The sequence below is a fragment of the Enterocloster sp. 210928-DFI.2.20 genome (assembly GCF_020554465.1).
Lineage (GTDB): Bacteria > Bacillota > Clostridia > Lachnospirales > Lachnospiraceae > Enterocloster > Enterocloster bolteae.
In genome coordinates, this window is sequence record NZ_JAJCHK010000014.1 from 1 (window position 1) to 57671 (window position 57671).

Genomic DNA, 57671 nt, shown 5'->3' on the forward strand with positions numbered 1-57671 from the left:
GTTCAATGCCAGAGTTTTGCTGGCATGATCACTCAAGATTCCGAGAGATCATTATATGGGTTTGCGTGTATTTACAAAGATTTAACAATTGTATTTTGCACAAAAATGGAAAAAATGTTGATTAACCATCAAAATGAAGGAAATTAATCATTGTATTTTTGCCATAATTTATTATAATCCATTATAGTCAATAAATAAACAAAAGTCAATTAACAAAATGGACGTTGTTTAACAGTATAAAAGGTGTATAATGGATATATATATAAGGAACGGGGGCAAATGGCATGAGATATAGAATATGTGCAGTCATTCTGGCTGCTGCGGGAGCTCTGTGGGCCTTTGAGGGGACCGGACCCGTGACGGCTCTGGCAGATGAGCAGGCGCAGGAGATAAGCCTTTCATTTGTACCGGGCTGGAACCAGACAGAGGGAATATGGTATTGGCTGGAACCGGATGGAACTTTACACAGGGGATGGCTGCAGGCAGACGGAAGGTCCTATTACATGGATGAAAATGGGGCCATGGTTACAGGCTGGCGGGAAGTGGACGGGGAGTGGTATTACTTCCACGAAGATGGGGGCATGAACCTGGGAGAGCTGATACTGGATAACGGGAAATACGAGTTTTCAGCACAGGGAGCCCTGGTTTCGGCCGGCTGGGTGGAAAATACAGGCGGAGGGGCTTATGACGCAGGATGCTACGACCATATGGCCCAGGATTTGTTTGACCAGCTGAATGAGGAAAAGAAGGATTTATTCTTTGAGGAATACCCGGACCGTGAGGATGAATATGACGGTGATATGCACCGTGTCTATGACCGGTACGCGGGCTTTCAGATGGATATGACCCTCAACAAGGCGGCGGACCACAGGCTGGAGGGAGCCATGGCAGGGGGCTATGCAGATGACAGGATTCCCGGAGAAGGTACCATTAACGATTACCTCTCCGTTATCAACTACAGAAGGAGTGCTTCCTGTCTGGAGCTGTACGTGAGGGACTGTGAGGACGCGTCAGAGGCCTTTGATAAAATAAAGGAAAAGCTGGATAAACGTTTCCAGTCAAAGACCGACCGGAAGTATTCCCTGGAATATTACCGCAGCCTGGGGATGGCCCACAGGGAAAAGGACGGGAAGCAATATTTTGTGGTGATTCTGATGCGGTGAGCGTAAGGATTTTGTGGAGGAATATTGAAGCAAATTGCCGGAGCGCAAATATCCCAGCGGTAATGCCGAAGCAGAAACGCCGGAGCGGAAATTTCGCAGCGGTAATGCCGGAGCAGAAACGCCGCAGCAGAAATACCGCAGCAGAAATACCGCAGCAGAAATACCGCAGCAGAATTGCGCGGCACAGGGTATAAGGCCTGCAGGGCACAGCCGCAATGGGCGGCAGCATAAGGAGCATGGAAATATGGGACAGAAGCTGTTTGGCAGAATCAAGGACAGAATGCACAGGGTAAAAGGCCGGGAGCCGCAGGAGGGGGATAAGTTTTCCTTCCGTATGGCCCGGTTTATCATACATAAAAAAGGCTGGATTGAGAGCGTATTTGTGGCAGGGTGTGTTTTCTCCCTGATAGCGATGCTTTTTGTAAATGTGAATTATGACCTGACGGAGTACCTGCCTGCATCGGCCAGATCCTGTATTGGACTGGACCTGATGGAGGATGAATTCGGCTATCCGGGCACTGCCAGGCTGATGATTAAGGATGTGAGCCTGTATGAGGCAAAGCAGTACAAGGATAAACTGGAAGCAGTGGACGGGGTGGACCAGATTCTCTGGTGCGACAGTACGGTAAATATCTATTCAGGCGAGGATTTTATACGCCAGAAGGATATTGAGGACTACTACAAGGACGGATGTGCTGTTATGGACATCACCTTTGACCAGGGGGATACGGCAAAGAAGACATCCCAGGCCATTGATGAGATGAAAGCTATTACAGGGGATAAGGGATATTATGTGGGAATGGCTGTACAGAACAAATCCCTGACGGAAAATGTGGAGAGCGAGATGAACCTCATTCTTACGGTTGCCGTCATTATGATATTTGCGGTGCTGTGCATCAGTACCACCGCCTGGTCGGAACCATTCCTTTTTCTGCTGGTTATGGGTGTGGCTATTTTGCTGAACCGGGGCACGAATATTTTTATCGGGACAGTCTCGTTCCTCACCAATAATGTGGCTATGGTGCTGCAGCTGGCCACCTCCATGGACTACTCTATTTTCCTGCTGGATGCATTTTCCAGGGAAAAGCAGAAGGGGCTCTCAGAAGAACAGGCCATGATCAATGCCATTGACGCTGCCATCAACTCCATATTTGCCAGCAGCCTGACCACGGTGGTGGGCTTTCTGGCATTGGTATCCATGAAGTTTACCATTGGATTTGATATGGGACTGGTGCTGGCAAAGGGAATTGTGTTCAGCCTTATAACCGTGCTGTTCTTTATGCCGGCTATGATTCTCAAATTTTCCAGGTGGAATGATAAGACCAGGCACCGTCCTTTCCTGCCCTCCTTCCGGAAATTCAGCGAATGGGTCTACAGGGTGCGTTACGCATCCCTTATCATTATGCTGATTCTGGCGCCGCCCGCTTATGTGGCCCAGGGAATGAATGATTTCCTGTACGGCAACAGTGCGGTGGGAGCCAGCGAGGGAACCCAGGTCTATGCGGATGACCAGGTAATCTCCCGGGAATTTGGAAGAAGCAATATGATGCTGGCCATGTATCCCAATACTTCGGCTGTAACGGAGAAAGAGATGTCAGATGAGATAGAGGATCTTCCCTATGTGAAAAGTGTGACGTCCATGTCCAATACCCTTCCGGAGGGAATACCCGAGGAGTTCCTGCCATATTCCGTTACCAGTGAGCTCCACACAAAGGATTACTGCAGGATGCTTATTTACATACGGACCAAGACAGAGAGCGACCAGGCATTTAAGGGCGCGGATGAAATACGGGATATTCTGGAGCGGTATTATCCGGAGAATTCCTATCTGGTGGGGGAAACACCTTCCACACAGGATATCAAGACTACGATTACGGCGGATAATTCCAGGGTAAACTTGTTATCCATGCTGGGCGTGTTCCTGGTGGTCATGTTCAGCTTCCGGTCCTTTGCCATACCTATGATTGTCATGGTGCCCATTGAGGCTGCGATTTTCCTCAATATGGCCATGCCTTACCTGGCAGGGGATACCATGGTGTTTATGGGGTACATCATAGTGAGCAGCATCCAGCTGGGAGCCACGGTGGATTATTCCATTCTGCTCACCAACAATTATGTGTCCTGTAGAAAGTCCCTGGAGAAGAAGGAAGCGTGTATCCAGGCGCTGATGCTGTCCTGTCCCTCTATTTTTACTTCGGGAACCATTATCATATTGGCTGGATATATCATTCATTTCATATCAACCACAGCGGCTATAGGGGACCTGGGCCATTTGATTGGACGGGGGGCGCTGTTCAGCGTGATTCTGGTGCTGACTGTGCTGCCGGCCCTTCTGGTGCTCTTTGACCGTATCATTACCAGCAATGAATGGGACCGCCTGCAGAAGTATCTGAAACGGCGCCATGAAAAGCGCAAAGCCCTGATAAAGGCAGGAATAGGTACCATTGTCAACAAGGCGTCCGCATTGAAACGGACTGATTTAGAACCAGCGGAGGTGGAAAGCAATGAAAATGAAATATAAGAGAATCATGGCAGCGGGAATGGTCTTTGTCATGCTTTGCACCGGCACTGGCAGCGCGCCTGTATACGGAGCACAGCCTTCTGTGGACGTGGATGAAACCATGTATGTGAACCTGGACTATTACGGCAGGGTGGATAAGATTAATGTGGTAAAGGGGGTGGGCCTCAACGGCCAGACGGAATTTACGGATTACGGAACCTATGAAAATGTGATTAACATGTCTAACAGCATCGAACCTGTGCTGGGGGACGGAATGGTGACGTGGCAGCTTCCGGAGGACCAGAGGGGAAGATTTTATTTTAAATGCGCTGTGGATAAAGGCATGATGGTACTGCCCTGGGACTTTGACGTATCTTACAAGCTGAACGGTGTACCCATGGACGGCGATAAGCTGGCAGGAGCTTCCGGGCTGATTGAGATCAATGTGAAGGCAGAGCCCAATGACAATGCCGGGGAGTATTACCGCAACAACATGATGCTTATGGTGGCTGTGCCCGTGGATATGAGCAAATGCTACAGCGTGGAGGCTGAAGGGTCCCAGACCCAGAACCTGGGTGAAACCACAGCGGTGGTATTTACCGCCCTCCCCGGGGAGGACGGGGATTACACGGTGCGCATCGGCACGGACAGCTTTGAGACCATTGGCGTGATTATGGCCATGGTACCGGGTACGGTGGAGGATCTGGAACATATCAAGGACCTGAAGGAAGCCAAGGATACGTGGCAGGATGCAGGGGATGAGCTTTACGACAGCCTGGAGCAGATGGCAAAGTCTGTGGAGAACATGCGGCAGGGCGTGAACCAGGTCCGCCAGGGTATGGACTCAGCGGAGAGCGCCAGACAGAAGTGGAGTAATTCCAAGGACAGCATACTGGCCGGAAATGACCAGACGCTGGCAGCGCTTACATCGGTGTCACAGCAGATGGATACCATGATTCCCCATTTGCAGACGGCCAAGGACTGTGCCGAGGTGGTTCACAGCAGCATGAATGACATTGTCAACACGCTGGGAGACATGCAGGACCCTTTGAGAAAGCTGCAGACCAGACTTAAGAACATAGAAAACAGCGCAGGCGGTATCAGCAGCGATTTGCCGGAACTCCAGAAGACCATGGAATCCATCATTGCGCTGGATACCCAGCTTCAGGCATCCCAGGACACACTGCTGACGTATCTCAGTCTGTATAAGAGTTCCAGTACCAAGGCCAGAAGGCTCTATGACGAGGAGCTGGATGAGGAAGAACTGGAAAACATGGAGGATGTGGATTACGGGACATCAAATGGCGGGAGCCATTCGTCATCCGGCGGAGGCAGCAGCCAGGAAAACACCCAGAATAATAATCAGGGGAATGACCAGGGAAGCGGAAATTCCGGCGGCAGTACGGAGGGGAAAGATAACCCGGATGGAAGTGCCGGAGGAAGCGGAAGCACAGACGGAAACGGAAGCACCAGCGGAACTGGGAGCGGGAGCGGAAATGCGGACGGAGGCGGAAGCACGGACGGAAGCGGAACTGGAGCCGGAAGCGGAAATACAACCGGAGGCGGAAGTACGGACGGAAGCGGAACTGGAGCCGGAAGCGGAAATACAACCGGAGGCGCAAGCACGGACGGAAGTACAACCGGGAGCGGAAGCGGAAATACAACCGGAGGTGGAAGTACGGACGGAAGCACAACCGGGAGCGGAAGCGGAAATACAACCGGAGGCGCAAGTACGGACGGAAGCGGAACTGGAGCCGGAAGCGGAAATACAACCGGAGGCGAGAGCACCAACGGAAGCGCAACCGGGAGCAGCAGCGCAAGCGCAGCAGAAAGTGGAAATTCCAGCGGAAATTCCAGCGGAAACTCCGGCAGTAACACCCCGGATACAGGCACTGCTATTAGCTCTGCCATAAATACAGGAAACACCGGCCTGGCAGGCCTGGCGGCCACCGCATCCATAGAGAAGAAAAACATCCCTCTGGTAAGCAGTATCGACCAGCAGGCCGCCGCAGAAGCCGCGATAGCCATTGAACAATCCCTGTATGACAAGGTGGCAGTCCTTCAGGATTTATCTGCCCGGAGCAAATCCCTGACAGACAAGATGGCGAACCTGATGGATGACACGTCTGATTCTGCGAAATACAGCGCCGAGATAGTTGACAATATGGATTATCTGATTGAGGATTTAAAGGCCCTCAATGATTCTCTGGACGTATATTATCCGGATCTCCAGACTGCCCTGGATGACTCCCAGGAACTGGTAAGGCGTACCACAGATGCACTCAACAATGGAATCAGCACCCTGACTATCATCCAGAACACATTAAAAGACAGCAGCGATGATTTTGACGCGGCTGCCAGGGACAGCCTGCGCGGCAGTATGGAACTTCTGGATAAAAGCCTGAACATCCTGGACAGCACCACGGTGATGCGCCAGGCCGGACGCACCATGAAGGATACCATTGACAATGAGCTGGATAAGTTTGATACAGATAACCGTTTCCTGTTTATGGATCCGTCCGCAGACAAGGTATCCTTTACCTCGGACCGGAACAAACCGCCCAAGACACTGCAGATTGTCATGCGCACCGATGAGATCAGCGTGGACGACGACACGGCCAAGACCGCGGATGCAGAGGTGGAAAAGGCCAAGGAAAGCCCCTTAAGGCGGATGTGGAATGTGCTGGTACAGATGTGGAAGGCAATGGTAAGCATTTTCAAAAACAGGTAGAAGCCTGTCTCAAAATTTGATATACTGTCCATAGAAGCAGCGGGCAGTGCAGCGCAACCAGGGCTGCACTGCCTGTTGTGGCGCAGGGATATGTTACAAAATACACAGGTACCGGAGGGTTTCCGTGCAGTACCTGCCGCAGGAGGAATACCATGGCCGTTACAGGAAAGCAGGAGAAAACAAAATACAAGCTGGCTGAATCCGTTAAGGAGTGCATGAAGACAGCGCCCGTGGATAAGATTACGGTCAAAAATATTGTGGAGGGCTGCGGTGTGACCCGGCAGACCTTTTACCGGAATTTTCTGGACAAGTACGATCTGATAAACTGGTATTTTGACAAGCTGGTGCTTCAGTCTTTTGAGCAGATTGGCATGGGGCATACGGTGGGGGAGAGCCTGACCCGGAAGTTTGAGTTCATTCTCAATGAAAAGGTGTTTTTCACAGAAGCGTTCCGCTCCGATGACAGGAACTCATTAAAGGAACATGATTTTGAACTGATTCTCCAGTTTTATACGGACCTGATTGCAAGAAAAACCAGCCAGCCTTTGGGCCGGGAGCTTCAGTTCCTTTTGGAGATGTACTGCCAGGGCTCCGTATACATGACGGTGAAGTGGGTTCTGGGAGGCATGAAGGACACACCCCGGGAAATGTCGGATAAGCTGGTGGAAGCCATGCCGCCAAAGCTGGCAGAGGTGTTCGGAAAATTGAAACTGCTTTAAGCCCCGGAAAGTCCCGGATATCCCCAGCCGCAGCAGAGACAGAACATGGTGATTATGCATAATCCTAAATGGTGAAACTGCACAAAACTTAAAGGAAAGTGACAGACAGGGATGTTTGTCACTTTTATTTTAAAACAGGACTTGTTATAATATTAACAAAAGCAACCAGGTAAATCCACGGACACTTAAGATGGGTCCGGCGGTGTACTGTCAATGTAAAGGAGAAGAAAATCATGGCAAACAGAATCGTATTAAACGAGACATCCTATCACGGCGCAGGTGCAATCCAGGAGATTGCAAATGAGGCAAAGGCAAGGGGATTTAAGAAGGCTTTTGTATGTTCCGACCCTGACCTGATTAAGTTCAATGTAACCTGCAAGGTGACAAAGGTACTGGAGGATGCAGGACTGGCCTACGAGATTTATTCCAATATCAAACCTAACCCGACCATCGAGAACGTGCAGACCGGCGTTGCGGCTTTCAAGGCATCCGGAGCCGATTATATCATTGCCATTGGCGGCGGTTCCTCCATGGATACCTCCAAGGCTATCGGCGTTATCATCACCAACCCTGAATTCGAGGATGTGAGAAGTCTGGAAGGCGTTGCTCCGACCAAGAATCCGTGTGTGCCGATTATTGCAGTTCCCACCACAGCAGGCACCGCGGCGGAAGTTACCATTAACTACGTGATCACGGATGTGGAGAAAAAGCGTAAATTCGTATGCGTGGATACCCATGATATCCCGGTAGTGGCAGTGGTTGATCCGGAGATGATGTCTTCCATGCCCAAGGGACTGACAGCTGCTACCGGTATGGATGCCCTGACCCATGCAATCGAGGGCTATACCACAAAGGGTGCCTGGGAGATGACCGACATGTTTAACTTAAAAGCCATTGAAGTAATCGCCCGCAGCCTGAGGGATGCGGTGGAGAACAAGCCAGAGGGCAGGGAAGGCATGGCTTTGGGCCAGTATCTGACCGGAATGGGATTCTCCAACTGCGGTCTGGGCATTGTGCACTCCATGGCTCATGGCCTGGGCGCTTTATATGATACCCCCCACGGCGTTGCCAATGCCATCATCCTTCCAACCGTCATGGAATACAATGCGCCATGTACAGGAACCAAGTTTAAAGACATTGCCATTGCCATGGGCGTGGATGGTGTTGAGAATATGACACAGGAGGAATACCGCAAAGCAGCAGTGGACGCGGTAAAGAAACTGTCCGCTGACGTGGGAATCCCTGCTGACTTAAAGGAAATCCTTAAGCCAGAGGATGTGGACTTCCTGTCACAGTCCGCCATGGATGATGCCTGCCGCCCGGGCAATCCAAAGGATCCGTCCTTTGAGGATATCAAGAACCTGTATCTGTCACTGATGTAATTACATATACAGCCGCCTACGGCACAAAAAGGCCGCAGGACATGCCCCTGTTAGGGTATGTCCCGCGGCTTAACATTTGCCTGCGGCAAAGTCCTGCATGGGCCGGGAAACAGTCTGCGGCAAAGTCTGGTATCACCCCTGCAGCCACGCCTGTCCAGGTGCCAATTTCTCGCAGAATATACGGCCCTGGTCTTTTTCATATTTTGCCTGATGATATTTAAAAAGCATGTTTTTGTCGGGCATTTGGCCCAGGATTTCGATTTTGCCGGTGACGTGGGACATGGCGTAGCGGATGCATTTGCCCTGGCCGTTCTGCATGTTTTTTGCCTCTTCCACAATGCGGCAGCCCTCTGTCAAAGGAATCTGGAACTGACTCTTTACCCCGGATACGGGACGGCACTGGAAAATGTAATAGGGAATGACACCGTATCTTGTCAGATTCTTTAACAGGGTTCCGAGACTCCCTGCGTCATCGTTGATTCCTTTTAACAGAACGGTCTGGTTCTTTACAATGACACCAGCGTCCATCAGGCACCGGATCGCTTTTACTGCTTGCGGAGTCAGTTCATTTGAATGGTTAAACTGGGTCACCACATAGATTTGTTTGATTTTTGTATAGCGGGCCAGAATATCCAGAAGTTCCGGGTCATCATAAATCCGCATAGGCAGCACCACCGGGGTGCGGGTGCCGAAACGGATTAGATCCAGATGTTTAATGGAGCTGAATGCCTCCAGATACCGGCGTATGATTTGATTGCTGTTCAGAAAGGAATCCCCGCCGGATATGAGCACATTGGTTATTTCAGGGTGGGAGACGATGTAGGCAGCCATCTGGTCCACATTTCCGGCTGTTTCGCCGCCGGGGATTCCCACCAGCCGCTTGCGGAAGCAATGCCTGCAATACATGGCGCACCGGTGGGTGGACAGGATGAGCGCCGTCTGCCTGTACTTGTGCTGCAGGCCGGGCAGCACTGTGTTATCCGCCTCCCCGCTGGTATCAAAGTCCCCCGACAGGTCGGTTTCACGAATGGAGGGTATAGACATCCTGAACACAGGATCCTGTTCCGGATTGTTCCAGTCAATAAGAGACAGATAGTATCTTGTGACTGTCATGGGAAACTGTTCCAGGATTCGGGTCATGTGTTCTTCCTCCTGGCTGGTAAGCCTCATATACGTTTTCAGTTCCTGGGCGCGGGTTACATTGTTTCTCAATGTTTCATTCCAATTCATCCAATCATCCCCTTCATTCATTATTTTTTCCATTATACCATCAGCAATATCAGGTTCTGATGAATAAAAAGTGAAGGTTTTGTAAATATTAGAATATTCGCTAATGCTTAAAATATTATAAAATTTCGCCTTTTTTGTATATGGTATTCCCTGGGACTCCATGGTAGAATGAAAGAACCCAAAAGAAATTGTTGGAAAGAGGAGTGTGTAAATATATGGGAATGCAGATTACAGTGAAGGATAAAAACGATGCGGTAAAGGCGGAGGCCGCAGGCAGGGAACAGGCCGTACTGGCATGGAAGGGTGAGTATGAGGAGGGAGACAGGATTATATTTTCTCTTCCGGAAAAGAACCGTTTCTATATCATACGTGTGGATGATACCATGGATGAAGCCTTTATCTATGGGGCGGGAAATGAGCTGGTTTATGAGGTTCCCTTTGCAGAGGGTAAGACATCCTATAACCCCAAATCATTTACAGGAGAGCGCCACTATCTGACTATGCGGTATGCCAGGGATTATGAAATTAAATCATACCGGAATCTGGCCAAGAACGTTATGGACCAGCACAGGGGCCAGGAATGTTATCCCCACGCCCACGCCAATGTGGAAACCAGGGGAGAGGCTGTGTTTGCGGCCCGCAACGCCATTGACGGTGTGACGGCAAACCTGTCCCATGGAAAGTGGCCATATGAGTCATGGGGAATCAATATGCAGGACGATGCCCAAATGACGCTGGAGTTTGGCCGCCCCGTGGATTTTGACCAGATTGTCCTCTATACAAGGGCTGACTTTCCTCATGACAACTGGTGGGAGAAGGTGACCTTTACCTTTTCCGACGGAACCTCTGAGACAGTGGAGCTTGAAAAGAGCGTTGAACCTCATATCATCAGCCTGGAGCGCAGGGGTATCACATGGCTTACCTTCGGACAGCTCATAAAGGCAGACGATCCGTCCCCCTTCCCTGCCCTGACACAGATTGAGGTCTATGGCCGGGAGCATGAGGCCGCGCTTTAGGGCTTTGCCGGAAGCGGAATGAAGGAAGCGGTATGAAGGAAACGGAATGAAGGAAACGGAATAAAGAAAACGGAATGAAGGAAACGGGGAGGAGGGACCGCATAAGTGGCCCTTAAAGATAATTACAACCAAACATTGAATGCCAGCTACCTGGGATATGTGGTCCAGGCAGTGGTCAATAATTTTGCTCCGCTTTTATTTCTCACTTTCCAGAAAAGCTATGGCATATCTCTGGCGCGCATTGCTATGCTGGTTACGGTGAATTTTGGCATTCAGCTTGCGGTGGACCTGTTGTCGGCGCGGTTTGTGGACAGGATTGGATACAGGACATGCATTGTGGCGGCTCATGTGTTCGCTGCCCTGGGGCTGGCCGGGCTGAGCTTTCTGCCGGATATGGTTCCGGGACATTTTGGAGGACTGCTTGTGTGCGTTGCCCTGTACGCAGTGGGGGGAGGTATCATAGAAGTACTGATCAGCCCCATTGTGGAAGCCTGTCCAACGGCCCGCAAAGATGCGGCCATGAGCCTGCTGCACTCTTTTTACTGCTGGGGGTCCGTGGCCGTGGTGGTACTGTCCACTGTCTTTTTTCAGACAGCGGGTCTGAACAGCTGGCGGGTATTGGCCCTTCTCTGGGCAGCAGTCCCTGTTATGAACGCTGTCCTGTTTTCGCGGGTTCCCATTCTGGCACTGACAGAGGATGGGCAGGAGATGGGGATTCGGGGACTGTTAAAAAGCAGCCTGTTCTGGCTTTTTATTTTTATTATGGTCTGCGCAGGGGCATCGGAACAGGCTATGAGCCAGTGGGCCTCCGCTTTTGCTGAATCAGGGCTTAATGTGTCAAAGACAGTGGGAGATCTGGCCGGACCTTGTATGTTTTCAATTCTCATGGGCATATCCAGGGCAATGTATGCCAGATACAGCCAGCGCATCCGTCTCACCGCCTTTATGACAGGCAGCGCCGTTTTGTGCATTTTCAGCTATGGGCTGGCGTCCACTGCCGCCAGCCCTGTTCTGGGACTGGCCGGCTGCGGGCTGTGCGGGTTTTCCGTGGGTATCCTGTGGCCGGGAGCATTCTCGCTGGCGTCCGTGAGCTGTCCGCGGGGCGGTACTGCCATGTTTGCCCTGCTGGCCCTGGCCGGGGATCTGGGATGTGCCGGCGGTCCGGCGCTGGTGGGACTCATAGCAGGGGCATCAGGAGGTAATTTGAAGGCGGGTCTGGCCGCAGCCGGCTGGATACCGGCAGTTCTTGCCATCGGTCTTTTAAAAATCATGTATAATAACAGGAAAAAACAATATACTCAATAAATGGATAATGGTGCGGCTCTGCTGCGGGGAGATTTGTAAATATATGTATTTCCAGAAGAAATTTTACACATAATTTACATAGACTTTACATTACTGGCGGGAAACGATATTGACGACATATGAAATATCCCGTATAATGAGTATGTGTAAAGAAGTCGTAAAGAAATGGTAAATAATCAGGAAAAGAGGCTATAGATATCATGGGAAACGCCCTGTGTGACGGATGCCGCAAGAATATGATAAAGGAGGCATAACCTGCGATCGTTTGTTTGGGATGGCGGGCTATGCCATATTTTTGCCCATTTTTACCCGGAATTATTCCGGAACACATAAGGTTATCCGTAAAATGATAATATAGCAGAAGCTAATTTCCTCGGACAAAAGGAGAAAACACATGGGAGTAGAATTGGTTTTAAGCCTGCTGGGCGGCCTGGCCCTGTTCATGTACGGCATGCAGATGATGAGTACCAATCTGGAAGCTGTGGCTGGAAACCGTATGAAGCAGATTCTGGAGCGCCTTACGGCAAACCGTTTTCTGGGAGTGCTGGTGGGGGCAGGAATCACAGCCCTGATTCAGTCGTCTTCAGCCACAACCGTCATGACAGTTGGATTTGTCAACTCGGGTCTTATGACACTTAAGCAGGCTGTATGGATTATCATGGGTGCCAATGTAGGTACCACCATTACGGGACAGCTGATTGCCCTGGACATAGGAGCATTGGCTCCGCTCATCGCCTTTGTGGGCGTTATGTCCCTGATTTTCGCGAAAAATAAAAAGGTACAGCATGTGGGAGGTATTATTGCCGGTATCGGCGTCCTGTTCATCGGCATGGGCATGATGAGCGATGCCATGGTTCCCCTGCGGGATTCCGAAACCTTCATCCATATGGTGACCAAGTTTTCCAATCCCCTTCTGGGAATCCTGGTAGGAGCGGTATTCACAGCCATTATCCAGTCCTCGTCTGCGTCTGTGGGTATCCTTCAGGCTCTGGCTATGGGCGGCGTCATCAACCTTCACAGTGCCGTGTTCGTGCTGTTCGGCCAGAATATCGGTACCTGTATTACAGCGCTTCTGGCTTCTGTGGGAACCAGCCGCAATGCAAAGCGCACCACCCTGATTCATCTGATGTTCAATGTGATTGGTACGGCCCTGTTTGTGACCCTGTGCATCCTGACTCCTTTTACGGACTTTGTGGTAAGCCTGACTCCGGATAATCCGGTGGCTCAGATTGCAAATGTCCATACTATTTTCAATATCAGCACCACCTTGATTCTTCTGCCCTTTGGCGCCCTTCTGGAGAAGATTGCCATTGCCATTCTTCCGGATAAGGCAGTTCCTGTAAAGGATGCGGACCAGTGGTTTGAGGGGCTTATGGCCTCCAAGCACCACCTTGGTATCTCCACCATTGCGATCAACCAGATTCATGACGAGATTAAGGGGATGCTGGCAACTGCGGCAGAGAATGTATCCCAGAGCTTCAAGGCTGTGGAGGAGGGAGCTTCGGAGGGAATCCAGGCCATCGCAGACCGGGAAGAGGAAATTGATTTAAGCAATATGAGACTGTCCCAGAAGATTTCCAAGATACTTGTGCTGGACCAGACGCCCAAGGATATTGACACCCTGAACCGGATGTATACCATTCTGGGAAATATTGAGCGGATCGGTGACCATGCCATGAACCTGGCGGAGTATGCCGAAACCATAGAGGCAAAAGGACTTCAGTTTTCCAATTACGCCAGGAAGGAATTTGCTGTCATGGAGGAAACCTGCCGGGAAGGCATGGAGCTTTTGAAGGCGGCGGCTGCCGGGGATACGCAGTCCCCGCTGTCAGAGGTGGCTGAGATTGAACAGAGGATTGACGATATCACCCGCAAGTTCCGGCAGAATCAGATTGACCGCATGCGGGAGGGAAACTGCAATGTGGAGTCCTCCATCCTGTATTCGGAAATGCTGACCGACTACGAGCGAATCGGTGATCATATGCTGAATATTGCCCAGGCCTATGACGCCATAGAGTGGTCAGGGGACAGGGGACAGACAGCGGCGGCAATCGCGTAAGCAGTGTAATCGAAATATAGAATTCGCAAGTAACACTTGAATCCGTAGTGCCATTAGAATCTGCATGTATGGGTTAAATAAATAACCTTAAAGCCCTGGGGGCGCCGTGATATTCACGGCCCCTCAGGGCTTTTTTGCGTTTTCGGCGATTTATTACTTTTGTTTTTTGTATAGTGCATTTTGCGTTGTGCAATATGCACATGACAAATGTCATATAAAATATTACCTATGTAATAATTGCACACAAAGCATTGGATTTATTCATGAAAACTGCTATGATTGGGTGCGGAAGGGGGAAGTAAGATGGAAGAAGGAAATAAAAAGGTAGCGGTGGCCGGGCATATTTCCCTGGACATTACGCCGGTTTTCCAAAACAGCGGGAAGCAGAAGCTCTCTGAACTGTTTCAGCCGGGAAAGCTGCTTAAGGTGGGAAAAGCCATGATGTGTACAGGAGGAGCTGTTTCCAACACAGGCCTGGGTCTTAAACGTCTGGGTGCAGACGTGGTTCTGATGGCCAAAATAGGGGATGATTATTTTGGCAATGCGCTGAAGGACATGATAAGCGCACATGGCTGCGAGACCTGCATCAGCCAGGTTCCTGGTGAGAATACGTCCTATACCATTGTACTGGCGCCCAAGGGACTGGACCGTTTTTTTCTTCACGATCCGGGCTGCAATGATACCTTTGGCTGCGGGGACGTGGACTTTGAAAAAGTAGGGGAGGCATCACATTTTCATTTTGGTTATCCTCCCATTATGCGAAGGTTTTATCTGGATGAGGGGGAGGAGCTGGTACGGCTTTTTAAGAAGGTAAAATCCATGGGGCTTACCACGTCCCTGGACCTGGTGGCGGTGGACCCGGATTCCGAAGCAGCAGGCATGGACTGGGCAAGGATACTGGAGCGGGTGCTGCCCTATGTGGATTTCTTCGTGCCAAGCATTGAGGAGCTGGGATACATGCTGGACCGTCCTCTGTACTGCAAATGGCAGGAGAAGGCAGGTGGCGAGGATGTCACAGGCATATTATCCCTGGAGGAGGATGTTAAGCCTTTGGCTGCCAGAGCGCTGTCCATGGGGACCAGATGCGTTCTCCTGAAATGCGGGGCAGCCGGCATGTATCTGAAGACCGCACCTGAGCCGGTATGGAGGAAATTCCTGCCGGAATTTACAGGATGGAATGATATCAGCCATTTTGAGGACAGCTATGTGCCGGACTGCATCCTGTCAGGAACAGGGGCAGGGGATACCAGCATAGCCGCCTTCATAAAGGCAATGCTGGACGGCTGCGGGCCCCTTGAATGCATCCGTCTGGCAGCTGCCACGGGTGCGTCCTGCGTCACGGCCTACGATGCCCTGAGCGGCCTGCTGTCCTTTGAGGAGCTGAGGCAGAAGATGGAAGCTGGATGGGAGAAGCAGAACATCATCCATCCGTGACATAAAAAAAACCATATTTGCGGCCAAACAAAAGGAATGCCGCATAGGGAAAACGCGGCTTCCTCCGTAAGAGGCAGAAGAAGCATTACTAAGAAATATATTTCATTGTATGTCCCGGCCCAGGCCGGAAGAAAGGAGAATATATAACATGTTAGTTTCAATGAAAGCAGTTTTAGACCTGGCAGATGCAAAAAAAATAGCAGTCGGCGCCTTCAACATCACATCTCTGGAGGGGATTCAGGCCGTATTAGGGGCGGCTGAGGAGCTGGGACAGCCGGTTATCCTGCAGTTTGCGCCGGTCCATGAGTCCATTATCCCTCTTAAGGTCATCGGGCCGGTGATGGTGATGATGGCAGAGAAATCCTCTGTGCCTGTATGCGTCCATCTGGACCACGGCGATAAGCTGGAAATCCTCAGGGAAGCCCTGGAAATGGGCTTCACCTCAGTGATGTATGACGGCTCCGTTCTGCCCTTTGAGGAAAATGCGGCAAACACAAAGATTGCGGTGGAAATGGCCGGAGACTGGGGCGCTTCCGTGGAGGCTGAGATAGGAGCCATGGGAAGGCAGGAATTCTCAAGCGTGGGAGAAGGCGAAGAAGGGGAAGCTGTGGAGAGCTGCTATACGGACCCGGAACAGGCACGGGCTTTCACCGGGCTTACCGGGATAGACGCCCTGGCCTGCTCATTCGGCACCGTGCACGGGCTGTATCTGACCACGCCAAAGCTGGATTTTGACAGGATACGCAGGATACGGGAAAGCATCGGCATTCCCATCGTGATGCACGGCGGATCCGGGGTCAGCGACGAGGATTTTAAGAAATGTATTGCCAACGGGGTCAGGAAAATTAATTACTACACGTACCTTGCCAAGGCGGGCGGCATGTATGTAAAGGAAAAATGCAGGGCAGCCGAAGAATATGTATTTTTCCACGATGTAACCCAGTGGGCGGTCCAGGCCATGAAGGAGGATGTGCTCCACACAATCAGGGTGTTCTCCCATCTGGAGTAAGTCGGCAAAGGAGGAAAAGCCATGAAACGTTCAGAAATCAACAGGGCATTGAGGGACATGGAAAAGATGATTGACAGATGCTCCTTTAAACTGCCCCCGTTCTGTTATTTTACACCGGAAGAATGGAACGAAAAGGGCCATGAATACGATGAGGTCCGGGACAACATGCTGGGATGGGATATCACGGATTTTGGGATGGGGGATTTTGACAAGGTGGGATTCTCCCTCATCACCCTGAGAAACGGCAATGTGTCCATGGATAAGTACACGAAACCCTATGCGGAAAAGCTGCTGTACATGAAGGAAGGACAGTCTGCGGCCATGCATTTCCACTGGAATAAGATGGAGGATATCATCAACAGGGGAGGAGGAAATGTGCTCATAGGCATATATAATGCCGGCAGGGAGGAGGAGCTGGCTGACACAGATGTGCGGATACACAGTGACGGGCGGGAGTACACAGTTCCCGCGGGAACGCAGATACGGCTGTGTCCCGGAGAGAGCATTACCATCCAGCCTTATCTGTATCACGACTTCCATTTGGAGCCGGGCACAGGGCCGGTTCTGTTGGGCGAGGTATCCATGTGTAATGACGATAACCGGGACAACCGGTTCTATCTGCCGGCAGGCCGTTTTCCGGTTATAGAGGAGGATGAGCCGCCCTTCCGTCTGCTGTGCAATGAGTATCCCGCGGCGGGCAGTTGTGCAAAACGATGAAAATTTGCGGCGGCTGAACGGGAAAGGGCAAAAGTGATGATGAAAAATATGACAAATGTCATATGAAAATGATTACATTGTGCACATGTGTTAAAAAGAAAAGCGTGATAAGATTTGATTACAGCAAAAACAACAAAACATTTTGCAAAAGGAGGTAACTTATGAAAAAAAGTACTAAGAAGCTGTTGGCGGTAATGATGTGCGCAGCAATGGCAGGTTCTGCCCTGGCAGGGTGCAGCAGCGGGGACTCCCAGACAACGGCAGCAGCCACCGAGGCGCCAACCCAGGCCCAGACCACAGAGGAAGCCAAGGAGGCGGCCGCTGAGCCTGAGAAGGCAGAGGAGAGCAAGGAAGCCACAGAAGCGGCAGCTCCGGCAGCAGCCGATATGGCATCTGCTGATGTGAAGAAGAAGGACCCGGACAAGCATTACAAATTCGGTTATACCTGTATGGATGGAACCAACCCGTTCTTTGTCACCATTGAGAAGAGAATGAGGGAAATGGTTGAGGCCAACGGCGACGAGCTGATTGCAGTGGATCCCGCCAATGATGTCACTCTTCAGATTACCCAGGTAGAGGATTTGATTTCCCAGAACATTGACGCCATGTTCATGAATCCGGCAGAGGCAGAGGGAATCCTTCCGGCTCTGGATCAGCTTAAGGAAGCAGGAATTCCCATCGTGGGATTTGATACAGAGGTAGCGGACTTGTCCTACCTGATTTCCTACACCGGTTCTGATAACTATAACGCAGGCAAGGTCTGCGGCGAGGACCTTGTAAAGAAATGCCCGGACGGCGGGGATATCATTGTACTGGATTCTCCTACCATGAACTCTGTTACGGACAGGACAAACGGATTTTTAGATGCAATTGAAGGAAAAGGCTTTAACATCGTTGCACAGCAGGATGCCAAGGGCAATCTGGAAGTTTCCATGGGTATTGCAGAGGATCTTCTGCAGGCTCACGGCGATGTGGTTGCCATTTTCGGAGGCAATGACCCCACTGCACTGGGAGCACTGGCAGCAGCCAACGCAGCCGGTCTTACAGACTGCATGATTTACGGCGTGGACGGCTCTCCTGACATCAAGGCAGAGATGGCTTCCGGGGAATCCCTGATAGAAGGAAGCGGCGCACAGTCTCCTGTTAAGATTGCACAGTCCGCAGTGAATATCATGTATACATACTTAAACGGCGATAAGGTAGAATCAAGATATCCGGTAGAAACCTTCCTTATTACATCAGAAAATGTAGATAAGTATGGCACAGATGGATGGCAGTAAGAGATTAGTCTGAAAAGTGCTGGGCCCCTGCGGGGGCCAGGCACTTTTTATCTGACAGGCTCAAAACGCAAAAGCACGGCAGGAAACTCTGTCAGGAACCATATGAATAGAAGAACAGGCAGGTGAGATTATGAGTGAAACAGTTCTGCTTCAAATGAAGAACATCCACAAATCATTTCCGGGAGTCAAGGCGCTTCAGGGGGTGGACCTGGAACTGAGGGCCGGCGAGGTCCACGCATTGCTCGGTGAAAACGGGGCAGGTAAATCCACGCTGATTAAGGTTCTGGGCGGCATCTACATCGCAGAAGAGGGCGAGATTTTTATTGACGGACAAAAGGTAACCATTGACGGGGTAAATGCATCTCACAACAACGGAATTTCCATTATCCATCAGGAATTGGTACTGGTACCTCACATGACTGTGGCGGAAAATATCTTTCTTGGCAGAGAGCCGTCAAAGGGGCTATGGGTCAGCCATGAGACCATGGAAAAGGAAGCCCAGCAGCTGCTGGATACATACCACATGAGCATTGACGCTGGGACGCTGGTCAAGGACCTGACCATTGCCCAGCAGCAGATGGTGGAAATCGTCAAGGCCATTTCCTATCGCTCCAGGATTCTTGTGATGGACGAGCCCACTTCATCCATATCGGACAAGGAAGTGGAATTTTTGTTCAGCACCATGAGAGAGCTCACAAAGAAGGGCGTGGGAATCATATATATATCCCATAAGATGGACGAGCTGGAGCAGATCTGCGACCGGGTTACTGTGCTGAGGGACGGAACCTATGTGGGCACCGAGCGGGTGAAGGATACCACAAGGGACCATCTCATTGCCATGATGGTGGGCCGGGAGCTGACCAAGTATTACACCAGGGATTACATGGAGCCCGGACGGGTGGTTTTAAAATGTGAAAACATTGCAGACGGAAAGATGGTCAAAGGGGCCAGCTTTGAACTGCGTGAGGGGGAAATCATTGGTTTTGCGGGGCTGGTAGGCGCCGGAAGAAGCGAGACCATGAAGTGTATCTTCGGACTGACGCCCGGCTGCACGGGTGAAATCAGCGTGGATGGAAAAAAGGCGGCCATCAAATCTCCTATTGATGCCATGAAGTTCGGCATTGCCCTGGTTCCTGAGGACCGGAAGCAGGAGGGACTGTATAAGGTTCAGAGCGTCCGGTTCAACTCCACCATTGAGGTGCTGAAGAGCTTTATAAAGGGCATATGGGTGGATGCGGACAAGGAGGAGGAGATTACCCGGCAGTATATCGAGATGATGGATACCAAGACCCCGTCCCAGGAACAGCTTATCGGAAACCTGTCCGGCGGCAACCAGCAGAAGGTAATGATTGGAAGATGGCTGGCCACCGCCCCCAAGATACTGATTCTGGACGAGCCAACCAGGGGCGTGGACGTGGGCGCCAAGTCTGAGATATACGGAATTATGAATGAGCTGGTGAAGAAAGGCGTGTCCATTATCATGATATCGTCAGAACTGCCTGAAATTCTCAACATGAGCGACCGGGTCTATGTCATGTGCGACGGCCGGATAACCGGGTGCTTCAGCCATGAGGAATGCGTCACCCAGGAACAAATCATGAAGCTGGCGGCAAAGTAAGAAAAGGGGGAAAGTCAAATGACAACCAGATTGCAGAAAAATGTAAAACAATATTTCAAGGATAATATCGGCATCATCGGGGCCCTGCTTATTTTGTGTATTTTCTTATCCGTGTTTCCAAAGACCAGCGGCTCCTTTCTGACCCAGAAAAATATATTCAATGTGCTGAGACAGATATCGTCCAACCTGTTCCTGGCCTGCGGCATGACCATGGTCATTATCCTGGGGGGCATTGATTTGTCCGTTGGCTCCATCATCGCCCTTTCAGGCTGCTTTGCAGCCGGCTGCGTGTCCCGTTACGGCCTTCCAATCGCAGTAGGCGTACTGGGCGGCGTGCTGGTGGGCACCGTGGTGGGTATGTTTAACGGCGTTGTCATATCAAAGACAACCATACCGCCCTTTATCGTGACCCTGGCCACCATGAATGTGGCAAAGGGACTGGCCTATGTATATACAGGCGGTTCACCTGTGCGTGTGGTTACAAAGGAATGGCAGTTTTTGGGAGCCGGGTACGTGGGCGGAGTCCCCACTCCGGTTATACTTCTGGCAGTGGTGCTGGTTATCACGGCCATTATCATGAATAAGACAAAGCTGGGGCGCCATATCTATGCGGTGGGCGGCAACTCCCAGGCAGCCAGATTCTCAGGCATCAGCACAGCCAAGGTTAAATTCCTGGTACATACCTATTCAGGAATCATGGCGGGACTTGCGGGCGTGGTTCTGGCCTCCCGTATGTATTCCGGCCAGCCGACGGCAGGAGACGGAGCTGAGATGGACGCCATTGCGGCTGTTGTGGTGGGCGGCACCTCCATGGCAGGCGGCTCCGGTAAAATCGGAGGCACCATCATAGGCGGCCTGATTATCGGCGTGCTGAACAACGGACTGAATCTGCTGAATGTAAATTCCTTCTGGCAGTACGTGGTAAAGGGAACTGTAATTCTCCTGGCTGTTTTTGTGGATTATCTGAGAAACAAAAAGGCGGAATAGAGCCTGGTTTACGGCAAAAGCGTTTCACGGCAGTGGGGCGCTTTTTGTCGAAACCAAAGTTTTATAAAAAGTTCCTATGAAATATTACAGATTTGCATCTTTGAGGTATAATGGGGAAGGACCGGGCAGCCGGGGGCATGACCGGACAGCCGGGGATATGACCGGCAGCCGGGAAGTTAAGCCAAGAATAGGGAGGCGGGAACCAGATGAAGATAGGGACAGGTCTGTTAATCCTGACAGCGGGCGCCATGCTCCTGCTGGGGGGCTGCGGCCATGGGGATGCAAGCGGGCGCCAGCATGAGGCCAGGCTGTTCGGGGCCACCTATATGACCAGGAATAATCCGTATTTTGATGTACTCAATGAGGGGATTGAAGAGGTGGTGGAAGCCAACGGCGATATCCTGCTTACCCGGGATCCCCTTCAGGACCAGGAAAAGCAGAATGAACAGATTCAGGAAATGATAGACGAGGGCATCCAGATGCTGTTTTTAAATCCCGTGGACTGGGAAAAGGTACAGCCGGCCCTGGATGCGTGCAGAGAGGCGGGAGTCGGCATCATCAATGTGGATACGGTGGTGAAGGACCGGGACTCCGTAATTTCCATTATTGAAACAGACAATTACCAGGCGGGCCAGCTCTGCGCCCTGGATATGATGAAACGAAAGGACGAGGCTAAAATCGTCATCCTTGACAACCCCATACAGACCTCCATTACCAACCGGGAACAGGGCTTTCTGGACACCATAGCGGACAATCACAATTACCAGGTGGTATACAGGGAAGCTGCGGCAGGCGAGATTGAGGTGTCCTCCCATGTGATGGCCGACCTGCTGCGCCGTGACATCAGCTTTGACGTGATTTTGGGAGGCAATGACCCCACGGCACTGGGGGCTCTGGCAGCCCTGCAGCAGGCCAGGAGGGAGGAGGGCGTCCTGATTTACGGAATCGACGGCTCTCCGGATTTCAAGGCAATCCTGGATGTGGGCTATGTGACAGGAACCAGCGCCCAGAGCCCAAGGTCCATAGGAAGGAAGGCGGCTGAGACCGCATACCGATACCTGGACGGGGAGCCGGTGGAGAAATACATAAGCATGCCCAGCACCATGATTACGAGGGATAACCTCCACGAGTTTGAGATAGACGGGTGGCAGTGAGAAGATGGATACGAACATGGATAACAGGCGGGTACGCATCCTGCAGCTGGGCATTCTGGCGCTGAATGTGGTATCTGTCATGGGACTCAGCATATTTATATATGCCACAATTGAAAATATACGGCGCAGCTATGTGGCCAGGGAGTTTTTAAGCGGCATCCAGGCCATTGTCTGGTATCCTTACTGGAACATCTGGCTCTGCGCCCTCCTTCTGGCTCTTCTGGCAGGCAGTATGTTTGTGCGGGACCGGCTGTTTCCGGACAACAGCAAGGTGATTCTTTTCAGCCTTGTGGCTGATTTTGCCATATGTTTTGCCATCATCATACTTTTGAATTTTAATTACAACGGAATTCTGCTGCTGGTGTTTTCCAATGTGATTCTCTATGCCAAGAACGGGAAATCCAGGTATTTTCTGGCGGCAGTGGCAATCGGCAGTTTTATACTGGCTGATTACGAACTGCTTTCCATTTCATACCGCCTGTATTCCATACAGGATTATATCTCATTTTACAATGCAACCACCCAGCAGTATCTGCTCAGCAGCTATAATATCCTGGTATCCCTGAATGTAATCATGTTCGTGGTGTACTGTGTGAACATCATCAACCAGCAGCAGGGAAATCTGGACGAGATACACGCCCTGAACGAGCAGCTTCAGGATGTGAATGAGCAGCTTCAGGAGTATTCCGTGATGGCGGAAAAGATGGCTGAGACACGGGAGAGAAACCGCCTGGCCAGGGAAATCCACGATACCCTGGGGCATACCCTGACCGGAATTGCTGCGGGAATAGACGCCTGCCTGGCCACCATAGGCACGTCGCCCCAGCAGACAAAGGACCAGCTGGAGCTTATTTCCAAGGTCACAAGGGACGGCATTAAGGAAATACGGCGCTCAGTCAGCCAGCTGCGCCCGGACGCCCTGGAGCGCTTCAGCCTGGAATATGCCATCAGCAAGATGGTATCGGACATGAACGCTGTGTCCGGCGCAAGGGTGTATTTTGACTGCCAGGTAAAGAACCTGAAATTTGACGAGGACGAGGAAAATGCCATTTACAGGGTTATCCAGGAGGGAATCACCAATGCGCTGCGCCATGGCCATGCCAGCCAGATATGGATTACCATAAAGAAGGAGGATACGGATATCCTTCTGCAAATAAGGGACAACGGAATCGGATGCAAGGAGATAAAAAGCGGATTCGGAACAAAGCATATGAAGGAGAGGATTAAGATGCTGAGCGGCGTTGTTACATTTGACGGCAGCGACGGATTTACTGTTAATGCAAGAATACCAATCCGATGGGGGGAGACTTATGATTAAAGTATTGATTGCCGACGATCAGGAATTGATTCGCCAGAGCCTGCAGATTGTGCTCAACAGCAGGCCGGACATAATGGTTACGGATGTGGCTTCCAACGGACAGGAGGTCATCCGCAGCGTGAGGAAGAATAAACCCGATGTCATACTGATGGACATACGGATGCCCAAGCTGGACGGTGTGCAGTGCACGAAAATCATCAAGGAAAATTATCCTCAGATAAAAATTATTATTCTCACCACGTTTGACGATGACGAGTACGTTTACAATGCTTTGAAATATGGTGCCAGCGGATATCTCTTAAAAGGCGTGTCCATGGATGAACTGGCCAATGCCATCACCACGGTGTATAATGGATGGGCTATGATTAACCCGGATATTGCAACCAAGGTGCTGAGGCTGTTTTCGCAGATGGCCCAGGCAGATTACAGCATACTTGTGGGTGATAAAAATGTGGATGAGCTTACAAAGACAGAGTGGAAGATCATAGCCCAGGTGGAAGTGGGGGCCAGCAACAGGGAGATAGCTGAGGCTCTTAAGCTGTCTGAGGGAACAGTGCGCAATTATCTCAGCACTATACTGAACAAGCTGGATTTGAGGGACCGCACCCAGCTGGCCATCTGGGCTGTCCAGACCAACGTGAGAAAGCGGCTGGGCACATGAGATTTGACCGGACCAGTGTACGGGGATCGGGAGAGGTCAAGATGTTGGCAGAAGGAAGGATGAGATTGGGATGAAGGGATGGAAATGGACACTGGGGTTGGGAGCAGCCGTGTTCCTCCTTGCAGGCTTCCTTGGATGTATATATAAGTACCATGAGAAGGAGATTGTCCTGGAATTCGGCATGTTCACGGGAAGCAACTGGGATGTGGCCAGTGCCAGCAGCTTTGTCATGATAGACAAGGCCATAGCAAAGTTCGAGGAGGAGCATCCCGGGGTGAGGATACATTACTACAGCGGAATCAGCAAGGAGGATTACTCGGAGTGGTGCGCCAGAAAGCTTTTAGAGGGAAAGATGCCGGACGTGTTTATGGTGCCGGACACGGATTTCAACCTGTATTCATCCCTGGGAGTCATGAAAAACCTGGACGAGCTCATTGAACACGACGCCGGGTTTAACCGGAATGATTTTTTCACTACTGCCCTGGATGCGGGAAAGTACGACGGACACCAGTGCGCCCTTCCTTATGAAACGGTTCCCGTCCTTTTATTTGTCAACAAGTCCCTTCTGGCGAAAGAGCAGATTGAGGTGCCGGGGGAGGACTGGACCTGGGACGATATGTATGAAATCTGCCGTAAGATAACAAAGGATGTAAACGGAGACGGACTGCTGGACCAGTTCGGAACCTATAATTACAGCTGGAGAAATGCGGTTTACACCAGCGGGGGAAGGTTTTATGACGGGGATCAGCAGCAGCTTCCCTTTACAGACTCCCATGTCCTGGATGCCATTAAATACATGAAGCGCCTCAATGACCTGAACCAGGGACAGAGCGTGACCCAGGAGGATTTCAACAAGGGGAACGTGGCTTTCATGCCCCTGACCTTTGCGGAGTACAGGACCTATAAAACATATCCTTACCGGATTAAGAAATATACCAAGTTCCAGTGGGACTGCATCACATTTCCCGCGGGCAAGGAGGGGGAAAACCGTTCCAGAGTGGATTCCCTTCTCATGGGAATCAACAGCAATACAAAGCATGAAAAGCTGGCGTGGGAGTTTCTGAAACAGCTGACGGGAAATGAAGAGATGCAGATGGACATATTCCGGTATTCCCAGGGAGTGTCTGTGCTCAAAAGCGTTACCGGATCCGCCCAGGCAGCTGCCATTATACAGGAGGACATGGACGAGGGCGAGCAGGTAATCAACAGCAGCCTGCTTTATAATGTAATTGAAAATGGGGTTATAGAGCCTAAATACCAGCAGTATGAGCAGGTCATGAACCTGGCGGACGGTGAAATATCAAAGATACTCATGGAAAACAGGAACGTGGACAGCAGCATGAAGATATTCCAAAGAAGCATTACTAAGTATTTACAGCAGCAGAGGTGAGTTTCATGCATGTTTTATAAGAGCAATACAAGCGCATGGAAAGAAAGTCCGGGCCGTAATCATCGTTACATTGGTTTGTACAATGATTACGGCCCGGACTTGTTTTATTTATTTGTTCTTAGTATGGTATGCGGTGGGAAGGTTCCAGTCGTACCTGGTCGCCAGAAGGCGGATGAGCACCACCAGGATTGCGCTCAATATCATGGAGGCATCCCTGGAGAGCCAGCCGTTAAGGCATACATAGCACACGGCTCCGGCAATAGAGGCAGAGGCATACACATGCTTGCGCAGGATATACGGGGACTGGCCTGCCAGCATATCTCTCAGGATACCGCCGCCCACGCCTGTGAGGACGCCCAGAAAGATGGAAAGGAAATGATATTCCCCGTAACCGGCTGTCCCCGCGGTATTGATGCCGGTGACTGTGAATGCGCCCAGTCCGATGGCATCAAACAGGTTCATCATCTTCTCATAGGCCGAGATATACCGGCTTTCCAGTATCTGCTGGTTCAGCCACACCAGGATGAAGAGCACCATGGCCGTGAGAAAGGCGGTGTACACGTAAACCGGGTTCATGAACAGGCTGGGCGGGACGATGCCCAGTAGGATGTCCCTGAGCATACCGCCGCCAACGGCAGTGGTGACGCCAAGGACCACCACTCCCAGCAGATCCAGACGCTGCTTGATGGCTACCAGGGCACCGGAGGACGCAAAGGCCACGGTACCGATTATTTCGATGATAAAAAAGATTGAGATATTCGATTCCATAATACGCTCCCAGCCAATGGCTACAGCAGATAAATCTTGTTCTCCCCGCAGATATCGCGCATTTTTTGGGGCCAGATACTGGCCTGTACTTCACCGATATGGGCGCGGTCCAAAAGCAGCATGCACAGACGTGACTGTCCGATACCGCCGCCAATGGTGTAGGGAAGCTCGCCGTTTAAAAGCATTTTATGATAGGGAAGGCTGCGGCGGTCCTCACATCCCGCCTTCTTCAGCTGGTATTCCAGGGCAGCCTCATCCACGCGGATGCCCATGCTGGAGATTTCCAGGGCGCACTGCAAATGCTCAAACCAGAAAAGAATATCGCCGTTCAGCTTCCAGTCGTCATAGTCAGGCGCACGTCCGTCATGGGGCTTGCCGCCGGCCAGTTTGTCGCCAATCTGCATCAGGAACACACAGCCGTGCTCCCTGGTAATCAGGTTTTCCCTTTCCTTAGGAGTGTTATCAGGATACAGGTCCTCAAGCTCCTGGCTGGTGATGAAGTAAATATCTTTGGGAAGATGTTTGACAGCCTCCGGGTATTTATACCACACCTCATGCTGCATGTGCTTGATAATTTTGAAGATCTCCCGCACCGTATCCTTCAGGGTGTCCAGGGTGCGCTGCTCCTTTGTAATGACACGTTCCCAGTCCCACTGGTCCACATAACAGGAGTGAAGGTTATCCAGCTCCTCGTCCCTGCGGATGGCGTTCATGTTGGTGTAAAGTCCCTCGCCTGGCTTAAAGCCGTATTTCTTTAATGCCATACGTTTCCATTTTGCCAGAGAATGCACCACCTCCAGGGTTTCGCCGGGTAGCCCCAGCATATCAAAGGAAACAGGACGCTCGGTGCCGTTTAAGTTATCATTAAGTCCGCTGCTCTTTTCCACGAATAAGGGAGCGGAGATACGTTCAAGGTGCATCTCCCTGCCCATTTCCTTCTGGAAGGTATCGCGTATGTATTTGATTGCGTCCTGGGTCTCCCGTATGGAGAGGCGGGGATCGTAATCCTTAGGTATGATTAGTTCCATTTTAAAAACCTCCAAACTAGTTGAATTCATTACATATGTTTCTTATGGTATCATCATTGGGAAAAACGTGCAAGTGCTTCCACCAATTTTTTATGCCGGAAATGGCCTGAAAATGAGAAAATCCCCTGGAAAGATGCTGAAATACGGAGTTACACACAGATAAAAACATGGTAAAATAGAGTTAAAAATGAAATCGGGAGGTAATGAGATGAAACGTACAGTAAAGGTATGGATGGCAGCGGTCATGAGCGGAGTGCTTCTGGCGGGAGGCGCGGCAATGACGGGACAGGCCCCGTGGGGAATGGAGGCCCAGGCTCATTCAGGCAGAACCGATGCCAGCGGAGGACACCGGGATAACAAGAATGCCAGCGGGCTGGGAAGCTATCACTACCACTGCGGAGGTCATCCGGCACACCTGCATCCCAATGGAGTGTGTCCCTATGCAGGAGGCGGGGAAAGTACCCAGACCCAGACCCGGGCCCAGACAAAAACCCAGACACAAGCCCAGACCCAGGCTCAAGCACCGGCCCAGACCCAGGCCCAGGCCCAGGCGCAGACTCATACCCAGGACCAGGCTGCGGCCCAGGCAGCTTCCGGGGCAGGAGAAACTTCCGGTACTTCGGGCTGGCATCAGAATGGGGCATACTGGAACTATATCTGTGAGGACGGAACCCGTGTGATTGGATGCTGGAAGCAGATTGACGGCGTATGGTACTCGTTTGACGGTGACGGAAACATGAGAACGGGATGGTACGGGGAAAATGGTTCTCTCTATTACCTGGGAACAGACGGGAAGATGGCTGTGGGAACCTGCGTGGTTGATGGAAAGGAATACCAGTTTGACCAGGACGGGAAAATGATATCGCCGGATAACAGGTAGGATATGGATGAATGGATGGAAGTATGACAGGAAGTACGGCAGGAAGTATGACAGGAAGGACAGCAGGAAGTATGGCAAGAACGACAGGTAGTATGGCAGGAGTATAACGGGTAACATAACAGGAGCATAACAGAAAAGGCGGGCCCCCATTGGAATAGTCAATACGGGCCCGCAGTCATTTGTCATTTTTTGATTTTATTCAAACAGATCCATAAGCTTCTTCTTCATTTCACGCCGTCTTTTATCTGTTTCTTCGGAATCCAGGAAAAACCTGCCTTCCTCTTCTCTCAGCACGTCGCCTTCCTTAACTTCCTTTGGAAGATGGCTGACGGGAACAGAGATGCATTTCCTTAATTCAGTTTCACATATGGCCAGACCCTCTTCCAGCCGGTCGATGATATATTTCATATAAAAATCCTTTCTGTGGGTTTGGTTTAAGGCTTGCACTGCTTACAGGGTTCATACCCCTCCTGTACCAGTTCATCCCTGGATGCTGTCACGTCTTTGCGGTTCTCAGGTTTCATCTGGGTGGCAGAGGCGCAGTCGGGGCGGTGGAATTTGCCTGTGTTGGTATTTATGACATAGCTGGAGCGTGTGGAGGGATTGCCGGCCTCATTTTCAGCTGCGGCCCCGTTGTCAGAGTCTGGGATAGCGGCTGTCTGATTGCCGCCGCTGCCGGCGCTGATGCCGGGAACCGCGGCAGTGCCGGTACTCCATGTAATTGTCTTGCCGTCACTGAATGCGGTAATGGTTCCCTCCTCGTCTGTGCGCAGTACCTGGCAGCCCGCCTTCTTAAGCTTTTCCATGGTTTCCTTATGTGGATGGCCGTAGGAGTTGCCCTTTCCGCACTGGATTACCACCCAGGAGGGGGATACCTTTTTCAGAAATGCGTCACTGGTGGAGGTGCTGCTGCCGTGATGACCTGCCTTCAGAACATCTGCTTTTAGCATTGCGCCGTTTTTGACAATATCTTCTTCAGCCTGATTCTCTGCGTCACCGCACATGACAAAGCTGTTATCGCCGAAAGTAAGGCGGACGCCCACGGACCAGTTGTTCAGGTCGCTGCCATAGTCTTTTACAGGGGAGAGTATGGTGAAGGAGGCGTCTCCCAAATCATAGGAATCCCCGGGGGTGGGTTTTGTGATTTTAAGTCCCCTGGAGGCAATGGAGTCAAGTACGTCCTCAAAGGTTTTTGTGGTGTGCTCCACAGGTGGAAGAATGACCTTGTCAATGGGAAAGGTATCAATGACCTTGTCCAGGCCCCCGATATGGTCGGAGTGGGGATGGGTGCCAATTACATAGTCCAGCTTTGTTACGCCCTGTGCTTTTAGATAAGAGATTACGGTGCCGGCCTGGTCATTTTCACCTGCATCAATAAGCATGTAGTGTCCGTCTGATTCGGCCAGTATACTGTCGCCCTGGCCCACATCAATAAAATGCACAGCCAGTCCATAACCGGATGGCGCGGTTATGGATGAACCCTTATCCGGTGAAAAAGAGGGGGAGGAATCCGTGCATCCTCCCAGCAAAAGAGATATTGCACATAAAATGGATATTATCAATATTCGGATATTCTTTAATTTTGTCATAAACTAGTCAGCCTTCCTGTCTTAATAATTACATATATACATGTGAGGATAATCCCTTTGGATAACAGCATCGCCTACAGATGCCGTCATTACCGGGAATCCTGTGCCTGGACCGCGCTGCAGAATGCGGTGTCCCACTGAGGGTAGGAACGTTTTAAGGATACAGGTCTGCCGCCTGTATCCAGGAAACAATGCCTGCTCTCGCCGGTGGTTTTGAGTTCACCGGTGGCTGCATCGCGCATCTCATAACCAAGGGTCATGCGGATGGCATTATATTCTTTTACCCATACATGTATCTTTACATGGTCATCAAAACGTACCATGGACCTGTATTGGCAGTGCACCTCCAGAACCGGGCTCATGATGCCGGATGCTTCCATGGCCTTATACCCGCAGCCCATCTGTTCCATTAAGTTTACCCTTGCCTCCTCCATCCAGCGGATGTAGTTGGAATGGTGCACACAGCCCATCTGATCGGTCTCGTAATACTGTGCGTGATGTTCGTAGTCTTTAAACATAGTTACCTCCTGGTTTTATTCGGAATCCATTTGATCCTGATACCATAATTCAAATCCTTCATCTGTCATATCCCTGGTATCTGTCTGGTAGTAGCCTTTCAGCTGTTCTTTGAATTGTTCCAGGTCCTCGCGGCAGTTGTGCGTGGGGAATCCGGATGTTTCCAGCAGACGGCATGCCGTGACAGAATGCAAGATAGCCTTGTCCAGACTGTCCTCTGATTCAGCGTATACGGAAGCCAGGGTATTCTGGACATTGGATTCAGCATAGGCATTGTCGCCATCCTGGTTAACAAACTCCAGCGCCTTGTCAAGGGCGGCCAGTGCAGGAGAATACTCTCCGCGCTCATGGTACATCTGTCCCATATTGTAGAAAGCCACCCCTTTTGTGTAGGAGTCGGCTGTTTCCGACCCGGAAGCCTTGCCATAAAAATGTTTTGCGGCATCATAATCCTTTAAAGCATTATAAATCCTTGCTATACGGATGTAGGACCAGGTCTGGTCGCTTCCATTGGATTCCTGGATCTTCAGGGCCTGCTGATAATTCTCCAGGGCCTTTTCATAGTCCTCGGTTTTCTTGTACGCGTCTCCTAAATCGGATAGAAAAATGGCTGTATACTCAGAGTCCTTTCCGCAGGCCTTTTTTATAGCCTTCAGACCTTTTTCATAATAGTTCAGGGCCTCGTCCATATGGCCGGCGTCCTTACAGACGTCGGCCATGGTGTTATAATCCCATGCCAGTTCTTCTGTATTGGAAGTCCTCTTGTCCACATCCGCGCACTCCTTCAGATAGAGAAGGGCCTGGTCATAGTTTTCCAGTTTATAGTATGCCATACCCAGGTTAAAATAGAGCGGACCGTTGGCCGGTTCATACCGCTTGCCGTTTGAAAAAACTTCGTCCACCTTTTCCTGGTAATAATCAGCAGCCTCCTGATATCTTCCTTCCTCGTAATACTGGCTTCCCAGGTTAACCTCCGGCTCCGGACCCATATAAAAGGTGAGGGTTGAATGTCTGTAGTTACAGGACCTGGACATGAAGATGAAGCACAGGAGAAGAATCACTCCCAGTACGCATTTGGCAGCGGCAGACCCCTCTTTATATTGTGACATATCAATCTCCATTCCATCCGGAAGCTCATGGGAACTGTCTGAAAGCTCACGGGAACCGTCCGGCATGCCCTGGGTTTCGTTCAATCCTTCGTCTTGGTTTTGGCATACATCAGGCCTTTTATCTGTCTCATTCATTATTGTTTTCCTTTCCGGCAATATGGCGGCACATGGAAGTCATGGAAGTATTATACCATGAAATTTTCCAAAAGACGAGTAGGCGGAAACAGATGTTTGCATGGGCTTCTCATTATGGGCCTCTTTTTATCTGCCCTCTGCGGCTGCCATTTTGTCCGGCTTACCGGAGCTGCCGGACTTTGGATGATTCCGTTGATTTACCGGCTGCAAGGAGAACTTACCTGACCCGGGACAGCGAACCTAAACCCGGAGAGGATTTTATACAGCTTATGTATATTTTGAAATTTGCTTACATATACTGGTAATAAATGGACCTGTCCTCCGAACAGATACCCGGAAGCAGATTCAGACCAGATATTATCAAAAAGAAAAGGAGCGCACGTTTATGGCACGGGGAGTAAGAAAGTCACCGGTTGAAAAAATGCAGGGAGAGCTGGCGGATGTACAAGCATCCATAGCACAGTATGAAAGCTGTCTGGAAACCATGAGAGAAAAGGAAAAGGCACTGATGGAACATATCCAGCTGGAGGAATTTAAGGTGGTCAACGAGATGTTAAAGGAACGGGACATGACCATAGATGATTTAAAAGAAATGCTGGCAGGAGGGGACGTGACGCTCAGCGCATGATACATGAAAACCTGTATAAGCGGTAAGTTGGGAAACATTCGGATTGGGCAGCCGGCAGGCGGAATGGGTTTTCCAAGGGGCACCCTTTGGCACACGGCTTTGGGCGAAGTAAGCGTATTATGCGCTCTGCCGGCGTTGCCGTGAAAATACCGCTGCCGCAGGCGCAGGTCTGGTTTCAGCATCAGACAGGGTGTATAGAAAGCCCATGTCCTGCTGAATGGGCAGACAAAACGGGCAAGCCCCTACTGTGCTTGCCCGCTTTGATTACATATCAGAAAAAAGTTAGAATTTATTCCGGGTTCATTTCTTTGGCACATACCATATAATAGTGCCGTCCGTTGGCGCTGGTTTCGTACTCCGCCAGTTTTTCCAGCGAGGAAGCCTTTAGATGCAATACTTCCTCTTTTGCTGAATTTCCATTGGATAAAAGTAAATCGCATAGTTCCAGACACCATTGGTATTCTTTGTGGGAAAGGGCTGTTTTGGCCGCGTCCAAAACAGTCTGCATGCCGCCGATTAACGCAATCATCTTTTGTGAATGTTCTTCGGGGGACAGGGGGTGCAAATGCGTGGGGTTCCCGTCGAACCATCCCAGGTAAGCCGAGTAAATGGACCGTACCGTCCATTCCACACAGCCATAATGCTCTGCCAGATAGGGAAGACCTGCATATTCGGGGGGTAATTGTATATCAGCCGCCAACTGATCCGCAGTCTTTCCCGCGTTCATTCCCTCCAACGTTTGCGTCAGAATATATTCAAATGCATTTCTGAAATTCCCCAAGGTGCTGCTGATGGTTTCATGTCCCAGAATCGCCGCCGTGTGTCCCGGCAGGAGACACTCAGCCGGATAGGACATCAGTACGTCAATACTGTGAATCCATGCCGCAAGATCACGGTATTGCCCTCCGCGGATCGCATAGAGGTTGGGAAAACAGCCGTAGAAATTATCCCCGCAGCACAACACCTTTTTCTGCGGCAGCCAAATCATTATTTCTTCTTCCGATTCTCCGGGGAGACGAACCATTTCCAACTGTACGCCGTCGATTTCACGGCTTACCTTGTCTTGTTCATAAAGAGTGGTGGGCAAAACAAAGGCACGGTGTTCTCCGTGGGTAATCCCTTCACGGGGACCGATGCCCTGTGAAATTGCTTCTTGGTCGGTAAGGGGATAGCCAAATTGCCGTGCCCCCCGCAGATTTTGAATATCCTGTAAAAGCCCGGTTTTTTCTAAGGCTGGAGCCGCCGGCGCAAAGGCGATGACCTCCGGCCTGCTATCCATAAAAGCTCCTGCGCCGCCCCGGTGGTCAGGATGGCCGTGGGTGTAGATGATTGTACCGACTTCTTTTTTTGTATTTTGCCGGATCAGGTCCAGCAGCTGTTCCCCTCGCTCCCGTGTATCCAATGTGTCAATCAAAATAACGCTGGAACCCGCTTCAATAAAAATGGCGTTGCTGTGTCCCAATCCCAAAACAAACCATACGCCCTTTGTCACTTCAGTTATGGTGTGTTTATAGTTCTTATTCGTAAAGTCCTGTAATTGTTGATGCCCATTTTGTATCAGCATAAGCCCTTATACCTCCTAATCTAATTGCCCAAGAATGCCTAAAACAATCTCCGCGGATATTTCAGAGGCCGCTTCGCAGTTCTGGTCAAAGGTTTCGATGCCCTGATGCGTAACGGTATCCGTAATGGTCCGCACTGCCAGAAATGGAATGCGGTTTACATAGCAGACATGGGCAACGCCGGCCGTTTCCATGTCTGTGGAGAGGGGGTCAAATTTCTGATTGATTTCCTCTCTTTTTTCATCTTCAATAAATTGCTCCCCGGTAACCATGGTTCCAAACAGAACAGGATGTTTTGACGTCCGGCTATAGGCTCTGGCTATGGCGCACAACTCCTGATCTGCTAAAAAATAATTTGATTTCAGCCATGGGTGAAAGTCCGTCAGAATATCATCGGCCACATCATGGTAAATCACCCGTTCCGAGATTACAGTATCAAAAAGCTGCACCCCTTCCTTCATCCCGCCCGCGGTTCCTGCGTTGATGATTAAGTCCACATGGAACATATCGATCAAAAGCTGGGCCGCAATGGCGGCGTTTACTTTGCAGACGCCGCTGTATACGGCGGACACATTCACATGATTTATGGTTCCCGTATGGAATTTAAGCATTGCCTTTTCTGTAATTTGCTGCCCTTTCATATGTTCTAAAAAAGGGGCCAGCTCCGTATCGCCGGCGCAAAGAATCCCAATTTTTTTCACCGCTTAACCTCCCTGCTGCGTTCAATCAGCTGTTCCCGGCGTATCTGCCAAAGACATTCTTGTTTGCCGCTTTGTTTTATCCATTCTATCACAAATCCGGGAATGTGGAAACAGTGTGTTTACCAGCAGGATATCCAACCCGCCGGATATACGGGACGTGGGGGCAAAACAGCGTACAATTTTATGTTTGTTTGAGTCCTTCTGTTGTAGATGGCAGCAGTTTTATGGTAGAATAATAAAAAACAGCAGGCTTGAAGGAGGTACATAAGATGGTGGAAGTTACTTTGGGGAAAACAGGTATAACGGTGAACAAAAACGGGTTCGGGGCCCTTCCCGTCCAGAGAATACCGAAGGAGGATGCCGTATACCTGATAAAAAAGGCGTATGAAGGCGGAATCACGTTCTTTGACACAGCCAGGAATTATACGGACAGTGAGGAAAAGCTGGGAGCCGCCCTTGAGGGAATACGTGACAAGGTGTTTGTCGCAACCAAGACAGCCGCAAAGACTGCGGAGAAATTCAGGGAGGATTTGGAAATTTCCCTGAAAAACCTGAGGACAGACCATGTGGATCTCTATCAATTCCATAATCCTTCCTTCTGTCCAAGGCCGGGAGATGGCACTGGACTGTATGAAGCCATGCTGGAGGCTAAGGAGCAGGGCAAGGTACGCCACATAGGAATCACCAACCACAGGCTGTCAGTGGCCATGGAGGCAATTGATTCAGGCCTTTATGATACACTGCAGTTTCCATTCTGTTATCTGGCCACGGATAAGGATCTGGAGCTGGTTAAACGGTGCAGGGAGGCGGGCATGGGATTCATTGCCATGAAGGCATTATCCGGCGGTCTTATCAATAATTCACGGGCAGCCTACGCGTATTTGGCCCAGTTTGACAATGTGCTTCCGATCTGGGGCGTTCAGAGAGAGCGGGAGCTGGATGAATTCCTGTCTTACGTGGGAAATCCTCCTGAAATGACAGACGAGATACGGGCAGTGATTGATAAGGACAGGGAAGAGCTTCTGGGAGAATTTTGCAGAGGCTGCGGATACTGTATGCCATGTCCCGTGGGCATTGAAATCAACAACTGTGCCAGGATGTCCCTTATGATACGCAGAGCCCCTTCCGCAGCCTGGCTGACACCGGACGCACAGGAGAAAATGAAGAAGATTGAACAGTGTCTCCACTGCAACCAGTGCAAGGGAAAATGTCCCTATAACCTGGACACGCCCGCACTGCTGGAGAAGAACCTGAAGGATTATCAGGAGATTCTGGACGGGAAGGAATATTAGAGGAAGCAGAAAAAGAAAATAAACAGCGGTAAAGTAAAAGGAAACAGCGCCCCGCTGCCATGGCAGGCAGCGGAAGCGCTGTTTTTATAAAGCCATTACGGTTGGTGGCAGAAACTAATTGCGGTATCGGTTAAGGCAGGCGAAAATCTCCTGTATTCTGGGCATGGAAAAGCCGCAGGCCGCATAGGAGCTGTCTCCCACGGCTGCCAGTCCGCCTTTTTGTATCTCCTTAAGCAGCATGGCAACCGTATCCTTTAGCGTGTACCGCTCCAGCAGCTGGTGTTCCACACAGTAGCGCAGCATCTGTGCCAGGGAGTTGGTCTGTTCAGAGTCAATGAGCTGCTCCACGAACCGGAGGTCCACAGGGGACTTGCCGATTTGAAGGGAATCCTTTCCGTATACCTTGACCTTGATACGCTCATCGCGGCCGCCGTCGCGGGGGCCTCTGCCCCTGTAATTCCCCCTGTTTGATGAGGCATAATTTCCCGGTGCAGTCTGGGAACCGCCCTTATTGCTTAACAGTCTGCGCCCGCCGGACGGAAGAAGAAAGCCGGGGGCGGAGGTGATGGGCTCAACGCCGTAGCCGGAACAGAAGGCCTTGGTCTTATCCGTAATGTCCAGTGGTTCATAGCAGTCCATCTGGAGGATGGTATCTGCAATATAGAAATATGCGCCTGAACTTCCCGCCACCATGACAGTTGAAATGCCTGATTTTTCATACAAATCCCTGGCTCTCTCAATGAATGGGGTAATGGGCTCCTGGTCCCGGCTGATGATTTTCTGCATCAGATCATCCCTGACCATGAAGTTGGTGGCGGAGGTGTCCTCGTCAATCAGAAAGACACGGCTTCCGGCCTCAATCCCTTCGATGACAGCGGCTGCCTGGGAGGTGCTGCCGCTGGCATCCTCAGTGGAGAAGCAGTGGGTGTCTTTTTTGTTGGGCAGATCGTTGATAAACAGGGAGATGTCCACATTCTGGACGCTTCGGCCGTCCTCTGCCCGCAGCTTCATGGCAGTGGAATCAGTGATAACATATTCCCGTCCATCCCCGGCCACATGGTTGTAGACGCCGGACTCCAGTGCCTTTAACAGAGTGGATTTGCCGTGATATCCGCCTCCCACAATCAGGGTAATGCCTCTGCAAAGACCCATGCCGGTAATTCTGCCGCCATGGGGAAGGTTTAATTCCATCCTGAGGGAATCCGGAGACTGGAAGGGGACGCTGCCCTTCATGGGACGGCTGGAAATGCCGCTTTCCCTGGGAAGGATGGAGCCGTCTGCCACAAAGGAGACAAGTCCCAGGCGTTCCAGCTCACAACGGATGAAATACTGGTCTTCCGCCAGGTCTGACACGGCCTTTACCTCCTGGGCCGGCCTGTTTTTATAGTAAAATACAGTTTTGACGCACCTGGGCAGGAAGTCAAACAGGATCTTAATCAGTTCACCGGAATTAATGGTCCTGCCGTTGGCCGGAAAACCTGCCTCAAAGCGGGCCGTTATGCCCTTAATACTGCATTCGCAGGCTGTCCGGCTGAGAATCTCAGGCCCTGGATGGCTGGTGGCTATCAGGCCGCTTTTGCCGGAACCCTTTGCCTTAAAATTGTATTTGGCGATCTCCTGGCAGAACTGCCTGACCAGATAATCCTCCAGGGCAGTCTGCTTGTGGGGGGCGTCAAAATATCCGCTGGGGTAGGCGGCCCTCTGGAGCGGAATAAATACACTTAATTTGGAAGGGGACGCAAAGGGATCTCCCTGTACATGGTCGATGGAAAGTACATAATCCGTAAAGTCATATGAACCCCGCGTATCTTTATAGGCCGGATACCCTTTCCGGTCAATGGATTCCAGTAATCGTCTCAGGTCTTGTGCTGATTTCATGATGATGCTTCACCTCTTCACCTGCGCCGCCAGGCCGGAATTCCATTCCGGCCTGCCTTTTGACAGGCTCCTTTTTCTGTATTTGCTTTCTATATTTTATAGCAGGTCCGGCAAAAATGCAACCGGGAAGAGCTGTCTGCCCATCCTTCTGCCCGTCTCCCACGGGATTAGGCAGCGTTGAAGCCCGCCCTATTTTATGATATGATAGCATAAGACGGCGCCGGGGACAGGAGCGGAATATCAGAGGTACACGGGTCCCCGGACAGCCTTATGAATGACAGGAGTGAAGATTGGATATGGACCAGCAGAAGAAGGATTTGTTAGAGGCGCTTTCCGGCGCGGAAAAGGTACTTATAGGCATCGGAGGGGAGTGGAGATTAAGGGATGACGGTAGAGATGTGCGCCTGCGCAGTCTGGGGGATCCGGTACAGAAGGAGCTGCGGGAAGCTTACGCGGTCCTGTGGAGCCTGGTCAGGGACAAGGACTATTATGTGGTTACCACTGTGACAGACGGAGCTGTCTATGACACGGATTTTGACAGCGGGCGGGTGGTGGCTCCCTGTGGAAATATCCATTGGAGGCAGTGTTCCAAAGCCTGTACCAAGGATATATGGGAAGAGGGGGAGGTGCCGGATGATATCTGCCCTCATTGCAGGGCACCCCTGACAGGCAATACGGTTGAGGCAGAGACTTACATAGAGGAAGGCTACCTGCCAAGGTGGGAGGCATACAAGAAATGGCAGACAGGAACCCTGAACCGCAGGCTGGTTATCCTGGAACTGGGAGAGGGTTTTAAGACACCTACCGTTATGCGGTGGCCATTTGAGAAGATAGGTTTTTTCAACCAGAAATCAGTATTTTACAGGATACATGAAACCTTTTTCCAGATACCCAAGGAAACGGGAGAGCGGGCCGCGGGAATCCAGGCAGATTCAGTTGCCTTTATCCGCGGACTGGCAGATATTTAAGTGATTATAAAAACAAGTTGCCTTTATCACGTTACAATGCTAAAATATTAAATCATAGGAACGAGGTTGAATGTATGATTGCCATTATTGATTACGACGCAGGAAACCTGCGCAGTGTGGAAAAAGCCCTGCTTTCACTGGGGGAAACGCCTGTCATAACCAGGGACAGGAAAACGATACTCAAAGCGGACAAGGTCATTCTGCCGGGGGTGGGCTCCTTTGGCGATGCCATGGGAAAGCTGGAGCAGTATGGTCTGGTGGATGTGATTCATGAGACAGTGGACCAGGGAACTCCGTTTCTGGGTATCTGCCTGGGACTGCAGCTTCTATTTGCGGGCAGTGAGGAGTGCCAGGGGGCTGCCGGCCTGGGCATCCTTCCGGGAAAGATACTTAAGATACCGGAGCATCCCGGACTTAAGATTCCGCATATGGGCTGGAATTCACTGAAGAAAAGGCCGGAAGCAAAGCTTTTCCGCGGGATTGAGGACGGATCCTATGTTTACTTTGTCCATTCCTATTATTTGAAGGCAGAGGATGAGTCCATTGTGGCAGCTTCCACGGAGTACGGCACCGTAATCCACGCTTCCGTTGAACGGGAAAATGTGTTTGCATGCCAGTTCCACCCGGAGAAAAGCGGAGAGGTGGGCCTTGCCATTCTTAAGAATTTCATCGGACTGTAAAAGTCCTGCGCTGTCTGAACGGGGATACCGGAGGCAGCGCCATACCAATTAAAACAGGAGATAGGAGAGGCGATATGTTTACCAAAAGAATCATACCATGCCTGGACGTGAACAATGGACGGGTGGTAAAAGGCGTAAATTTTGTGAACCTGCGGGACGCAGGGGACCCGGTGGAGATAGCCGCGGCTTATGACAGGGCAGGGGCAGACGAACTGGTATTTCTGGATATCACGGCATCCTCGGACAACCGCCGTACTGTGGTGGACATGGTGCGCAAGGTGGCGGAGACTGTTTTTATTCCGTTTACTGTGGGCGGCGGCATACGTACAGTGGAAGACTTCCGCATGCTTCTCAGGGAAGGCGCGGATAAGATATCCATTAATTCTTCAGCCATTGACAATCCCCGTCTTATCAGTGACGCGGCGGATAAGTTCGGCCGCCAATGTGTGGTGGTAGCCATAGACGCCAGGCGCAGGGCTGATGGAAAGGGCTGGAATATTTACAAGCACGGCGGACGTGTGGATGTGGGGACCGATGCCCTGGAGTGGGCCATGGAGGCAGACCGTCTGGGAGCGGGAGAGATACTGCTCACCAGCATGGACTGCGACGGAACCAGGAACGGATATGACAACGAACTGACTTCACTTATAGCATCCCATGTATCCGTACCTGTTATTGCCTCGGGAGGCGCCGGAAATAAGGAACATTTCTATGATGCGCTGACAAAGGGCGGAGCGGACGCTGCCCTGGCCGCCTCTCTGTTTCATTATAAGGAACTGGAGATACGGGATCTTAAGAAGTACCTGTGGGAGAGAGGGATTGCCGTAAGGATGTAGGGCGGGCGCAATCCCGGCTCTCTTAATTATTTTGTCGATATCCGTTGTTTCCTGCCGTTTCCTATGCTAAAATATGAAAATGTGAATTTATATTGTTGAAAAGGAGAAGCAGGATATGGCCGCTATTACAAATGACTGGCTGGGGCCCTTAAGCAGCGAGTTTAAGAAGCCCTATTATAAAGAACTGTATAAGACAGTAAAGCATGAATATGAGACTAAAAGGGTGTTTCCTGAACCGGATGATATCTTTAACGCATTTGCATTTACACCGCTGGCGGACGTAAAGGTAGTGATTCTGGGGCAGGACCCTTACCACAATTATGGTCAGGCCCATGGCCTGTGTTTTTCAGTAAAGCCGGACGTGGATATTCCTCCCTCACTGGTGAACATTTACCAGGAGCTTCACGATGATTTGGGGTGTTATATACCGAATAACGGTTATCTGAAAAAGTGGGCTGACCAGGGGGTCATGCTGTTAAATACAGTGCTCACAGTGAGAGCCCACCAGGCCAATTCCCACCGGGACATTGGATGGGAGAAGTTTACGGATGCAGCCATAGGCATTCTTAACCAGCAGGACAGACCCATGGTGTTTATTTTATGGGGACGTCCGGCCCAGACCAAGAAGGCAATGCTGAACAATCCCAGGCATTTAATCCTGGAAGCGCCCCATCCAAGTCCCTTGTCCGCATCCAGGGGATTTTTCGGCAGCAGGCCCTTCAGCAAGACCAATGCATTTTTGACAGAGCACGGCCTTACTCCTGTTGACTGGCAGATTGAGAATATATAAAACAGGTATAGGGATAGATAAGAATACATAAAATGTACAGCAGGCAGGGGCTTCTGCGGCAGGATGAATGCAGGGGCCGGATGCCGGAAGGCGTCAGGGAATGGAGTCTGTCTGCGGTAAGGAGAATTTATGAGTTTAGTTGAAGTGTTAAAAATCATTGTATTGGGAATTGTGGAAGGGTTCACGGAGTGGCTTCCTATCAGCAGCACCGGTCATATGATTCTGGTGGATGAAATCATACGCCTGAACCAGCCGGACGCGTTTAAGGACGTGTTTCTGGTGGTGATTCAGTTAGGGGCCATCCTGGCTGTGGTTGTCATGTTTTTTCACAAGCTGAATCCCTTTAGCCCCAGCAAGTCCAGCCGGCAGAAGGATGCCACCTGGGCCCTCTGGATTAAAATTATCATTGCCTGTGTTCCGGCAGCCATTCTGGGACTTTTGCTGGATGACTGGATGGAGGCCCATCTGTTTAACGCCTATGTGGTGGCAGCGGCCCTGATTGTATACGGCGTACTTTTTATTGTACTTGAGAACAGCAGCGTGTGTACCAATCCCAGGTTTAACAAGGTGGGACAGATCTCAGCCAAGACAGCGTTCCTCATTGGTATGGTACAGCTTCTGGCTTTGATTCCGGGAACCTCCCGTTCCGGTTCCACCATACTGGGCGCCATGGTCCTGGGCTGTTCCAGGGCTGCCGCGGCAGAGTTTTCATTTTTCCTGGGAATCCCGGTTATGTTTGGAGCCAGTCTGCTTAAAATCGTGAAGTATTTCCTGGCAGGAAATGTGTTTACGGGACCGCAGATTTTCTATACCATACTGGGAATGCTGATTGCCTTTGTGGTTTCTATTTATTCCATTCAGTTCCTTATGAGTTATGTCCGAAAGCATGATTTTAAGTTCTTTGGATATTACAGAATTATTCTGGGTGTGATTGTGCTGGCATACTTTGGGATTACGGCGCTGGCCAGCTAGGGATGAAAACCGGGAGCAAAGACCAGAAGCAAAAAAACCAGAAGCAAAGACCAGAAGCAAAGACCAGAAGCAAAAACAGAAGCGTGATCATAAATATAAAGAATGGTTCACAGAATGGAAAAGGGCCTGCCATGCAAAACGCATGGCAGGCCCTTTTCCGGGCTCATATTTCGTTTGGGTTATAGTATGGTCCTAGTCCAGATTATCCGCAATCTCGTACAGCAGCCGCTCCGTATCATCCCATCCCAGGCAGGGATCGGTGATGGACTTGCCGTAGCAGTGTTCCCCGATTTTCTGGCTGCCGGGCTCAATGTAGCTCTCAATCATAAGGCCCTTTACCAGATTCTTGATATCGCCGGAGTGGCGGCGGCTGTGGAGCACTTCCTTGGCTATACGAATTTGTTCATGGTACTGCTTGTTGGAGTTGGCGTGGTTGGTATCCACGATGCAGGCAGGATTCTGTAACCCGCGCTTATTATAAAGGTCAAATAAAAGCTTCAAATCTTCATAGTGGTAGTTGGGGTTGCACTGGCCCCTCTTGTTTACAGCCCCCCGCAGGATAGTGTGGGTCAGAGGATTGCCGGGGCACTGCACTTCAAAGCCGCGGAAGATAAAGTCGTGGGGAAGCTGGGCAGCCACCACGGAATTCAGCATGACTGTCAGGTCGCCGCTGGTAGGGTTCTTCATGCCTACGGGCACATCGCAGCCGCTGGCTACCAGCCGGTGAAACTGGTTCTCCACGGAACGGGCGCCTACCGCCACATAGGACATCATGTCTGAGAGATAGTTCATGTTTTCAGGATAAAGCATTTCATCTGCAGTGGAGAAACCTGTCTCCCGCAGCACCCTCATGTGCATATGGCGGATAGCCAGAATTCCTTCAAACATATCAGGCCGCTTCTCAGGATCGGGCTGATGTATCATTCCCATATATCCCTCGCCGGTGGTTCTGGGCTTGTTGGTGTAGACCCGGGGAATAATAATTAGCTTGTCCTTTGTTTTTTCCTGGATTTTCACAAGGCGTCCGGCGTAATCACATACAGATTCCTCGTTGTCAGCTGAGCAGGGGCCGATGATGACAACAAACTTGCCGCTTTCACCGGTAAATACCCTTTTTATTTCCTCGTCCCGTGCGTGTTTGATTTCTGCCAGCTCTGGGGCCAGCGGGAATTGCTCCCGGATTTCTGCCGGCGTAGGCAGCTTATTGATGAATGTGAATCCCATTTTTTCGTCCTCCCATTATGTAAACACCGGACTGCGGTGTAAGATACATTTCAATGCTTCATTATAGTATAGAAAACCGGATTCGTAAATAGTGAATCCCACGAAAATATTGACAATAAGGTGTTTTCCAAGTATAAATAGATACATGACTGTTGCAGGAGATTAACGTGTGAGATGAAGAATGATAAGAGACAGACAGCGGGAACCATAATGGCCCTGGTAGGCGGAACCTGCTGGGGATTTTCGGGCTGCTGCGGGCAGTATTTGTTTGAACAGAAGGGAATCGAGGCGCCGTGGCTGGTGGCTGTCAGGCTGTTTTTTGCAGGCATTATACTGGTGCTGGCAGGATTTAAGCTTCACGGCAGGGAGAATCTGAGGGTGTTCCGGAAAAAAAGGGATACCATCCACTTGCTGGCATTTGCTATTTTCGGCATTACCTTCTGCCAGTTTACATATTTTATGGCAATCCAGGCATCCAACGCGGGAACGGCAACCGTACTCCAGTACCTGTCGCCCATTCTGATTCTGGCAGTGGTGTGCATGCGGGAGCTGCGGCTTCCCAAGGGGCTTGAGCTGGCAGCCATCGGTCTGTCTTTGTTTGGCACCTTTGTCATCGGAACCCACGGGGACATACATTCCTTCCACATTACGGGGGAGGCCCTGTTCTGGGGGCTTTTGGCAGCTGTGAGCTCCATGATTTATACTATTATACCGGGAGGTCTTATCCTGAAATATGACATATACCAGGTGCTGGGATTCGGCATGTTTTTTGGCGGGATTGCCATGGGAGCCGTGGTTCAGCCCTGGAATTACGGGGTGGTCTGGGATGCAGGTACACTGGGAGCGCTGGCAGGCGTGGTGGTGGTGGGCACTGCCATTGCATTTGGCCTGTACCTTCAGGGCGTCAGCATGATTGGACCCTTAAAGGGCAGCATCATGGGAAGCGTGGAGCCGGTATCCGCGGTGGTCATATCCGTGTTCTGGCTGGGAACCCGGTTTACGCTGCCTGATTTTCTGGGATTTGCCCTGATACTGGGAGCTGTGTTCGTGCTTACCTTTGCACACCGCTGATTCCCTTTGCATACGGCTGATGATTCCCTTTACATATGGCTGATTAACTCTTGACAAACCGGGAGAGTCTGTCTATAATGGTCATAATTTCATGAATTGGCTATGACGGGAACAAGTAGTAGCCTGCAGGAACAGACAGAAAGCAGCCGGATGATGAGAGGCGCATGGAAAGCAGGTCATGAATACATCCCTGAGCTTCGCACCCAACAGCGCTGCTTCATATAACAGCCTTAGTAGGCTGCGACGGGTCCTGCATCCGTTATCGTGCTAGAGTATACGGGCGTTTGGCCAGAGCCTGGCGCCAGTACTCGAAGAGGCAGGCAGCGTGAGCTGTCTGTGAACATCAGGTGGTAACACGGGGCTTACGGGCTTCGTCCTTTTGAGAAAGGGCGGGGCTTTTTTTCGTTCAGAAAGGGAAAATCGTGTCGGCGGTATGCCCTGTGCCCCTGCTGCCCCTGTATAAAAAATGTAAGAATCAAGCCCTTGCATGAAAGCAGAAGTATGGTAAAATAAAGAAAGTAAGAAGAGGAGAGAATCACCATGCAGATTTATGAAGAACTGGTTGCCAGAGGCCTTATTGCCCAGGTGACCAACGAAGAAGAAATTAAGAAAATGGTCAACGAGGGAAAGGCCGTATTCTATATCGGTTTTGACCCGACAGCTGACAGCCTCCATGTAGGCCACTTTATGGCGCTCTGCCTGATGAAGCGTCTTCAGATGGCAGGCAACAAGCCGATTGCCCTGATTGGCGGAGGCACGGGCATGATTGGCGACCCGTCGGGACGCTCTGATATGCGCACCATGATGACGCCTGAAATCATCCAGCATAACTGTGACTGTTTTAAAAAGCAGATGAGCCGTTTCATTGATTTCTCAGAGGGAAAGGCCATGATGGTGAACAATGCGGAGTGGCTCATGGGCCTTAACTATATTGAGTTCCTCAGGGAAGTGGGACCTCATTTTTCCGTCAACAACATGCTGCGGGCTGAATGCTACAAGCAGAGGATGGAAAAGGGCTTAAGCTTCCTGGAATTCAACTACATGATTATGCAGAGCTATGATTTCTATGAGCTGTTCAAACGGTACGGCTGCAACATGCAGTTTGGCGGCGATGACCAGTGGAGCAACATGCTGGGCGGAACAGAACTGATTCGCCGCAAGCTGGGCAAGGATGCACATGCCATGACCATTACCCTGCTTCTGAATTCTGAGGGCAAGAAGATGGGTAAGACACAGTCCGGCGCAGTATGGCTGGATCCTGAGAAGACATCACCCTTTGATTTCTACCAGTACTGGAGGAATGTGGGGGATTCCGATGTGCTTAAGTGCCTGCGCATGCTTACCTTCCTTCCGCTGGAGCAGATTGACGAGATGGATCAGTGGGAAGGAAGCCAGTTAAACCAGGCAAAGGAGATACTGGCATTCGAGCTTACAAAGCTGGTGCACGGCGAGGAAGAAGCAGCCAAAGCGCAGGAAGGCGCCAGGGCCCTGTTTGCGGCAGGAGCGAGCACCGAGAACATGCCTACTTTTGAACTTTCAGAAGAGGATTTTACAGATGGAACCATTGATATCTTAAGCATTCTTAACAAGTCCGGCCTGGCAGCTTCCCGTTCTGAGGCCAGAAGGAACGTGGAACAGGGCGGTGTGTCCGTGGACGGAAATCCTGTAAAGGATATCAAGGCCGTATTCTCCAGGGAACAGTTTGCCGGAGATGGCGTGGTCGTTAAGCGCGGCAAGAAGAATTTCAAGAAGATTATATTGAAATAATGGCTGGCGGATGCGCCGGGAATTCACCCTGGATGTCATCATGAGTAGTCCAAAGGTTTGAGAGGAGGGTACCGGATGAGACGGTATATGTCTGTTAAGCGGTTAGGCGCGCTGGTTCTGGCGGCAGTGCTCAGTGTGTCAGCTGCATTTGTCTCAGAGGCAGCGGCTTCGTATAAGACTGAGGTGCCTGTTACCCTGCATTTGGATGTTAACAGCAGAAGGACCACGATTTATGACGGATATTCGTCCTATCTGCTGGGGTACAGGGTATCGGAATACGATACGTTCACAGTTACAAAGGACAAAAGTGATGTGGACCTGAATGAAGTGACACTGAATTGTTATCTTGTCACCTATAGGGGCGAGACCCAGAAGTATCTGGAGTGTACGGTGTACGGTTTAAAGGAAGGGACCCATTACCCTGTAATCCGGCCTGAGACCGTTGAAAAAGAGCGGTCCGCTGAGGGGGATTATAATTATCTGGATCAATGTTATATGGTAGAGTTTTGTTATCAGGATAAAAAGGAGAGCCGGTATTTCATGCTGCTTCCTGAGGAGGACATGAGCAACTACCGGAACATCCTGCTGGGCAAATGGAACAAGGATATGCGCGGCTGGAGGTATCTGTATCAGGATGAATACCTTACATCCTGGGCCATGATAAACGACAAGTGGTATTTTTTCAACACAGACGGCTATATGCAGACCGGCTGGCTGGAATATAAGGGACAGTGGTATTATATGGACCCTGAAAACGGAGTGATGCAGACGAACCGCACCATTGACGGTTACCAGCTGGACAGCAGCGGCGTCAGAATCTGAGACCGGGAAGGCTTAGGTTTCTGAGCCTGGGAACAGGATTTCAGACAGGAAAAGGATAATAAAAAGACAGTGGGGCAGCGTATTCCGAGAGGACGCTGCCCCGCCGTCTTTGCGCAGGTATGGCGGAATGTGAAGGTAAGGATGGTCTGCCGGATACTTATGTTTCGCTTACCCGAACAAAATTCCCAGGTGCTCCAGCAGTATCTTGAATCCCATGAGAATGAGGATGGCGCCGCCTGCCAGCTCGGCCTTGGATTTATAGCGGCATCCAAATGCGTTGCCTGCCTTTACGCCGGCCACGGACAGAAAGAAGGTGACGCTTCCGATAAAGGATACGGCGGGGAGGATGTCGACATTCAGGAAGGCAAAGGTCACGCCCACGGCCAGGGCATCTATGCTGGTGGCAATGGCCAGAAGCACCATGTTTTTAACATCCAGGTCCGCGTTCGGACATTCCTCGTCTTTGCTGAAGGATTCTTTTATCATGTTTGCGCCGATAACAGCCAGCAGGATGAAGGCCACCCAGTGGTCGTAAGCACGTATGGCCAGGCTGAAGCTGGAACCCAGGAAATATCCGAACAAAGGCATGGCGGCCTGGAATCCGCCGAAGTACAGCCCAACCAAAAGGGCGCCCTTCCAGTTCATTTTGGGCATGGCCAGGCCCTTACAGACAGATACCGCAAACGCGTCCATGGACAGCCCCACGGCGATGACAAACAGTTCAGCTAATGACATAATGATTCCTCCCTGGTGATGTTTTAATATATGGATTGTGGTATAAAAAAAGACCCACCTACAGCCTTGGAATGCTGTAGATAAGTCTCATTGTTTCAAATAAAGCCAGATAGAAACTATCAGTATGTTGACCTTATTACATGCCCGGCAGGGCGGGGCATGCCAATTACTCCCTTATCACTTGCTCCATTTTAAAGGACGGGCCGGGAAATGTCAAGAAAATTCGCAGGTTTTCATGGCCTTTTAACCCATTGTAAAAAACGCGGCCCTGTGATATAACTGATAAGAACATATGCCATGGACTGGCATGGAGAAAGAATGACACAGGGAGTTAACAGAAGATGAAAAAGTCTTATGAGATTGACATGACAAGCGGCCCGCTTCTGGGCAAAATCCTTTTATTTTCCATTCCTTTGATGCTGTCAGGCATATTGCAGCTGCTGTTTAATGCAGCGGACATCATCGTGGTGGGCCGTTTTGCAGGCAGCGGGGCTCTGGCGGCAGTGGGATCCACATCTTCGCTTATCAACCTATTAATTAATGTATTCGTGGGACTCTCAGTTGGTGTCAATGTGCTGGTGGCCCGGTATTACGGGGCCCGCAAAGACAAGGATGTCAGTGAGACCGTCCACACGGCGGTGACCACCAGCATTGTGAGCGGCTTTATCCTGGTTGTGCTGGGAATTCTTCTGGCAAACCCGCTGCTGCGCCTTATGGGAACCCCTGAGGACGTCCTGAGCCAGTCGGTCCTCTATATGAGGATATACTTTCTGGGTATGCCGGTACTTATGGTCTATAACTTCGGCGCAGCCATTCTGCGGGCTATCGGGGATACCAGGAGACCTCTGTATTTCCTCTTTGCTTCCGGCGTGGTGAATGTGTGCCTGAACCTGTTCTTTGTGGTGGTGCTGGGAATGGGAGTGGACGGTGTGGCCTGGGCCACGGTCATATCAGAACACATCTCCGCTTTTCTGGTCCTGAGGAGCCTGATGAGCGCTCCGGGAGCACTTAAGCTGGATTTAAAGCAGCTGCGGATTCACCCCAGGAAGCTGAAACGAATCGTAAAAATCGGACTTCCCGCAGGCATGCAGGGAGCCATATTCTCCATATCCAATGTACTGATTCAGTCCTCGGTCAACTCCTTCGGCTCCATTGCCATGGCCGGGAACACGGCCTCCTCCAACATCGAGGGTTTTGTCTACACGGCAATGAACGCGGTGTACCAGACCAACCTGAGCTTTACCAGCCAGAATCTGGGCGGCAGGAAGTACAGCAGGATTAATAAAATCATGTACATATGCCTGGGAGTGGTGACGGCCGTGGGTTTAATCCTGGGACTCACAGCCGTGGCTGCGGGAGACGGGCTTTTGCATATCTATTCCTCAGACCCGGAGGTGCTGCGCTACGGGATGCTCAGGCTGGAAATTATCTGCACAACCTATTTCCTTTGCGGAATCATGGACTGCATGGTGGGAAGCCTGAGAGGGCTGGGATATTCCATCATCCCCATGTTTGTATCCCTCACAGGGGCATGCGGATTCAGGGTGCTCTGGGTATTCACCGTATTTGCGGCGTACCGTTCCCTGGATGTGCTGTATCTGTCCTATCCTGTCTCATGGGCCATCACAGCCATTGCCCATATGGTGACATTCCATAAGATACGGCGCAAGATACCAAAGCAGGACGCTGTCTCCATGTAGCCTGCATCTTTGTGATACATGATTGATAAACTTTGATAGAAAGGGAATTTTCCTAAATATGCTGTTTAGTTCACTGACGTTTGTATGGTTTTTCCTTCCTGCCCTGGCCCTGATATACTATATTTCACCGGGCAGGAAGCTTAAAAATGGGGTTCTGCTCATGGCCAGCCTTGTGTTTTACAGCTGGGGCGAGCCGCGGTATGTGGTTCTGGTGGTCCTTTCCATCCTGCTAAACTACGGGTTTGGCCTGGCCCTGGATGGCTGCGGGGAAAGGAAGGGGCTTAAGAAGGCAGTATTTATCCTGAGCATTCTGGTCAACCTGGGGCTTTTGGGGTATTTTAAATATTTCAATTTCTTCCTGGAACTGGCCATGTCCCTTCTGGGGCGCCAGGGCTTTGCTCCAAGGGATATCGCGCTGCCCATCGGCATATCATTTTACACCTTCCAGTCCATCTCTTACCTGGCTGATACCTTCCGCGGGGAGAATCCCGCCCAGAGAAATGTATTCCGTCTGGCGCTGTACATCTCTTTGTTTCCCCAGATACTTTCCGGTCCCATTGTCAAGTATCATGAGCTGGAACCGCAGATTGGGAACCGGCAGGAGAGCCTGTCCATGCACGCATACGGTATTAAGCGTTTTGTGTACGGCCTGGTGAAGAAAATGGTATTTGCCAACATGTTCGGCCAGGTGGTGGACCGTATGTTTGACCTGCCCCTGGAACAGCTGGGCACGGTTACGGTATGGCTGGCCGTGATTCTGTACAGCTTCCAGATTTACTATGATTTTTCCGGGTACTCCGACATGGCCATCGGCCTGGGCAGGATGTTCGGCTTTACCTACAAAGAGAACTTCAATTATCCGTATCTGTCGGCCTCTGTCAGCGAGTTCTGGAGGCGCTGGCATATCTCCCTCTCCACCTGGTTCAGGCAGTATCTTTACATTCCTCTGGGAGGCAACAGGAAGGGACTGGCGCGCACCTGCGTGAATCTTTTCCTGGTATTCCTGGCAACGGGACTGTGGCATGGGGCCAGCATGAACTTCATATGCTGGGGTGTGTATTACGGCATTCTTATTGTGGCGGAACGCCTGTGGATTGGCAGGATTTTAGAAAAAAATCCCCTGAAGTTCCTGAATCATCTGTACACCCTTGGGGCGGTGGCAGTGGGCTGGCTGCTGTTTCGGGTGGATACCCTGCACAACGGAAAAATACTGTTAAAGGCAATGCTGATTCCCAGCAAGGGACTGTGGAATCCGCGGATTTTTGCGGATAACCGCATTCTGTTTCTGCTGGTGCTGGCAGTGGTATTCTGCGGGCCCATCCAGCAGCTGATGCCCCGTCTCAAAGCCCGGCTGTTTGACGAGGAGAACGTGACCGCAGCGGATGTGGCTGTGATGGCAGCCCTTTTGCTGCTGGGAACGTTGCTTATGGTCAGCAGCACCTATCAGGCCTTTATTTATTTCAGATTTTAGTCCATACGGAAAGAGAGCAGCACCTATGATGAAGAAGATTATGATTGCGGGGTTCTGGGCCCTGCTTCTGATACCCAACCTGCTGTTTCCCTTTGTGAAGGGAGGCAGCCAGACAGGCACCGGGGAAAACAGGAACCTGGCAGAGTTTCCCGTGTTTTCACCGGATACATATGAGGCGTATCCGTCTGCGGTCAACAGTTATATCAATGACCATGCGGCATTCAGGAACCTGTTCCTGAGCCTGAATTCCATGATTAATTTAAAGCTGTTCGGCTATGCGGATTCCCAGGATGTGATTGTGGGAAAGGATGGCTGGTACTTTTTTGCCGGGGGCATGAGCCTTTATGATGCCCTGGGAACACAGCCCTTTTACCCGGACGATGCTGCCTGGATTGGCGGACAGATCATAAAGGCAGCCGGATATTATGAGAGCCGGGGCATACCCTTTCTCATGATGATTGCTCCCAACAAGGAAGGAATCTACAGGGAATATATGCCGGATGCATATAAGCGGGTCTGGGATGGAAACCGGCCCGGACAGCTGGAGGATTACATACGGGAGCACTCGGATGTGACGGTTCTGGACCCCAGGGAGTACTTTAACACGAACCGGGATTATGTGTGGTATTATAAGACGGATACTCACTGGAACAGCGCAGGAGGATACGCGGCAGGCCAGATGCTCATTGAGGCATTGGGAGGGACACCGCTGCCCATAGAGGATGTGCAGGTGGATTATATCAAGGGAGCCCCGGGTGACCTGGCCAATCTGTTCCACCTGCCTGAGAAATACTGCGATGACCAGATTGCCCTTGTAAGCGGGTATCACGAAGACCTTGAGGTCACGGTGCAGGATGTAAACGGGGATAAGAATATTGTCCATACAAGTACACCCGGGGCGCCGGATAAGCGCCGGATTGCCGTTATACGGGATTCCTTCGGCACAGCCCTCATGGATTTCCTGCCCCGGTACTTTGCCAATGTGGACTTTTATCACTGGCAGGCCTTTGACCGGTCGCTTTTGGAGGAGAACCCTCCGGATGCAGTGATATATCTGATTGTGGAGCGGGACCTGACCCGGATTCCCCAGGATGTGGGGAAGATGGTGCCGGAAGAATAAAGAATCAAACGAATGGAAAGGAGAAGAATCATGAAGATACTTAATTACGGTTCACTGAACATAGATTACACCTATAGTGTGGACCACTTTGTCAGGGGAGGGGAGACCATGTCCTCGGAAGAAATGCATGTGTTTTCAGGCGGCAAGGGGTTAAACCAGTCCATTGCCCTGAGTAAAAGCGGGGCAGAGGTATGGCACGCAGGTGCCATCGGCACCGGGGACGGGGATTTTCTCATTCGCCAGTTAAAGGAAGCCGGGGTGAATACGGAGTATATATCCGTGCTGGATGGAAAGACCGGCCATGCCATTATCCAGAAGGCAAAGGACGGGGGCAACTGCATCCTTCTCTTCGGCGGCGCCAACCAGCAGATTACCAGGGAAATGGTGGATGGGGTTATGGACCACTTTGAGAAGGGGGACTACCTGGTACTGCAGAATGAAATCAGCGAGATTGGCTATATCATGGAGAGAGCCCGCGAAAAAGGCATGGTGCTTGTATTCAACCCTTCTCCCATGGACGATAAAATCAGTACCTATCCCCTGGAATATGTGGATTATTTCCTGTTGAATGAGATTGAGGCAGGAGATATATGCGGGGAGCAGGGAAGCGGTGAGGAGCTGCTCCAAAAGCTTTCTGACAAATTTCCGGAGTCAAAGATAGTTCTGACACTGGGCGGAGACGGCTCCCTTTACAGGGACGGCCAACGAATCCTGACACAGGGAATCTATAAGGTTCCTGTGGCGGATACAACGGCTGCCGGTGATACATTTACCGGTTTCCTTATTGGCGGGCTGGTGCAGGGGCTGGATGCGGGAGAGGCCCTTGACCTGGCTGCCAAGGCAGCCGCAATTGCGGTTTCACGCCCCGGGGCAGCACCCTCCATACCCTCCAGGGAAGAAGTGGAAGCATTTAAGGGATGATTCAAACAGATAAAAAGTAAATAACAGGAAAAAGATACCTGTATCCGGTAGGAATAGGTATCTTTTTTTGGAAAAAATCAGAATATTTAAACAATTAACACAAATAAAAGGTTAAGATATGTATAAAAATAGAAACAATTGTAATAAAATGGATTCGAATATTAATAAACTAAAAAAATAATAAAAAAACTAAAAAAGTGTTGACAAATGCGGGGGCATTTACTATAATGAAAACAACAAAAGAACAGAGAACAAAAGATTTCAAGGAACTGTAGACAATCAGTTCACAAGTAATAAAATCCAAGCAAAGGAGGTACGGACCGCCAAAGACTTAAATTTTGTTTCATTTATAACTTAAAGAAATTTAATTATAAATGAGACCAGGAAAAACCAAACTACCAAAGTGAAACGCTCAAACAGATAAGTAATTTTAAGAAATTGATTTAAAGAAACAGGAATCCAATCGGTTGGTAAACAATTCAAGAAGTAGCAGGTTTTCATGAGTTAAAGAAACTAATATGTGAATGGGTAAGTTCACAGACAGATAATTTAATAATCGAAATACAAGTTATATAGATTGAATGTTTTAAGAGCAATTGCAGTTATTTAAAGATATGAATTAAAGATACAGACTGTTGAGTGAAGCATTTATAAACAAATGAATGATTGAATTTGTAACACTATCTCAAGAGTATCAGAAAAATAAATTCGGTTTGGTGATATGACGAGAAAGTATTATTAGAACGAAAGATGATACCGGATAGTAAAGAAAAAGCAATAAAAGAAATGAATCAGACATAAGTGAAGAAATGCAGAAGTAGGAGCGAAGTAACAGAACGTAGAATGGTGTAACAACTTAATATAGAAAAGCCAGAAATAATTAAAAGAATTGTTTCGGAAAAGTGAGGTTTAGTCCAATGGACGAAATAGTTAGAAGACGGATATCGTAATCTGCGAACGTGGTTAGTCAAAGATTCGATATCCGTCTTCATGTTTTTATGAGATTCAGGAAAGTCTTTAGAGAGCAGGTTTGGAGAACAGGGGAAAAGAAAAACGGGATGGCGCAGCCGGATGAGGCAGGCGCTTTTTTTGTTCTGAAACCCGTTCATCTGTCCCGAATACTTTTGTCCCGAATACCTTTGTCCGGAATACCTTATAGTCCTTCCAAATCAAAGGGCGGAGTATATTCTTCCCTGGCACTGCTTTTTTCCTGCATGAACCCCTGGGTGAGTCCCAGACGGATGGCGGCATCCACCACCTTGTCATATTCGTATGATGTGATGCGGCGGTTTAGTTCCGGGAATTCCTGGTTTTGGATGTAGGGAGTGTACTGGCTCATAAGGCTGATCATATACCGGCCCCGGGGCAGATTGCCGCTTATCCATTCCAACAGGGCAATGGAATCACGGCGCTGTCCCGGCAGGACCATGTGGCGGATGATGACGCCTTTTGCCAGCAGTCCGGGAGAGACAGACTGGTAAACAGGAGCGCCGGTCTGGTCAATCATCTGCCGGATGGCGGCAGCGGCCGTCTCAAAATAGTCCGCAGCCCTGGAATATCGCTGGGCCAGACGGTTATCATAGTATTTGAAGTCGGGAAGCCATATGTCCACGTAATCCTTTAATGCCTTTACTGTCTCCGCACGCTCATAGCCGCCGCAGTTATAGACCACAGGTATGGTGAGCTTAAAGCGTACCTGGTCCAGGGCGGAGATAATATGGGGCAGGTACTGGGTGGGTGTCACCAGGTTTATGTTATATGCCCCCTGGTCCTGGAGACGGAGGAAAACCTGGCCCAGTTCCTCAGCGGTCATCTCCCGGCCGAAGTGCCCGCTGCTGATTTTATGATTCTGGCAGAAGCAGCAGCCCAGGGTACAGCCGGAAAAAAAGACGGTGCCGCTGCCGCCGGAATCCGAATGGGCGCCGCCGGGCGCTGTTAAACCGCCGTCTGCATCCGCAGATCCGCTGATGCAGGGCTCCTCCCAGTGGTGAAGGGCGGCCCTGGCAGCCGTAAGGACGCTGCTGCAGCCGCAGTAGCCTGCGGCGCGGCTGCGGTCGGCTTTGCACATTCTGGGGCAGAGGATACAGTTTCTGTATGTGTCAAAGGAAAGGATGTCAGGTGTATTCATGTCAGTCAAATCCCCTTATATGGTGTAATCCTGCTGTTCAGGCAGGCGGTGCTGCTCCCGGTACTCCTTGGGGGAAACACCGTACTCTTTTTTGAATGCCCTGAAAAAGCTGGTGTAGTCCTTGAAGCCGTACTGGAGGTAAACATGGCTGATGGGCTGGTCGGACAATATGGCGTTCTTGCTGGCGTGAAGCCGTTTTTTCAGGATGTACTGGTGGAGCGGGATACCCATGTTGTCCTTGAAGATGTGGGAGATATGGTATTTGCTCACATAGAAAAAGGACGACAGGCTGTCCAGGCTTAAGTCCTCCTCCAGGTGCCGGTTGATATAGTCGCAGATGTTCAGGTACAGAACATTTTCGTAGACAGCTGATTTCTGGTGGAGGCTGTCATAGAGAAGGCGGTTAATGTACACCAGGAAGGAGACAGCCATGAGCTCCGAGACAAGGCGGTGGAAGGAGCGTCCGCCCGCAAGCTCCTCCATCAGGTCGGTAAGCTTTCCCTGAATCTCCTGGGTGGTAATGGTGTCTGTGTGGAACCGGTAGGCCTGGTGGCTCTGGGCATAGTCAAAACAATATGTCAAATCTTCGTTGGTCTGGCGCAGCTTTTTGTGGTAATCCTGATTCAGCCAGAATACAAACCTGCGGTAGGGTTTATCATAGGAATGGAACTGGGGATAATGGGGGGTATCAGGCGGAATCAGCAGACAGTCCCCGTATTCCAGCTGATAGCTTTTATCACCGATGTGGTATGTAACATCGCCTTCCAGGAAAAAATAGAACTCGTAGTAGTCATGTTCATGGGCATCTACGGATTTAAGCGCAGTGTCATTGTAATAGAAGAGTTCAAAGTCTCCGGACTGCATGTATTGCCGTGTGTTAAAGTCCATGGACAGCTGTTTTTTCACGGGAGTCCCTCCTCTCGGGAAACATGATTTATCATGATTTTATCCCCATCTTAGCATGAAACAACAACATTTGCAATATGGACGGCAAGTATCACTATGGACGGAAAAATGGTTTCTGTTATAATAAAACCATAGGTTAGGGAACGTAAAACAACACTTATCAGGAGGAGTTTACACATGAAATTATCATTCAGATGGTATGGGGAAGACGACAAGGTAACACTGGAGAATATCCGCCAGATTCCGGGCATGCAGTCCATCGTTACGGCTGTATACGATGTTCCGGTAGGCGAAGTGTGGAGCAGGGAGAGCATTGCAAAGCTGAAGAAGCAGGTAGAGGATGCTGGCCTGGGCTTTGATGTGATTGAGAGTATTCCTGTCCATGAGGATATAAAGCTGGGCAAGGCTTCCAGGGACAAGTACATCGAGAACTACTGTGAGAACATCCGCCGTGTTGCGGAGGCAGGTGTTAAATGTATCTGCTACAATTTCATGCCTGTATTTGACTGGACCAGGACCCAGTTAGACCATGAGCTGGCTGACGGATCCACCTCCCTGGTGTACTATCAGGAGCAGGTAGATGCAGTGAATCCTCTTAACAGCGACAGCGACCTGACACTTCCGGGATGGGATTCCAGCTACACCAAGGACGGACTTAAGGCTGTAGTGGAGGAGTACCACAGCCTGACAGAGGAAAATCTCTGGGATAACTTAAAATATTTTCTGGAGCGCATTATTCCGGTTGCGGCCGAGTGCGACGTGAATATGGCAATCCATGAGGACGACCCATGCTGGAGCATCTTCGGTCTTCCCAGAATCATTACCTGTGAGGAGAACCTGGATAAGTTCTTAAAGCTGGTGGATGACAGGCACAATGGAATCACACTGTGTACCGGTTCCCTGGGCTGTTCCGCTAAGAACGACGTGGTTAGACTGGCCGGCAAATACGCCGCCATGGGAAGAATCCACTTCGCGCATCTGAGAAATGTGGCTGTGCTGGATAACGGCTTTGAGGAAAGAGCACATCTGTCCTGCTGCGGTTCCCTGGACATGTTCGGTATCGTGAAGGCCCTGGTGGAGAATGGTTTTGACGGCTATGTAAGACCTGACCACGGACGTATGATTTGGGGAGAGACAGGAAGAGCCGGATACGGCCTGTATGACAGAGCATTAGGCGCTACCTACCTCAATGGCCTGTTCGAGGCTGTGGAGAAAATGAGCAGGTAATGTCCTGACAGCCGGTCTGTACAGCACAAAATCAGACAAAAAACACAATATAAATCAGGAAAGGGCCGGGAAGAACGTTCTCAGGCCCTTTTTGTCCATCAGCCGGTGAGGATGAATGGGAAAAGAATGAAAGTAAAGAGCAGGAAGGGAGGAAGGAAAGGTGGTATTGGGGACGGATTTGACGGGAAAGATGGCGGTGGTGACCGGCGCGGGGGGAATCCTCTGCGGCATGTTTGCCAGGACGCTGGCCAGAGCCGGCGCAGCAGTGGCCCTTCTGGACATTAACCTGGAGGCGGCTGAGGAGACAGCCAGGGACATACGGGAGGCTGGGGGGACGGCTGCCGCCTATGGAGTGGATGTGATGGATAAGGAGATGCTGGAGAGCGTTCATGCCAGGGTGCTGGCTCGGTTAGGACCCTGCGATATCCTGATAAACGGAGCGGGAGGCAACCAGGCCAGGGCTAATACATCGAAAGAATATTTTGAGATGGGGGATATAGAGGCCGATGTGGCTACCTTCTTTGATATGGAGTATAAGGGGGTGCAGGGCGTGCTGGATTTGAATTTTTTAGGA

The 57671-nt window shown here is 50.6% G+C and carries 49 protein-coding genes (1 of these 49 running past the window's edge); 35 read left to right on the forward strand and 14 right to left on the reverse strand.

The window, feature by feature from the left end; all coding sequences use genetic code 11:
• The first annotated feature begins 284 nt into the window (after nucleotides 1–284).
• From LI015_RS13890 to fucO, 5 genes are all read left to right on the forward strand, one after another.
• Complete coding sequence (locus LI015_RS13890) at nucleotides 285–1163, forward strand: hypothetical protein (protein ID WP_227125406.1); 879 nt, start codon at nucleotides 285–287, stop codon at nucleotides 1161–1163.
• A 244-nt stretch (nucleotides 1164–1407) separates the two neighbouring features.
• Complete coding sequence (locus tag LI015_RS13895; RefSeq protein ID WP_227125408.1) at nucleotides 1408–3684, forward strand: efflux RND transporter permease subunit; 2277 nt, start codon at nucleotides 1408–1410, stop codon at nucleotides 3682–3684.
• The gene (locus LI015_RS13900; protein ID WP_227125410.1) at nucleotides 3668–6394 is read left to right on the forward strand and encodes a methyl-accepting chemotaxis protein; all 2727 of its coding nucleotides are present in this window, start codon (nucleotides 3668–3670) and stop codon (nucleotides 6392–6394) included. The genes LI015_RS13895 and LI015_RS13900 overlap by 17 nt, the downstream gene beginning before the upstream one ends.
• A gap of 152 nt (nucleotides 6395–6546) precedes the next feature.
• Nucleotides 6547–7113 carry a TetR/AcrR family transcriptional regulator C-terminal domain-containing protein gene (locus LI015_RS13905; RefSeq protein WP_002569785.1) on the forward strand — a complete coding sequence of 189 codons (567 nt, stop codon included), beginning with the start codon at nucleotides 6547–6549 and terminating at the stop codon, nucleotides 7111–7113.
• A 233-nt stretch (nucleotides 7114–7346) separates the two neighbouring features.
• Nucleotides 7347–8495, forward strand: a complete 1149-nt coding sequence (gene fucO / locus LI015_RS13910) for a lactaldehyde reductase (protein WP_002569784.1) — start codon at nucleotides 7347–7349, stop codon at nucleotides 8493–8495.
• Nucleotides 8496–8627: 132 nt separating this feature from the next.
• Here the strand turns inward: fucO and LI015_RS13915 are convergent, their stop codons facing one another.
• Nucleotides 8628–9725: a KamA family radical SAM protein gene (locus LI015_RS13915; RefSeq protein WP_117625340.1), complete on the reverse strand. Its 1098-nt coding sequence runs from the start codon at nucleotides 9723–9725 to the stop codon at nucleotides 8628–8630.
• Between the two features lie 215 nt (nucleotides 9726–9940).
• On the opposite strand from LI015_RS13915, the gene LI015_RS13920 reads away from it, so the two are divergent.
• From LI015_RS13920 to LI015_RS13980, 13 genes are all read left to right on the forward strand, one after another.
• Nucleotides 9941–10741 (forward strand): DUF7402 domain-containing protein, encoded by an 801-nt coding sequence (locus LI015_RS13920; RefSeq protein WP_002569782.1) that lies wholly within the window; start codon nucleotides 9941–9943, stop codon nucleotides 10739–10741.
• Between the two features lie 105 nt (nucleotides 10742–10846).
• Nucleotides 10847–12046 carry an MFS transporter gene (locus LI015_RS13925; RefSeq protein WP_117625338.1) on the forward strand — a complete coding sequence of 400 codons (1200 nt, stop codon included), beginning with the start codon at nucleotides 10847–10849 and terminating at the stop codon, nucleotides 12044–12046.
• Nucleotides 12047–12440: 394 nt separating this feature from the next.
• A complete protein-coding gene (locus tag LI015_RS13930; protein ID WP_002569780.1) occupies nucleotides 12441–14105 on the forward strand; it encodes a Na/Pi cotransporter family protein in 1665 nt (554 codons plus the stop codon).
• A 303-nt stretch (nucleotides 14106–14408) separates the two neighbouring features.
• Nucleotides 14409–15539 (forward strand): carbohydrate kinase family protein, encoded by a 1131-nt coding sequence (locus LI015_RS13935; protein WP_117625336.1) that lies wholly within the window; start codon nucleotides 14409–14411, stop codon nucleotides 15537–15539.
• Between the two features lie 148 nt (nucleotides 15540–15687).
• Nucleotides 15688–16548 carry a class II fructose-bisphosphate aldolase gene (locus LI015_RS13940; protein ID WP_227125412.1) on the forward strand — a complete coding sequence of 287 codons (861 nt, stop codon included), beginning with the start codon at nucleotides 15688–15690 and terminating at the stop codon, nucleotides 16546–16548.
• 21 nt (nucleotides 16549–16569) lie between these two features.
• The gene (locus LI015_RS13945; protein ID WP_118018684.1) at nucleotides 16570–17265 is read left to right on the forward strand and encodes a D-lyxose/D-mannose family sugar isomerase; all 696 of its coding nucleotides are present in this window, start codon (nucleotides 16570–16572) and stop codon (nucleotides 17263–17265) included.
• Nucleotides 17266–17426: 161 nt separating this feature from the next.
• Complete coding sequence (locus LI015_RS13950) at nucleotides 17427–18545, forward strand: sugar ABC transporter substrate-binding protein (RefSeq protein ID WP_002569768.1); 1119 nt, start codon at nucleotides 17427–17429, stop codon at nucleotides 18543–18545.
• A gap of 130 nt (nucleotides 18546–18675) precedes the next feature.
• Nucleotides 18676–20163, forward strand: a complete 1488-nt coding sequence (locus LI015_RS13955; protein ID WP_227125414.1) for a sugar ABC transporter ATP-binding protein — start codon at nucleotides 18676–18678, stop codon at nucleotides 20161–20163.
• Between the two features lie 18 nt (nucleotides 20164–20181).
• Nucleotides 20182–21150, forward strand: coding sequence for an ABC transporter permease (locus LI015_RS13960; protein WP_002569766.1), 969 nt, complete (start codon nucleotides 20182–20184; stop codon nucleotides 21148–21150).
• 206 nt (nucleotides 21151–21356) lie between these two features.
• Complete coding sequence (locus tag LI015_RS13965) at nucleotides 21357–22304, forward strand: sugar ABC transporter substrate-binding protein (protein WP_002569765.1); 948 nt, start codon at nucleotides 21357–21359, stop codon at nucleotides 22302–22304.
• 4 nt (nucleotides 22305–22308) lie between these two features.
• Nucleotides 22309–23622 (forward strand): sensor histidine kinase, encoded by a 1314-nt coding sequence (locus LI015_RS13970; protein WP_118018682.1) that lies wholly within the window; start codon nucleotides 22309–22311, stop codon nucleotides 23620–23622.
• A complete protein-coding gene (locus tag LI015_RS13975) occupies nucleotides 23615–24283 on the forward strand; it encodes a response regulator transcription factor (protein ID WP_002569763.1) in 669 nt (222 codons plus the stop codon). Before LI015_RS13970 ends, LI015_RS13975 begins: the two co-directional genes overlap by 8 nt.
• 70 nt (nucleotides 24284–24353) lie before the next feature.
• Complete coding sequence (locus LI015_RS13980; protein ID WP_227125416.1) at nucleotides 24354–25673, forward strand: ABC transporter substrate-binding protein; 1320 nt, start codon at nucleotides 24354–24356, stop codon at nucleotides 25671–25673.
• A gap of 108 nt (nucleotides 25674–25781) precedes the next feature.
• Here the strand turns inward: LI015_RS13980 and LI015_RS13985 are convergent, their stop codons facing one another.
• Together LI015_RS13985 and asnA are read right to left on the reverse strand one after the other, a co-directional pair.
• The gene (locus LI015_RS13985) at nucleotides 25782–26441 is read right to left on the reverse strand and encodes a trimeric intracellular cation channel family protein (RefSeq protein WP_002575760.1); all 660 of its coding nucleotides are present in this window, start codon (nucleotides 26439–26441) and stop codon (nucleotides 25782–25784) included.
• A gap of 20 nt (nucleotides 26442–26461) precedes the next feature.
• Entirely contained in the window at nucleotides 26462–27469 is a 1008-nt protein-coding gene (gene asnA / locus LI015_RS13990; RefSeq protein WP_002569760.1) for an aspartate--ammonia ligase, read from the reverse strand.
• A gap of 208 nt (nucleotides 27470–27677) precedes the next feature.
• Between asnA and LI015_RS13995 the strand changes: the two genes are divergently transcribed.
• Nucleotides 27678–28349 (forward strand): YHYH domain-containing protein, encoded by a 672-nt coding sequence (locus tag LI015_RS13995; protein ID WP_227125419.1) that lies wholly within the window; start codon nucleotides 27678–27680, stop codon nucleotides 28347–28349.
• 195 nt (nucleotides 28350–28544) lie between these two features.
• Here the strand turns inward: LI015_RS13995 and LI015_RS14000 are convergent, their stop codons facing one another.
• From LI015_RS14000 to LI015_RS14015, 4 genes are all read right to left on the reverse strand, one after another.
• The gene (locus tag LI015_RS14000; RefSeq protein ID WP_002572124.1) at nucleotides 28545–28757 is read right to left on the reverse strand and encodes a DUF3006 domain-containing protein; all 213 of its coding nucleotides are present in this window, start codon (nucleotides 28755–28757) and stop codon (nucleotides 28545–28547) included.
• 26 nt (nucleotides 28758–28783) lie between these two features.
• Nucleotides 28784–29938 carry a ComEC/Rec2 family competence protein gene (locus tag LI015_RS14005; RefSeq protein WP_227125421.1) on the reverse strand — a complete coding sequence of 385 codons (1155 nt, stop codon included), beginning with the start codon at nucleotides 29936–29938 and terminating at the stop codon, nucleotides 28784–28786.
• 89 nt (nucleotides 29939–30027) lie between these two features.
• Nucleotides 30028–30456, reverse strand: coding sequence for an acyl-CoA thioesterase (locus tag LI015_RS14010; protein ID WP_002569756.1), 429 nt, complete (start codon nucleotides 30454–30456; stop codon nucleotides 30028–30030).
• Between the two features lie 15 nt (nucleotides 30457–30471).
• Nucleotides 30472–31698, reverse strand: a complete 1227-nt coding sequence (locus LI015_RS14015; RefSeq protein WP_227125423.1) for a tetratricopeptide repeat protein — start codon at nucleotides 31696–31698, stop codon at nucleotides 30472–30474.
• Between the two features lie 385 nt (nucleotides 31699–32083).
• On the opposite strand from LI015_RS14015, the gene LI015_RS14020 reads away from it, so the two are divergent.
• Entirely contained in the window at nucleotides 32084–32326 is a 243-nt protein-coding gene (locus LI015_RS14020; RefSeq protein ID WP_002569753.1) for a hypothetical protein, read from the forward strand.
• Nucleotides 32327–32615: 289 nt separating this feature from the next.
• Here the strand turns inward: LI015_RS14020 and LI015_RS14025 are convergent, their stop codons facing one another.
• Together LI015_RS14025 and LI015_RS14030 are read right to left on the reverse strand one after the other, a co-directional pair.
• Nucleotides 32616–33890 carry an alkyl/aryl-sulfatase gene (locus LI015_RS14025; RefSeq protein WP_227125425.1) on the reverse strand — a complete coding sequence of 425 codons (1275 nt, stop codon included), beginning with the start codon at nucleotides 33888–33890 and terminating at the stop codon, nucleotides 32616–32618.
• 15 nt (nucleotides 33891–33905) lie between these two features.
• Nucleotides 33906–34589: a 5'-methylthioadenosine/adenosylhomocysteine nucleosidase gene (locus LI015_RS14030; protein ID WP_227125427.1), complete on the reverse strand. Its 684-nt coding sequence runs from the start codon at nucleotides 34587–34589 to the stop codon at nucleotides 33906–33908.
• 269 nt (nucleotides 34590–34858) lie between these two features.
• Here LI015_RS14030 and LI015_RS14035 point away from each other — a divergent pair, with 269 nt between their 5' ends.
• Complete coding sequence (locus LI015_RS14035) at nucleotides 34859–35881, forward strand: aldo/keto reductase (protein WP_227125429.1); 1023 nt, start codon at nucleotides 34859–34861, stop codon at nucleotides 35879–35881.
• 114 nt (nucleotides 35882–35995) lie between these two features.
• Here the strand turns inward: LI015_RS14035 and LI015_RS14040 are convergent, their stop codons facing one another.
• Nucleotides 35996–37759 carry an ABC-ATPase domain-containing protein gene (locus LI015_RS14040; RefSeq protein WP_002572131.1) on the reverse strand — a complete coding sequence of 588 codons (1764 nt, stop codon included), beginning with the start codon at nucleotides 37757–37759 and terminating at the stop codon, nucleotides 35996–35998.
• Between the two features lie 296 nt (nucleotides 37760–38055).
• Here LI015_RS14040 and LI015_RS14045 point away from each other — a divergent pair, with 296 nt between their 5' ends.
• From LI015_RS14045 to LI015_RS14065, 5 genes are all read left to right on the forward strand, one after another.
• Nucleotides 38056–38727 (forward strand): hypothetical protein, encoded by a 672-nt coding sequence (locus LI015_RS14045; RefSeq protein ID WP_002569748.1) that lies wholly within the window; start codon nucleotides 38056–38058, stop codon nucleotides 38725–38727.
• Nucleotides 38728–38801: 74 nt separating this feature from the next.
• On the forward strand, nucleotides 38802–39407 hold the full coding sequence (gene hisH, locus LI015_RS14050; protein WP_054353970.1) for an imidazole glycerol phosphate synthase subunit HisH: 606 nt from the start codon (nucleotides 38802–38804) through the stop codon (nucleotides 39405–39407).
• 74 nt (nucleotides 39408–39481) lie between these two features.
• A complete protein-coding gene (gene hisF, locus LI015_RS14055; RefSeq protein WP_002569746.1) occupies nucleotides 39482–40243 on the forward strand; it encodes an imidazole glycerol phosphate synthase subunit HisF in 762 nt (253 codons plus the stop codon).
• Nucleotides 40244–40358: 115 nt separating this feature from the next.
• Entirely contained in the window at nucleotides 40359–41033 is a 675-nt protein-coding gene (locus LI015_RS14060) for a uracil-DNA glycosylase (RefSeq protein WP_002569745.1), read from the forward strand.
• A gap of 129 nt (nucleotides 41034–41162) precedes the next feature.
• Nucleotides 41163–42005, forward strand: a complete 843-nt coding sequence (locus LI015_RS14065) for an undecaprenyl-diphosphate phosphatase (protein WP_002572133.1) — start codon at nucleotides 41163–41165, stop codon at nucleotides 42003–42005.
• A gap of 192 nt (nucleotides 42006–42197) precedes the next feature.
• On the opposite strand, the gene LI015_RS14070 is transcribed toward LI015_RS14065, so the two are convergent.
• On the reverse strand, nucleotides 42198–43229 hold the full coding sequence (locus LI015_RS14070) for a 3-deoxy-7-phosphoheptulonate synthase (RefSeq protein WP_002569743.1): 1032 nt from the start codon (nucleotides 43227–43229) through the stop codon (nucleotides 42198–42200).
• A 174-nt stretch (nucleotides 43230–43403) separates the two neighbouring features.
• Here LI015_RS14070 and LI015_RS14075 point away from each other — a divergent pair, with 174 nt between their 5' ends.
• From LI015_RS14075 to LI015_RS14085, 3 genes are all read left to right on the forward strand, one after another.
• Nucleotides 43404–44300: an EamA family transporter gene (locus LI015_RS14075; protein WP_002569742.1), complete on the forward strand. Its 897-nt coding sequence runs from the start codon at nucleotides 43404–43406 to the stop codon at nucleotides 44298–44300.
• A 540-nt stretch (nucleotides 44301–44840) separates the two neighbouring features.
• Nucleotides 44841–46067: a tyrosine--tRNA ligase gene (gene tyrS / locus LI015_RS14080; protein ID WP_002572134.1), complete on the forward strand. Its 1227-nt coding sequence runs from the start codon at nucleotides 44841–44843 to the stop codon at nucleotides 46065–46067.
• A 75-nt stretch (nucleotides 46068–46142) separates the two neighbouring features.
• Nucleotides 46143–46889, forward strand: a complete 747-nt coding sequence (locus LI015_RS14085) for a hypothetical protein (protein ID WP_227125431.1) — start codon at nucleotides 46143–46145, stop codon at nucleotides 46887–46889.
• A 168-nt stretch (nucleotides 46890–47057) separates the two neighbouring features.
• Here LI015_RS14085 and LI015_RS14090 read toward each other — a convergent pair whose 3' ends face one another.
• Nucleotides 47058–47624: a manganese efflux pump MntP gene (locus LI015_RS14090; protein ID WP_002572136.1), complete on the reverse strand. Its 567-nt coding sequence runs from the start codon at nucleotides 47622–47624 to the stop codon at nucleotides 47058–47060.
• Between the two features lie 341 nt (nucleotides 47625–47965).
• On the opposite strand from LI015_RS14090, the gene LI015_RS14095 reads away from it, so the two are divergent.
• Genes LI015_RS14095 through LI015_RS14110 form a run of 4 tightly spaced genes read left to right on the forward strand, consistent with a single transcriptional unit; the run spans nucleotide 47966 to nucleotide 52836 of the window.
• A complete protein-coding gene (locus LI015_RS14095) occupies nucleotides 47966–49324 on the forward strand; it encodes an MATE family efflux transporter (protein ID WP_002569738.1) in 1359 nt (452 codons plus the stop codon).
• A 58-nt stretch (nucleotides 49325–49382) separates the two neighbouring features.
• On the forward strand, nucleotides 49383–50795 hold the full coding sequence (locus LI015_RS14100) for an MBOAT family O-acyltransferase (RefSeq protein WP_002572137.1): 1413 nt from the start codon (nucleotides 49383–49385) through the stop codon (nucleotides 50793–50795).
• A 25-nt stretch (nucleotides 50796–50820) separates the two neighbouring features.
• On the forward strand, nucleotides 50821–51915 hold the full coding sequence (locus tag LI015_RS14105) for an alginate O-acetyltransferase AlgX-related protein (RefSeq protein WP_002572138.1): 1095 nt from the start codon (nucleotides 50821–50823) through the stop codon (nucleotides 51913–51915).
• A 30-nt stretch (nucleotides 51916–51945) separates the two neighbouring features.
• Nucleotides 51946–52836 carry a ribokinase gene (locus LI015_RS14110; RefSeq protein ID WP_002572139.1) on the forward strand — a complete coding sequence of 297 codons (891 nt, stop codon included), beginning with the start codon at nucleotides 51946–51948 and terminating at the stop codon, nucleotides 52834–52836.
• A 1153-nt stretch (nucleotides 52837–53989) separates the two neighbouring features.
• On the opposite strand, the gene LI015_RS14115 is transcribed toward LI015_RS14110, so the two are convergent.
• Both LI015_RS14115 and LI015_RS14120 read right to left on the reverse strand, forming a co-directional pair.
• Complete coding sequence (locus tag LI015_RS14115) at nucleotides 53990–54964, reverse strand: radical SAM protein (protein WP_002575741.1); 975 nt, start codon at nucleotides 54962–54964, stop codon at nucleotides 53990–53992.
• 15 nt (nucleotides 54965–54979) lie between these two features.
• Nucleotides 54980–55870 carry a helix-turn-helix domain-containing protein gene (locus tag LI015_RS14120; protein ID WP_002569733.1) on the reverse strand — a complete coding sequence of 297 codons (891 nt, stop codon included), beginning with the start codon at nucleotides 55868–55870 and terminating at the stop codon, nucleotides 54980–54982.
• A gap of 177 nt (nucleotides 55871–56047) precedes the next feature.
• On the opposite strand from LI015_RS14120, the gene uxuA reads away from it, so the two are divergent.
• Nucleotides 56048–57097, forward strand: a complete 1050-nt coding sequence (gene uxuA, locus LI015_RS14125; protein ID WP_002569732.1) for a mannonate dehydratase — start codon at nucleotides 56048–56050, stop codon at nucleotides 57095–57097.
• Between the two features lie 160 nt (nucleotides 57098–57257).
• Nucleotides 57258–57671, forward strand: the 5' portion of a protein-coding gene (locus LI015_RS14130; protein ID WP_002572141.1) for an SDR family oxidoreductase. It continues 429 nt past the right edge of the window; 414 of the gene's 843 nt are visible here — the first part of the coding sequence; it begins with the start codon at nucleotides 57258–57260; its stop codon lies beyond the right edge, outside the window.

What these genes read in the sequence shown, in the direction of transcription:
- LI015_RS13890 (WP_227125406.1), top strand. Translation starts at nt 285, where the DNA reads ATGAGATATAGAATATGTGCAGTCATTCTGGCTGCTGCGGGAGCTCTG.
- LI015_RS13895 (WP_227125408.1), top strand. Translation starts at nt 1,408, where the DNA reads ATGGGACAGAAGCTGTTTGGCAGAATCAAGGACAGAATGCACAGGGTA.
- LI015_RS13900 (WP_227125410.1), top strand. Translation starts at nt 3,668, where the DNA reads ATGAAAATGAAATATAAGAGAATCATGGCAGCGGGAATGGTCTTTGTC.
- LI015_RS13905 (WP_002569785.1), top strand. Translation starts at nt 6,547, where the DNA reads ATGGCCGTTACAGGAAAGCAGGAGAAAACAAAATACAAGCTGGCTGAA.
- fucO (WP_002569784.1), top strand. Translation starts at nt 7,347, where the DNA reads ATGGCAAACAGAATCGTATTAAACGAGACATCCTATCACGGCGCAGGT.
- LI015_RS13915 (WP_117625340.1), bottom strand. Translation starts at nt 9,725, where the DNA reads ATGAATTGGAATGAAACATTGAGAAACAATGTAACCCGCGCCCAGGAA.
- LI015_RS13920 (WP_002569782.1), top strand. Translation starts at nt 9,941, where the DNA reads ATGGGAATGCAGATTACAGTGAAGGATAAAAACGATGCGGTAAAGGCG.
- LI015_RS13930 (WP_002569780.1), top strand. Translation starts at nt 12,441, where the DNA reads ATGGGAGTAGAATTGGTTTTAAGCCTGCTGGGCGGCCTGGCCCTGTTC.
- LI015_RS13935 (WP_117625336.1), top strand. Translation starts at nt 14,409, where the DNA reads ATGGAAGAAGGAAATAAAAAGGTAGCGGTGGCCGGGCATATTTCCCTG.
- LI015_RS13940 (WP_227125412.1), top strand. Translation starts at nt 15,688, where the DNA reads ATGTTAGTTTCAATGAAAGCAGTTTTAGACCTGGCAGATGCAAAAAAA.
- LI015_RS13945 (WP_118018684.1), top strand. Translation starts at nt 16,570, where the DNA reads ATGAAACGTTCAGAAATCAACAGGGCATTGAGGGACATGGAAAAGATG.
- LI015_RS13950 (WP_002569768.1), top strand. Translation starts at nt 17,427, where the DNA reads ATGAAAAAAAGTACTAAGAAGCTGTTGGCGGTAATGATGTGCGCAGCA.
- LI015_RS13955 (WP_227125414.1), top strand. Translation starts at nt 18,676, where the DNA reads ATGAGTGAAACAGTTCTGCTTCAAATGAAGAACATCCACAAATCATTT.
- LI015_RS13960 (WP_002569766.1), top strand. Translation starts at nt 20,182, where the DNA reads ATGACAACCAGATTGCAGAAAAATGTAAAACAATATTTCAAGGATAAT.
- LI015_RS13965 (WP_002569765.1), top strand. Translation starts at nt 21,357, where the DNA reads ATGAAGATAGGGACAGGTCTGTTAATCCTGACAGCGGGCGCCATGCTC.
- LI015_RS13970 (WP_118018682.1), top strand. Translation starts at nt 22,309, where the DNA reads ATGGATACGAACATGGATAACAGGCGGGTACGCATCCTGCAGCTGGGC.
- LI015_RS13975 (WP_002569763.1), top strand. Translation starts at nt 23,615, where the DNA reads ATGATTAAAGTATTGATTGCCGACGATCAGGAATTGATTCGCCAGAGC.
- LI015_RS13980 (WP_227125416.1), top strand. Translation starts at nt 24,354, where the DNA reads ATGAAGGGATGGAAATGGACACTGGGGTTGGGAGCAGCCGTGTTCCTC.
- LI015_RS13985 (WP_002575760.1), bottom strand. Translation starts at nt 26,441, where the DNA reads ATGGAATCGAATATCTCAATCTTTTTTATCATCGAAATAATCGGTACC.
- asnA (WP_002569760.1), bottom strand. Translation starts at nt 27,469, where the DNA reads ATGGAACTAATCATACCTAAGGATTACGATCCCCGCCTCTCCATACGG.
- LI015_RS13995 (WP_227125419.1), top strand. Translation starts at nt 27,678, where the DNA reads ATGAAACGTACAGTAAAGGTATGGATGGCAGCGGTCATGAGCGGAGTG.
- LI015_RS14000 (WP_002572124.1), bottom strand. Translation starts at nt 28,757, where the DNA reads ATGAAATATATCATCGACCGGCTGGAAGAGGGTCTGGCCATATGTGAA.
- LI015_RS14005 (WP_227125421.1), bottom strand. Translation starts at nt 29,938, where the DNA reads ATGACAAAATTAAAGAATATCCGAATATTGATAATATCCATTTTATGT.
- LI015_RS14010 (WP_002569756.1), bottom strand. Translation starts at nt 30,456, where the DNA reads ATGTTTAAAGACTACGAACATCACGCACAGTATTACGAGACCGATCAG.
- LI015_RS14015 (WP_227125423.1), bottom strand. Translation starts at nt 31,698, where the DNA reads ATGAATGAGACAGATAAAAGGCCTGATGTATGCCAAAACCAAGACGAA.
- LI015_RS14020 (WP_002569753.1), top strand. Translation starts at nt 32,084, where the DNA reads ATGGCACGGGGAGTAAGAAAGTCACCGGTTGAAAAAATGCAGGGAGAG.
- LI015_RS14025 (WP_227125425.1), bottom strand. Translation starts at nt 33,890, where the DNA reads ATGCTGATACAAAATGGGCATCAACAATTACAGGACTTTACGAATAAG.
- LI015_RS14035 (WP_227125429.1), top strand. Translation starts at nt 34,859, where the DNA reads ATGGTGGAAGTTACTTTGGGGAAAACAGGTATAACGGTGAACAAAAAC.
- LI015_RS14040 (WP_002572131.1), bottom strand. Translation starts at nt 37,759, where the DNA reads ATGAAATCAGCACAAGACCTGAGACGATTACTGGAATCCATTGACCGG.
- LI015_RS14045 (WP_002569748.1), top strand. Translation starts at nt 38,056, where the DNA reads ATGGACCAGCAGAAGAAGGATTTGTTAGAGGCGCTTTCCGGCGCGGAA.
- hisH (WP_054353970.1), top strand. Translation starts at nt 38,802, where the DNA reads ATGATTGCCATTATTGATTACGACGCAGGAAACCTGCGCAGTGTGGAA.
- hisF (WP_002569746.1), top strand. Translation starts at nt 39,482, where the DNA reads ATGTTTACCAAAAGAATCATACCATGCCTGGACGTGAACAATGGACGG.
- LI015_RS14060 (WP_002569745.1), top strand. Translation starts at nt 40,359, where the DNA reads ATGGCCGCTATTACAAATGACTGGCTGGGGCCCTTAAGCAGCGAGTTT.
- LI015_RS14065 (WP_002572133.1), top strand. Translation starts at nt 41,163, where the DNA reads ATGAGTTTAGTTGAAGTGTTAAAAATCATTGTATTGGGAATTGTGGAA.
- LI015_RS14070 (WP_002569743.1), bottom strand. Translation starts at nt 43,229, where the DNA reads ATGGGATTCACATTCATCAATAAGCTGCCTACGCCGGCAGAAATCCGG.
- LI015_RS14075 (WP_002569742.1), top strand. Translation starts at nt 43,404, where the DNA reads ATGAAGAATGATAAGAGACAGACAGCGGGAACCATAATGGCCCTGGTA.
- tyrS (WP_002572134.1), top strand. Translation starts at nt 44,841, where the DNA reads ATGCAGATTTATGAAGAACTGGTTGCCAGAGGCCTTATTGCCCAGGTG.
- LI015_RS14085 (WP_227125431.1), top strand. Translation starts at nt 46,143, where the DNA reads ATGAGACGGTATATGTCTGTTAAGCGGTTAGGCGCGCTGGTTCTGGCG.
- LI015_RS14090 (WP_002572136.1), bottom strand. Translation starts at nt 47,624, where the DNA reads ATGTCATTAGCTGAACTGTTTGTCATCGCCGTGGGGCTGTCCATGGAC.
- LI015_RS14095 (WP_002569738.1), top strand. Translation starts at nt 47,966, where the DNA reads ATGAAAAAGTCTTATGAGATTGACATGACAAGCGGCCCGCTTCTGGGC.
- LI015_RS14100 (WP_002572137.1), top strand. Translation starts at nt 49,383, where the DNA reads ATGCTGTTTAGTTCACTGACGTTTGTATGGTTTTTCCTTCCTGCCCTG.
- LI015_RS14105 (WP_002572138.1), top strand. Translation starts at nt 50,821, where the DNA reads ATGATGAAGAAGATTATGATTGCGGGGTTCTGGGCCCTGCTTCTGATA.
- LI015_RS14110 (WP_002572139.1), top strand. Translation starts at nt 51,946, where the DNA reads ATGAAGATACTTAATTACGGTTCACTGAACATAGATTACACCTATAGT.
- LI015_RS14115 (WP_002575741.1), bottom strand. Translation starts at nt 54,964, where the DNA reads ATGAATACACCTGACATCCTTTCCTTTGACACATACAGAAACTGTATC.
- uxuA (WP_002569732.1), top strand. Translation starts at nt 56,048, where the DNA reads ATGAAATTATCATTCAGATGGTATGGGGAAGACGACAAGGTAACACTG.